52 protein-coding genes (2 of these 52 running past the window's edge) are annotated in these 57,671 nt (G+C 47.0%); 31 read left to right on the top strand and 21 right to left on the bottom strand.

Annotated elements, in window-relative coordinates:
• The 3 genes from pilB to nadC all read right to left on the bottom strand — a co-directional run.
• A protein-coding gene (pilB, locus tag FJQ87_RS03640) for a type IV-A pilus assembly ATPase PilB (RefSeq protein WP_140930627.1) crosses the window boundary here: on the bottom strand, positions 1-908 show its 5' portion. The gene continues 799 nt to the left of window position 1, outside the view; only the first 908 of its 1,707 coding nucleotides appear in the window; its start codon is at positions 906-908; the stop codon falls past the left edge of the window.
• A 15-nt stretch (positions 909-923) separates the two neighbouring features.
• Positions 924-1,346: a prepilin-type N-terminal cleavage/methylation domain-containing protein gene (locus tag FJQ87_RS18910; protein ID WP_140930629.1), complete on the bottom strand. Its 423-nt coding sequence runs from the start codon at positions 1,344-1,346 to the stop codon at positions 924-926.
• Positions 1,347-2,175: 829 nt separating this feature from the next.
• Positions 2,176-3,054, bottom strand: a complete 879-nt coding sequence (gene nadC, locus FJQ87_RS03650) for a carboxylating nicotinate-nucleotide diphosphorylase (protein ID WP_140930631.1) — start codon at positions 3,052-3,054, stop codon at positions 2,176-2,178.
• Positions 3,055-3,288: 234 nt separating this feature from the next.
• Here nadC and ampD point away from each other — a divergent pair, with 234 nt between their 5' ends.
• The 8 genes from ampD to FJQ87_RS03690 all read left to right on the top strand — a co-directional run bounded on the left by ampD (position 3,289) and on the right by FJQ87_RS03690 (position 17,040).
• Complete coding sequence (ampD, locus tag FJQ87_RS03655; RefSeq protein WP_140930633.1) at positions 3,289-3,903, top strand: 1,6-anhydro-N-acetylmuramyl-L-alanine amidase AmpD; 615 nt, start codon at positions 3,289-3,291, stop codon at positions 3,901-3,903.
• Between the two features lie 82 nt (positions 3,904-3,985).
• Positions 3,986-4,879, top strand: a complete 894-nt coding sequence (gene ampE / locus FJQ87_RS03660) for a beta-lactamase regulator AmpE (protein WP_140930635.1) — start codon at positions 3,986-3,988, stop codon at positions 4,877-4,879.
• Between the two features lie 554 nt (positions 4,880-5,433).
• Positions 5,434-6,186: a pyruvate dehydrogenase complex transcriptional repressor PdhR gene (gene pdhR, locus FJQ87_RS03665; RefSeq protein WP_140933974.1), complete on the top strand. Its 753-nt coding sequence runs from the start codon at positions 5,434-5,436 to the stop codon at positions 6,184-6,186.
• Between the two features lie 119 nt (positions 6,187-6,305).
• Positions 6,306-8,966, top strand: coding sequence for a pyruvate dehydrogenase (acetyl-transferring), homodimeric type (aceE, locus tag FJQ87_RS03670; RefSeq protein WP_140930636.1), 2,661 nt, complete (start codon positions 6,306-6,308; stop codon positions 8,964-8,966).
• A gap of 13 nt (positions 8,967-8,979) precedes the next feature.
• A complete protein-coding gene (gene aceF / locus FJQ87_RS03675; protein ID WP_140930638.1) occupies positions 8,980-10,854 on the top strand; it encodes a pyruvate dehydrogenase complex dihydrolipoyllysine-residue acetyltransferase in 1,875 nt (624 codons plus the stop codon).
• Between the two features lie 177 nt (positions 10,855-11,031).
• Positions 11,032-12,459 carry a dihydrolipoyl dehydrogenase gene (lpdA, locus tag FJQ87_RS03680; protein WP_140930640.1) on the top strand — a complete coding sequence of 476 codons (1,428 nt, stop codon included), beginning with the start codon at positions 11,032-11,034 and terminating at the stop codon, positions 12,457-12,459.
• Between the two features lie 202 nt (positions 12,460-12,661).
• Entirely contained in the window at positions 12,662-14,833 is a 2,172-nt protein-coding gene (locus tag FJQ87_RS03685) for a patatin-like phospholipase family protein (RefSeq protein WP_240778895.1), read from the top strand.
• Positions 14,834-14,979: 146 nt separating this feature from the next.
• Positions 14,980-17,040: a M13-type metalloendopeptidase gene (locus FJQ87_RS03690; protein WP_140930644.1), complete on the top strand. Its 2,061-nt coding sequence runs from the start codon at positions 14,980-14,982 to the stop codon at positions 17,038-17,040.
• Positions 17,041-17,137: 97 nt separating this feature from the next.
• Here the strand turns inward: FJQ87_RS03690 and hxpB are convergent, their stop codons facing one another.
• Complete coding sequence (hxpB, locus tag FJQ87_RS03695) at positions 17,138-17,857, bottom strand: hexitol phosphatase HxpB (protein WP_140930646.1); 720 nt, start codon at positions 17,855-17,857, stop codon at positions 17,138-17,140.
• 340 nt (positions 17,858-18,197) lie between these two features.
• Between hxpB and acnB the strand changes: the two genes are divergently transcribed.
• Positions 18,198-20,795 carry a bifunctional aconitate hydratase 2/2-methylisocitrate dehydratase gene (gene acnB, locus FJQ87_RS03700; RefSeq protein WP_140930648.1) on the top strand — a complete coding sequence of 866 codons (2,598 nt, stop codon included), beginning with the start codon at positions 18,198-18,200 and terminating at the stop codon, positions 20,793-20,795.
• A gap of 149 nt (positions 20,796-20,944) precedes the next feature.
• Here acnB and rsd read toward each other — a convergent pair whose 3' ends face one another.
• Positions 20,945-21,445: a sigma D regulator gene (gene rsd / locus FJQ87_RS03705; RefSeq protein ID WP_140930650.1), complete on the bottom strand. Its 501-nt coding sequence runs from the start codon at positions 21,443-21,445 to the stop codon at positions 20,945-20,947.
• Between the two features lie 472 nt (positions 21,446-21,917).
• Between rsd and hemE the strand changes: the two genes are divergently transcribed.
• Positions 21,918-22,982: a uroporphyrinogen decarboxylase gene (gene hemE / locus FJQ87_RS03710; RefSeq protein ID WP_140930652.1), complete on the top strand. Its 1,065-nt coding sequence runs from the start codon at positions 21,918-21,920 to the stop codon at positions 22,980-22,982.
• A gap of 109 nt (positions 22,983-23,091) precedes the next feature.
• Here the strand turns inward: hemE and FJQ87_RS03715 are convergent, their stop codons facing one another.
• From FJQ87_RS03715 to FJQ87_RS03725, 3 genes are all read right to left on the bottom strand, one after another.
• Entirely contained in the window at positions 23,092-23,832 is a 741-nt protein-coding gene (locus FJQ87_RS03715; protein WP_140930654.1) for a response regulator transcription factor, read from the bottom strand.
• A 242-nt stretch (positions 23,833-24,074) separates the two neighbouring features.
• Positions 24,075-24,791 carry a spondin domain-containing protein gene (locus FJQ87_RS03720; RefSeq protein ID WP_140930656.1) on the bottom strand — a complete coding sequence of 239 codons (717 nt, stop codon included), beginning with the start codon at positions 24,789-24,791 and terminating at the stop codon, positions 24,075-24,077.
• A gap of 11 nt (positions 24,792-24,802) precedes the next feature.
• On the bottom strand, positions 24,803-25,501 hold the full coding sequence (locus tag FJQ87_RS03725; RefSeq protein ID WP_240778896.1) for a spondin domain-containing protein: 699 nt from the start codon (positions 25,499-25,501) through the stop codon (positions 24,803-24,805).
• Between the two features lie 302 nt (positions 25,502-25,803).
• Between FJQ87_RS03725 and FJQ87_RS03730 the strand changes: the two genes are divergently transcribed.
• A complete protein-coding gene (locus FJQ87_RS03730) occupies positions 25,804-26,598 on the top strand; it encodes an SDR family oxidoreductase (protein WP_140933975.1) in 795 nt (264 codons plus the stop codon).
• Positions 26,599-26,690: 92 nt separating this feature from the next.
• Here the strand turns inward: FJQ87_RS03730 and purD are convergent, their stop codons facing one another.
• Positions 26,691-27,989 (bottom strand): phosphoribosylamine--glycine ligase, encoded by a 1,299-nt coding sequence (gene purD / locus FJQ87_RS03735; protein ID WP_140930660.1) that lies wholly within the window; start codon positions 27,987-27,989, stop codon positions 26,691-26,693.
• A gap of 72 nt (positions 27,990-28,061) precedes the next feature.
• Positions 28,062-29,651: a bifunctional phosphoribosylaminoimidazolecarboxamide formyltransferase/IMP cyclohydrolase gene (gene purH / locus FJQ87_RS03740; protein WP_140930662.1), complete on the bottom strand. Its 1,590-nt coding sequence runs from the start codon at positions 29,649-29,651 to the stop codon at positions 28,062-28,064.
• 294 nt (positions 29,652-29,945) lie between these two features.
• Here purH and zntR point away from each other — a divergent pair, with 294 nt between their 5' ends.
• From zntR to FJQ87_RS03755, 3 genes are all read left to right on the top strand, one after another.
• The gene (gene zntR, locus FJQ87_RS03745; protein ID WP_140930664.1) at positions 29,946-30,416 is read left to right on the top strand and encodes a Zn(2+)-responsive transcriptional regulator; all 471 of its coding nucleotides are present in this window, start codon (positions 29,946-29,948) and stop codon (positions 30,414-30,416) included.
• Position 30,417: 1 nt separating this feature from the next.
• Positions 30,418-31,713 (top strand): SO_0444 family Cu/Zn efflux transporter, encoded by a 1,296-nt coding sequence (locus FJQ87_RS03750; protein WP_140930666.1) that lies wholly within the window; start codon positions 30,418-30,420, stop codon positions 31,711-31,713.
• A gap of 178 nt (positions 31,714-31,891) precedes the next feature.
• Positions 31,892-32,452 (top strand): NnrU family protein, encoded by a 561-nt coding sequence (locus FJQ87_RS03755; protein ID WP_140930668.1) that lies wholly within the window; start codon positions 31,892-31,894, stop codon positions 32,450-32,452.
• On the opposite strand, the gene FJQ87_RS03760 is transcribed toward FJQ87_RS03755, so the two are convergent.
• Positions 32,422-33,321: a hypothetical protein gene (locus FJQ87_RS03760; protein ID WP_140930670.1), complete on the bottom strand. Its 900-nt coding sequence runs from the start codon at positions 33,319-33,321 to the stop codon at positions 32,422-32,424. The two genes, FJQ87_RS03755 and FJQ87_RS03760, sit on opposite strands and share 31 nt — an antisense overlap.
• A 168-nt stretch (positions 33,322-33,489) precedes the next feature.
• Between FJQ87_RS03760 and FJQ87_RS03765 the strand changes: the two genes are divergently transcribed.
• Complete coding sequence (locus FJQ87_RS03765) at positions 33,490-33,942, top strand: GNAT family N-acetyltransferase (RefSeq protein WP_140930672.1); 453 nt, start codon at positions 33,490-33,492, stop codon at positions 33,940-33,942.
• Between the two features lie 158 nt (positions 33,943-34,100).
• On the opposite strand, the gene FJQ87_RS03770 is transcribed toward FJQ87_RS03765, so the two are convergent.
• The gene (locus FJQ87_RS03770) at positions 34,101-34,934 is read right to left on the bottom strand and encodes a mechanosensitive ion channel family protein (protein WP_140930674.1); all 834 of its coding nucleotides are present in this window, start codon (positions 34,932-34,934) and stop codon (positions 34,101-34,103) included.
• A gap of 152 nt (positions 34,935-35,086) precedes the next feature.
• Here FJQ87_RS03770 and FJQ87_RS03775 point away from each other — a divergent pair, with 152 nt between their 5' ends.
• On the top strand, positions 35,087-35,551 hold the full coding sequence (locus FJQ87_RS03775; protein ID WP_140930676.1) for a hypothetical protein: 465 nt from the start codon (positions 35,087-35,089) through the stop codon (positions 35,549-35,551).
• A gap of 50 nt (positions 35,552-35,601) precedes the next feature.
• Here the strand turns inward: FJQ87_RS03775 and FJQ87_RS03780 are convergent, their stop codons facing one another.
• Positions 35,602-35,817, bottom strand: coding sequence for a DUF465 domain-containing protein (locus FJQ87_RS03780; RefSeq protein ID WP_140930678.1), 216 nt, complete (start codon positions 35,815-35,817; stop codon positions 35,602-35,604).
• A 262-nt stretch (positions 35,818-36,079) separates the two neighbouring features.
• Between FJQ87_RS03780 and udp the strand changes: the two genes are divergently transcribed.
• Positions 36,080-36,838 carry a uridine phosphorylase gene (gene udp, locus FJQ87_RS03785; protein ID WP_140930680.1) on the top strand — a complete coding sequence of 253 codons (759 nt, stop codon included), beginning with the start codon at positions 36,080-36,082 and terminating at the stop codon, positions 36,836-36,838.
• A 158-nt stretch (positions 36,839-36,996) separates the two neighbouring features.
• Here the strand turns inward: udp and FJQ87_RS03790 are convergent, their stop codons facing one another.
• Genes FJQ87_RS03790 through FJQ87_RS03810 form a run of 5 tightly spaced genes read right to left on the bottom strand, consistent with a single transcriptional unit; the run spans position 36,997 to position 40,100 of the window.
• Positions 36,997-38,199, bottom strand: coding sequence for a PilX N-terminal domain-containing pilus assembly protein (locus FJQ87_RS03790; protein WP_140930682.1), 1,203 nt, complete (start codon positions 38,197-38,199; stop codon positions 36,997-36,999).
• 47 nt (positions 38,200-38,246) lie between these two features.
• Positions 38,247-38,783: a prepilin-type N-terminal cleavage/methylation domain-containing protein gene (locus FJQ87_RS03795; RefSeq protein ID WP_140930684.1), complete on the bottom strand. Its 537-nt coding sequence runs from the start codon at positions 38,781-38,783 to the stop codon at positions 38,247-38,249.
• The gene (gene pilV / locus FJQ87_RS03800; protein WP_240778820.1) at positions 38,783-39,220 is read right to left on the bottom strand and encodes a type IV pilus modification protein PilV; all 438 of its coding nucleotides are present in this window, start codon (positions 39,218-39,220) and stop codon (positions 38,783-38,785) included. Before pilV ends, FJQ87_RS03795 begins: the two co-directional genes overlap by 1 nt.
• A complete protein-coding gene (locus FJQ87_RS03805) occupies positions 39,217-39,681 on the bottom strand; it encodes a GspH/FimT family pseudopilin (RefSeq protein WP_140930686.1) in 465 nt (154 codons plus the stop codon). Before FJQ87_RS03805 ends, pilV begins: the two co-directional genes overlap by 4 nt.
• 20 nt (positions 39,682-39,701) lie before the next feature.
• The gene (locus FJQ87_RS03810) at positions 39,702-40,100 is read right to left on the bottom strand and encodes a type IV pilin protein (RefSeq protein ID WP_140930688.1); all 399 of its coding nucleotides are present in this window, start codon (positions 40,098-40,100) and stop codon (positions 39,702-39,704) included.
• Between the two features lie 330 nt (positions 40,101-40,430).
• Here FJQ87_RS03810 and FJQ87_RS03815 point away from each other — a divergent pair, with 330 nt between their 5' ends.
• The 5 genes from FJQ87_RS03815 (at position 40,431) to ubiA (ending at position 46,094) form a co-directional block, all read left to right on the top strand.
• Positions 40,431-40,898 carry an NfeD family protein gene (locus FJQ87_RS03815; protein WP_140930690.1) on the top strand — a complete coding sequence of 156 codons (468 nt, stop codon included), beginning with the start codon at positions 40,431-40,433 and terminating at the stop codon, positions 40,896-40,898.
• Positions 40,899-40,908: 10 nt separating this feature from the next.
• Positions 40,909-41,841, top strand: a complete 933-nt coding sequence (locus FJQ87_RS03820; protein WP_140930692.1) for a slipin family protein — start codon at positions 40,909-40,911, stop codon at positions 41,839-41,841.
• Positions 41,838-42,761, top strand: a complete 924-nt coding sequence (locus FJQ87_RS03825) for a stomatin-like protein (protein ID WP_140930694.1) — start codon at positions 41,838-41,840, stop codon at positions 42,759-42,761. The genes FJQ87_RS03820 and FJQ87_RS03825 overlap by 4 nt, the downstream gene beginning before the upstream one ends.
• 224 nt (positions 42,762-42,985) lie before the next feature.
• Entirely contained in the window at positions 42,986-45,157 is a 2,172-nt protein-coding gene (gene uvrD, locus FJQ87_RS03830; RefSeq protein ID WP_140930696.1) for a DNA helicase II, read from the top strand.
• A 73-nt stretch (positions 45,158-45,230) separates the two neighbouring features.
• Positions 45,231-46,094, top strand: coding sequence for a 4-hydroxybenzoate octaprenyltransferase (ubiA, locus tag FJQ87_RS03835; protein WP_140933977.1), 864 nt, complete (start codon positions 45,231-45,233; stop codon positions 46,092-46,094).
• A 145-nt stretch (positions 46,095-46,239) separates the two neighbouring features.
• Here ubiA and FJQ87_RS03840 read toward each other — a convergent pair whose 3' ends face one another.
• From FJQ87_RS03840 to FJQ87_RS03850, 3 genes are read right to left on the bottom strand one after another with little or no spacing between them, the layout of a single operon-like run.
• Positions 46,240-46,833 carry a TlpA disulfide reductase family protein gene (locus FJQ87_RS03840; RefSeq protein ID WP_140930698.1) on the bottom strand — a complete coding sequence of 198 codons (594 nt, stop codon included), beginning with the start codon at positions 46,831-46,833 and terminating at the stop codon, positions 46,240-46,242.
• A 2-nt stretch (positions 46,834-46,835) separates the two neighbouring features.
• Complete coding sequence (locus FJQ87_RS03845; RefSeq protein ID WP_140930700.1) at positions 46,836-47,267, bottom strand: cytochrome c-type biogenesis protein CcmH; 432 nt, start codon at positions 47,265-47,267, stop codon at positions 46,836-46,838.
• Positions 47,264-49,213: a heme lyase CcmF/NrfE family subunit gene (locus FJQ87_RS03850; protein WP_140930702.1), complete on the bottom strand. Its 1,950-nt coding sequence runs from the start codon at positions 49,211-49,213 to the stop codon at positions 47,264-47,266. Before FJQ87_RS03850 ends, FJQ87_RS03845 begins: the two co-directional genes overlap by 4 nt.
• 524 nt (positions 49,214-49,737) lie before the next feature.
• Between FJQ87_RS03850 and FJQ87_RS03855 the strand changes: the two genes are divergently transcribed.
• The 9 genes from FJQ87_RS03855 to FJQ87_RS03895 all read left to right on the top strand — a co-directional run.
• The gene (locus FJQ87_RS03855; RefSeq protein WP_140933978.1) at positions 49,738-51,780 is read left to right on the top strand and encodes a cytochrome C; all 2,043 of its coding nucleotides are present in this window, start codon (positions 49,738-49,740) and stop codon (positions 51,778-51,780) included.
• A gap of 91 nt (positions 51,781-51,871) precedes the next feature.
• The gene (locus tag FJQ87_RS03860; protein WP_140930704.1) at positions 51,872-52,297 is read left to right on the top strand and encodes a rhodanese-like domain-containing protein; all 426 of its coding nucleotides are present in this window, start codon (positions 51,872-51,874) and stop codon (positions 52,295-52,297) included.
• 73 nt (positions 52,298-52,370) lie between these two features.
• Positions 52,371-53,138, top strand: coding sequence for an FKBP-type peptidyl-prolyl cis-trans isomerase (locus FJQ87_RS03865; protein WP_140930706.1), 768 nt, complete (start codon positions 52,371-52,373; stop codon positions 53,136-53,138).
• Positions 53,139-53,182: 44 nt separating this feature from the next.
• Positions 53,183-53,896: a nitrite reductase gene (locus tag FJQ87_RS03870; protein ID WP_140930708.1), complete on the top strand. Its 714-nt coding sequence runs from the start codon at positions 53,183-53,185 to the stop codon at positions 53,894-53,896.
• Between the two features lie 68 nt (positions 53,897-53,964).
• Positions 53,965-54,672 (top strand): 4Fe-4S dicluster domain-containing protein, encoded by a 708-nt coding sequence (locus FJQ87_RS03875; RefSeq protein ID WP_140930710.1) that lies wholly within the window; start codon positions 53,965-53,967, stop codon positions 54,670-54,672.
• A gap of 1 nt (position 54,673) precedes the next feature.
• Positions 54,674-55,621 carry an NrfD/PsrC family molybdoenzyme membrane anchor subunit gene (gene nrfD / locus FJQ87_RS03880; RefSeq protein WP_140930711.1) on the top strand — a complete coding sequence of 316 codons (948 nt, stop codon included), beginning with the start codon at positions 54,674-54,676 and terminating at the stop codon, positions 55,619-55,621.
• Between the two features lie 184 nt (positions 55,622-55,805).
• Complete coding sequence (locus tag FJQ87_RS03885; protein ID WP_140930713.1) at positions 55,806-56,294, top strand: nitrous oxide reductase accessory protein NosL; 489 nt, start codon at positions 55,806-55,808, stop codon at positions 56,292-56,294.
• A 3-nt stretch (positions 56,295-56,297) separates the two neighbouring features.
• A complete protein-coding gene (gene nosD / locus FJQ87_RS03890) occupies positions 56,298-57,605 on the top strand; it encodes a nitrous oxide reductase family maturation protein NosD (protein WP_240778821.1) in 1,308 nt (435 codons plus the stop codon).
• Positions 57,602-57,671: the beginning of an ABC transporter ATP-binding protein gene (locus FJQ87_RS03895; RefSeq protein ID WP_140930715.1), read on the top strand. The gene runs 776 nt beyond the window's last position; 70 of the gene's 846 nt are visible here — the first part of the coding sequence; its start codon is at positions 57,602-57,604; the stop codon falls past the right edge of the window. Before nosD ends, FJQ87_RS03895 begins: the two co-directional genes overlap by 4 nt.

The raw sequence follows: 57,671 nt of genomic DNA on the forward strand, positions 1-57,671 counted from the left end.
CCGAGTTTTTCAATACCAAGCTGCGCAGAAGATGAGTCTAAAATACGCATTACGATTTTTTCCCCCCACAGGGTTGGGAGGCTAGATACTCGAAAATCTATGCTTTTGGTGCGCGATAATTTCATTTTAATGCGGCCATCTTGTGGCACTCGGCGCTCAGCAATATCAAGTTTGGCCATGACCTTTAAGCGCGCCGATATTCGATTGCTTAAGTTAATCGGCGGTTCTGATACTTGATGCAAGATACCATCAATACGAAAGCGCACGCGGTAGCGTTTTTCATAAGGCTCAAAATGTAAATCGGACGCCCCTTTTCGAATGGCATCGGTCAGAATCTTATTGATATACATGACGATAGGCGCTTCATCGGCCTCATCTTTAATATCATCAAGGTTGTTACTGGTATCTTGCACTTCCATATCGGCCAAGGCCGACTCATCCATATTGCCAAAATCTAGGCTAGATAAATCATCTTCAAGCACCTTTTCAAGGGCTTTAGCGAGCTTATCTTCTTCTACTAATATGGGTTCTGCGTGCAGGCCGGCACTAAATTGAAAGTCTTCGAGGGCATTAAAATTAGTGGGATCAGAGGTGGCGATATACAGGCGTTTACCGCGCTCAAACAGCGGCAGGCAGCGGTGCTTTTCAATCAGTTTTTTATTAAGAAATTTTTCTGGAATTAAGCTTAAATCAAACTCGGCTAAATCAAGCAGCGGCGTGCCGTATTCTTGATAGCAAAGCTCAGAAATGGTTTTAGCGGAGATAATATTATCCGCCACCAGAGTCGCAACTAAGCTCTGGCGGCGGCTTTTTGACTGACCAATAGCTGCATTTAGCTGCTCAGTGGTGAGCAGCCCTTGTTTAATGAAGAGGGTCGATAACCCTAAATGTAGGCTAGTGGTAGACATAGATTATGCTTCTGGTTAGCCTGCTGCTGCTGCTGCTGATAAGCCTGCGCCTTTTTTACATAATTCGAGATCAGCGGCTGCACCCGTCATGGTAAAGGTTACCCCACCTGCACCATCAAACTCAGCTTTTAAGACGCATTTCGATTCAGTCCACACCAATTCCATCGAAGTATCTTTTTTAAGTTCAGCCGTTAGAGCTTTAAATTTTTTATTTTTTTCAACTTCAGCTTTAATGCCTTCGCAGCCAATAGCTGTTTGGTGACAAGCTTGGATTTTTTGGGCGTAAGCGGTAATGCCTTTCATTGCTGCACTACCTTCCGCACTTGTGACATAGTCTTTATACGCGGGCAGCGCGATGGCGGCCAGAATACCGATAATGGCTACTACTATCATCAGTTCAATCAGGGTAAAACCCTTGGTTTTGTTAATCGCTTTCATGTGTGACTCCATTAATAAAAGTGCAGGGTGTTGCCCTGATGTCCTTGTGGGTTGCGCCTTTGCTGGCTTCCCTCAAAAATGGTCATGAATCATAGATAAGTGACCATTGAGTTATCCTATTTTTATTAGATTAATTTACTGTAAAACTTAAAGAGTGCGCGAGCGCGCAAGGCTGAAGATAGGGGACTAGCACTCGGGGCAATGTAGCTGTTGGCATAATTGCGTAGAGTGAGGGGCTTGTATTACATTCAGCGCACATTGCTGATTTAGCTAGTTAGCTAAATTCGCGGTTATGCGTGTCCAAACCTTGTTGTTTTAGTCAGTTCCATCTGCATTCTTGCTGAACTCAAACAGAATAAGCTTAGCTGCAATCACTAGGCTTGCTCTATCTGTTATTAACTTTGGTGATTGTTAATAGCATTAAGGCTTACATGTAATACGTTAGTATAATTGTGGCGCAAATGGAATCGTTTGTTTTGTTAATTTTGCGCTAAATTGATGTATCTCTTTAAAAATTTACTTAAGCGGTCAAATTTACGCCAACCCTTTGGCGGCAAGACAAGTAACGACAATAAGATTGACGCAGTCAAACTATTGACTGACGCGAAAATGTGAGTTTTTTTTGAGTTTGGGCGGAAGTTCCCGTAAAGCGAGTGGATTGAATTTTTGGCAGGGCAAAGATGGGTGAAGGTGAGTTACTTTATAAATGATCTCGCCAGTTAACAGGTAACTGACGAGTTAATTTAGCTAATTTTCTTGCTCTGGCGTTTATTTGGCTTGGCTTTTAAATAGAGCTTAGTTTTAGATTGAACTCAGTTTCAGCTAGAGCTTAGCTTTTTAGGCGCAGTGATAAGTCAAGGGCGCGCACATGCTTAGTGAGCGCACCGACCGAGATAAAATCCACCCCAGTATTGGCATAAGCTGTGATGGTATCTAAGGTGACATTGCCTGACACTTCAAGCTTAGTGTGTTGCCCTTGGGCGATAAAGCCTTGATTGATAGCCACAGCATCAAGCATTTGGCTCACTTCAAAATTATCGAGCATGATAATATCGGCGCCGCCATTTAGGGCTTGCGTGAGCTCATCTAAGTTTTCCACTTCCACTTCCACAGGCTTAGTGGCATCGACTGCGCGCGCCGCTTTAATCGCCGCGGCAATACCACCGCATGCCATGATGTGGTTCTCTTTAATAAGGAAAGCATCAAATAAACCGATTCTATGGTTTTTACCGCCGCCGCAGGTCACTGCATATTTTTGCGCGGTTCTAAGCCCAGGTATGGTTTTACGGGTATCAAGTAAGCGAGTGTGGGTGCCGCTTAGCTTATCGACATACCGCTTAGTTAAGCTAGCAACGCCGCTTAAGGTTTGAATAAAGTTCATGGCGGTGCGCTCGCCGGTTAAAATCGCGCGGGCTGGACCACTGAATTCGCATAGCACTTGGTTGGCGATAACTAAATCACCATCATCCACATGCCAGTGCAAGGCAACATCGCCGCCCAGTTGATTAAACACTTGCTCGGCCCACGCTTTGCCGCAAAACACGCCATCTTCACGGGTAATTAAAGTGGCTTCGGCGTACTTGTCAGCAGGGATTAATTGGGCGGTAATATCGTGATCCAGTGGGTTATCGCTGCCAAGATGAGCGGCTAAGCCTAAATCTTCATCGAGCGCCTGTTTAACGCTAAGGCGAATATCATTTTCCAACATGTTCAGGATCCTAGTAACAACTCGAAATTGGCTAGAGAGTAGCATAAATGCCAAAGTGTGAGCTAGATTGCGGGTGGCCAAACTTAAGCATTTAATGCGTTCGCCATGGTTGATTTACTGCTGCATCTTCTTAAACATATCTAGTCATATTTGTTTTACTATAGACGCAGTGTGTGGCACTTAATGCGCAGAACAGGCTAGTCATAGCCGCTAAGGTCATTGGAGTCAGCCTTAATGATTAATCACAAAAAAAATGCAGCAACTCTTGGGTTACTTTGGCAAGACGGTTGGTATTTAGCGGCCAGTAAACGGGCGTCGCCGTTTTTTAATGCGCGCCCGCAAGGTGACGTGAGCTTAGGGCAGGTGAATTTAAGTGAAGTGAGCTTATTAGTCATTCATCACATTAGCCTGCCCGCAGGGGAATTTAGTGGTCACTTTGTCGATGACTTATTTATGGGAGCCTTAGATTGCAAGGCCCACCCAAGCTTTGCTGAGCTAAACGGCCTTGAAGTGTCAGCCCATTTTTTTATTCGCCGTGATGGTGAGCTTATTCAATACGTGAGCTGCGATGACAGAGCTTGGCATGCGGGTGTGTCTTGTTTCGATGGCCGTGACAATTGTAACGATTTTGCCATAGGTATTGAGCTTGAAGGCACAGGGGAAACTGCTTATACCGCGGCGCAATATCGACAACTAATTAAATTAACTAATGACATAACAGTGGCTTATCCAAAAATAACTGTGGATAGAATTTGTGGGCATAGCGATATTGCGCCAGGGCGTAAACATGATCCAGGTGCCAGTTTTGATTGGATTGGCTACCGACAAGGCTTGCAAGCGTCAAGATAGTGATACTATGGGCTAATGGATGCTTTGCGAGCTTGAGCCTAGTGTTGCTTAAGCTCATGACACAATAATTCAAGGATATATCATGGCTCTGTTTTCTTTTTTGGTTGCTATCTTGGTCGAGCGTTTCAAGGTGCTGCCTTTATCGCTGCAATTAGACAGGTTACTTAATCGGTATCATTTGTCCTTGTTTGGCGATAAACAAGTCCGCAATCTAGGGCTGTTGGCATTAGCCTTAGTGCTGCCAAGTGTGACTGTGGCTTTGCTGCTCTATGCCGTGCAAGGCATGTTTTGGGGCGCGCTCTCATTAACCTTGTGGGTGCTGGTGGCGATTTTATGTTTTAGCCATTTAGATCAACGCCAAATATTTAAGCGTTATATTCAAGCGGCTTGCCGCGGCGATATACAAGCTTGTTATCACTATGCGGGCCAGTTAGATTGCAGCGAATGCTTAGATGCCATTAATAGTCGCGATCTCGGCTTAAAGGTGGGGCAGAGCGTTGCTTGGATCAATTACCGTTTTTATGGCGCCATTGCTTTATTCTTTATTTTCTTAGGGCCTGTGGGCGCAGTGTTTTATTGCACTGTACGTTTTTATGACGAGCAGCGCCGCCGACGCCAGCTTAATTTACCTTTAGTGGCGCAATTGTTATTTGTGCTGGATTGGTTGCCTAGCCGCCTGTTTTCTTTTGGCTTCTCTTTGTGCGGTGAATTTAATCGCGGCTTTAGTGTATGGCGCCAGTTAGCGATCAACCCTAAAGTCAGTGCGCGGCAGTTAGTGGCTGAAACTGCCATGGCAGCGCAAGTGTTAGCGTTTAATGAGGTGGAAGATGATGAACAAACAACGGAAAGTCATCATCAAGATGCCAGTTGTTTAGAGCTCGAACCTACCTTAGCTATGCTCGCGTTGAGTAAACGCAACTTTATCTTGTTAGTAGTGGTGTTATCTTTGCTAACGATTTTTGGGGTGGTTAACTAGATATCTGGCTTAATAACAATCACTTAATGAATAAACCGTAGCGTAAATGCTGCGGTTTTTTTTTGCCAGATTGCTGATATTCTAAAAACTGTGCGTTAGATCGATTAAGGCAATCGGATTTTTGCAGCAGAATAAATCCCAGCCAAAAAATGGGGCGTAATTAGCATTTTTGGTGGGTTATTGAACGATTTGGGATGGCACTAGGTGCTAGTGAGTCACTTAGTGCGCATGCCAATTTGGATAATAGGCTAACAAAACTGTGCGAACTTAGGCATAAATGCTAGATTTTAAGGCTGATTATTAAAGGGAATTTATTTGGTTGGATAAATGCTATGCACCAAGCGCCTGTTTTTAGTCTATTTTTGTGCAAGCATTGATTTGAATCAAGTCAGCATTGATTTCGTTATTTTGTTTATGTCTTTTTGGGGCGCGCTCACAAAAATAAACTGCAATTGATCTGAATCACTTTGTGGACAGGATATGTGTGATTTGATAAAGTGCGCTCACTCATTTAAATTGGTAAGACCAATTGACAACAGAGCTGAGGGCCAATGATGGCTTATAGTAAAATAAACCAGCCGAAAATTTCCGATGTGATTATGCAACATCTTGAACGCATGATCTTGGAAGGCAGTTTGCAACCGGGTCAAAAACTACCGGCAGAGCGCGAACTGGCAATTCAATTTGAAGTTTCTCGTCCTTCATTAAGAGAAGCGATTCAAAAGCTGGAAGCCAAAGGATTGCTGCTGCGCCGTCAAGGTGGTGGCACTTACGTTAAAGAACAGCTCTGGCAAAGCCTTGCCGATCCTATCGTTGAACTGATGCAAAATGATAGAGAAAGTCAGTATGACTTACTCGAATTTCGTCATGCTACTGAAGGCATGATGGCCTATTTTGCCGCACTGCGCGGCACTGATGCTGACATGCAGCACATTAAAAAGATGATCCTTGAAGTTGAAACAGCTAAAGGCATCGAGGCGCAATCCCATGCAATAGTGCGTTTTTATCGCGCCATTGCCGAGGCCTCTCACAATGTGGCTATGTTACATCTAGTATTAAGTTTAACCCCTGTGCTGCATAACAATGTGGCAGAGAATTTGGAGCTTCTGAGCCGTCGAGAAGATGCTTCCACTATGGCTAATGATCACAGGCGCGCGCTTTTGGCCGCGATTGTTCGCCGCGACCCTGAGGGCGCGCGCGAAGCTTCGAATGAACATTTAAGTTATATCGAAGAAGTCATGTTAGCCGTCAGGGATGAAGACAGCCGGTTGCAGCGTAGTCTGCGCCGATTAAAACGTGGCGAATAATCGTAATCCAGCGCTGAATAACGCAGCCGGAACGATGCCCTTTAAAGGTGTTTGGCAGTAATGACTTGCCAAGCGCATCCGAATATTCAATTTTATTTTGTATAGGGAAGGACAGCGACATGTCTGCACATATGCTACAAGACTTAGATCCACAGGAAACCACTGAGTGGTTGTCGGCTCTCGAATCAGTTGTACGCGAAGAAGGTGTTGAGCGTGCTCAATTCTTACTTGAGCAAGTACTTGATAAGGCTCGTTTAGATGGCGTTGATATGGCGACTGGTATTAATACCAACTATATCAATACTATTCCTACGAACCAGGAGCCAGCATATCCTGGCGACACTACCCTTGAGCGCCGCATACGTTCAATCATTCGCTGGAATGCCATCATGATCGTGCTACGTGCGTCTAAGAAAGACTTAGACCTCGGTGGCCACATGGCGTCTTACCAGTCATCAGCTGCTTTCTACGAAGTGTGCTTTAACCATTTCTTCCGTGCTCCTAACGAAGTTGATGGTGGCGATTTAGTTTATTATCAAGGCCATATCGCACCTGGTATCTACTCGCGCGCTTTCCTTGAAGGTCGTTTAACTGCTGCTCAGTTAGATAACTTCCGTCAAGAAGTTGATGGTAAAGGCTTGCCTTCTTACCCGCATCCTAAGCTGTTACCAGAATTCTGGCAGTTCCCGACTGTATCTATGGGTCTTGGCCCAATGTCAGCCATTTATCAGGCACGTTTCCTGAAATACTTAAATGGTCGCGGTCTGAAAGACACGTCTGCTCAACGCGTATACGCCTTCTTAGGCGACGGTGAGATGGATGAGCCAGAATCACGCGGTGCTATCTCTTTCGCAGCTCGCGAAAAGCTTGATAACCTGTGTTTCTTAGTTAACTGTAACCTGCAGCGTCTTGATGGCCCAGTTATGGGTAACGGCAGCATCATCCAAGAATTGGAAGGTCTGTTCCGCGGCGCGGGTTGGAACGTAGTTAAGGTTATCTGGGGTAACAACTGGGATTCTTTATTAGCTAAAGACACTACTGGTAAGTTACTGCAGTTAATGAATGAAACTGTTGACGGTGATTACCAGACCTTTAAGTCAAAAGATGGCGCTTATGTTCGTGAGCACTTCTTTGGTAAGTACCCAGAAACGGCTGCATTAGTTGCTGATATGACTGATGACCAAATTTTCGCGCTTAAGCGTGGTGGTCATGAATCATCTAAGTTATACGCTGCTTTCGTTAATGCTAAAGAAACCAAAGGTAAGCCAACTGTTATTCTGGCTAAAACCGTTAAAGGTTATGGCATGGGCGACGCGGCTGAAGGCAAGAACATTGCTCACGGCGTGAAGAAGATGGACATGACTCATGTTCTGCATCTGCGTGACCGTTTAGGTCTTGAAGATCTGCTGAGTGATGAAAAAGTCGCTGAACTGCCGTATTTACAGTTAGAAGAAGGTTCTGCTGAATATAACTATCTGCACAGCCGTCGTCAGGCGCTGCATGGTTATACGCCACAGCGTTTACCTAACTTCACTGAAGAATTAATTGTGCCAGAAGTTGAAGAATTCAAGCCGTTGCTCGAAGAGCAAAAGCGTGACATCTCTACCACTATGGCGTTTGTACGTGCATTAAACGTACTGCTGAAGAACAAAAACATTGGTAAGAACATAGTCCCAATTATTGCCGACGAAGCCCGTACCTTTGGTATGGAAGGTCTGTTCCGCCAAATCGGGATTTATAACCCACATGGCCAGGAATACACCCCAGAAGATCGCAGCATAGTGTCTTACTATAAAGAAGCGACTTCAGGCCAAGTATTGCAAGAAGGTATTAACGAACTGGGTGCAATGTCATCTTGGGTAGCTGCTGCAACATCTTACAGCACCAACGACTTGCCAATGATCCCGTTCTACATCTACTACTCTATGTTCGGTTTCCAACGTATTGGCGACATGGCGTGGATGGCTGGTGATCAGCAAGCTCGTGGCTTCTTATTAGGCGCTACTGCTGGCCGTACTACCTTAAACGGTGAAGGTTTACAGCACGAAGATGGTCACAGCCATATTCAGGCGAACACTATTCCTAACTGTATTTCTTATGACCCAACGTTTGCTTACGAGTTAGCGGTAATCATGCAAGACGGTATCCGTCGCATGTATGGCGATCAAGAAAACGTGTTCTACTACCTGACGCTGATGAACGAAAACTACGCCATGCCAGCCATGCCAGAAGGCGCTGAAGATGGCATTCGTAAGGGTATCTACAAGTTAGAATCTTATGCCGGTGAGCATAAGGTGCAACTGTTAAGCTCAGGCACCATCATGAACGAAGTGCGTAAAGCCGCGGCCATTTTGAGTGAAGAGTATGGCGTAGCCTCTGACGTATTCTCTGTGACTTCATTCAACGAGTTGACTCGTGATGGACAAGACGCTGAGCGTTACAACATGCTGCACCCAGAAGCTGAAGAGAAGCAAGCTTACATCAGCCAAGTGATTGGTAAAGAGCCAGCGATTGCGGCCACCGATTACATGAAGAACTACGCTGAGCAAGTGCGCGCCTTTATGCCTTCTGTATCTTACAAGGTATTAGGTACTGACGGTTTCGGTCGTTCAGATAGCCGTGAAAACCTGCGTCGTCACTTCGAAGTGAATGCAAGCTATGTCGTAGTTGCTGCCTTGTCTGAATTGGCAAAGCGTGGCGATATTAAGAAGTCGGTTGTGACTGAAGCTATTGCTAAGTTCAACATCGACGCTGATAAGATCAATCCGCTGTACGCGTAAGAGGCAAGATAAAATGACAATCCAAATTCATGTCCCAGACATTGGTGCTGACGAAGTTGAAGTGACCGAGATTTTGGTCAGCGTTGGCGACAAAGTGGAAGCTGAGCAGTCTCTTATCTCTGTCGAAGGCGATAAAGCATCGATGGAAGTTCCGGCCTCTACTGGCGGTATCGTTAAATCTATTAAGATTGCGATTGGCGACAAAGTGACTACCGGTTCATTAATCATGGAATTTGACACAGAAGCGGGCGCCCAGCCTGTTGCTGCGCCAGCTCCAGCCGCTGTTGCCGCTCCTGCGGCAGCAGTGAGCACTGCACTGCAAGCGGTTAACGTGCCAGATATTGGCGGCGATGAAGTTGAAGTGACTGAAGTCTTGGTTAAAGTAGGCGACACAGTTGCTGCAGACCAAGCCATCATCAGTGTTGAAGGCGATAAAGCCTCAATGGAAGTACCAGCGCCATTTGGCGGTGTACTGAAAGAACTGAAAGTTGTTGTTGGTGACAAGGTCTCAACTGGCAGCTTAATCATGATGTTTGAAGTTGCAGGTAGCGCTCCAGTGGCAGCTCCTGCAGCCGTAGCGGCTCCTGTCGCTGCTGCAGCGCCATCGGTTCAAGATGTGATGGTGCCAGACATAGGTGGTGATGAAGTTGAAGTGACTGAAATCATGGTTAAAGTAGGCGACACTGTTGCTGCTGACCAGTCACTGATTAGCGTTGAAGGTGACAAGGCTTCTATGGAAGTTCCTGCTCCTTTCGCTGGTACTGTGACCGCGATTAAGATTGCCCTGGGCGATAAAGTCTCTACTGGTTCACTGATCATGAGCTTTAGCGTAGCTGGCGCCGCGCCTGCAGCTCCTGCTCAAGTGGCAGCTCCTGTTGCAGCACCAGCCGTGCCTGTGCAAGCTGTTGCACCTGTAGCGCAAGCTGCTGTTGCTAGCGGTGAGTTCGTTAATAACGCCGCTTATGCACATGCATCACCAGTCATCCGCCGTATGGCCCGTGAGTTAGGTGTTAACTTAGCTAACGTTAAAGGTTCTGGTCGCAAGAATCGCATTGTTCGTGAAGACGTACAGGCTTATATCAAGGCTGCTATCAAGCTGGTTGAATCTGGCCAAGTGAGCGCTAAAGCGGCCACAGGTGGTGAACTGGATCTGCTGCCTTGGCCAAAGGTTGATTTCAGCAAGTTTGGTGAAACTGAAATTAAAGCACTGTCACGCATCCAGAAGATTTCTGGCGCTAACCTGCACCGTAACTGGGTTAAAATCCCTCATGTTACTCAGTGGGATAACGCTGATATTACTGAACTGGAAGACTTCCGTAAGGCGCAAAATGCCGCTGAAGCGAAGAAGAATTCTGGCATGAAGATCACCCCACTGGTGTTCATCATGAAAGCGGTTGCTAAGGCGCTGGAAGCTCACCCAACCTTTAACTCGTCACTGTCTGATGATGGCGCGAGCTTAATTCTGAAAAAATATGTCAACATTGGTATTGCCGTTGATACGCCAAATGGCTTAGTGGTACCTGTGTTCAAAGACGTGAACAAGAAAGGCATTCACCAGTTATCTGAAGAGCTGATGGTTGTGTCTAAGAAAGCCCGTGACGGTAAGCTGACTGCTGCCGACATGCAAGGCGGTTGTTTCACTATTTCAAGCTTAGGCGGCATTGGCGGTACGGCATTTACGCCGATTGTTAACGCTCCTGAAGTGGGTATTTTGGGCGTATCTAAGTCTGAAATTAAGCCAGTTTGGAATGGTAAAGAATTTGCTCCACGCTTAATGCTGCCACTGTCACTGTCTTACGATCACCGCGTGATCGATGGCGCTGAAGGTGCACGCTTTATTACCTTCTTGAATAACTGTTTATCAGATATTCGTACCCTGGTTTTATAAAAGTTAAGGCTGCTGCTTAGCAGCAGCCTTTTTATATAGCTTTTAAGTCAGTGATTGTTATCTGAGCTAAACACAGGTTAGAATCGGCCAAACTACAAGGACTTCGGTGTTCAATAGCCGGCTCTTAATCTGGAAGCGATAGTATCGCTAGCACTGATAAGAAATATAGAGGAAGACATGAGTAACGAAATTAAAACTCAGGTAGTGGTATTAGGCTCCGGCCCTGCCGGCTATTCAGCAGCATTTCGCGCCGCCGATCTTGGTTTAGAGACAGTGATCGTTGAACGCTTTAATACTTTAGGTGGCGTGTGCTTGAACGTGGGTTGTATCCCATCTAAAGCCTTATTGCACGTAGCTAAAGTGATTGAAGAAGCGAAAGTAATGGCTTCTCACGGTGTCACTTTCGGTGAGCCACAAATCGATATCGAAAAACTGCGCGCTTATAAAGCTGGCGTAGTTGGCCAATTGACTGGCGGATTGGGCGGCATGTCCAAGATGCGTAAAGTGAATGTGGTTAATGGTGTTGGTCAATTTGTTGGCCCTAACACGATTGAAGTGACTGGCGCTGCAGGCGTAACTCGCATCAATTTCGATAACGCTATTATCGCTGCGGGTTCGCGTCCAATCGAATTACCTTTCATTCCTCATGAAGACCCACGTATTTGGGATTCAACCGACGCCTTAGAACTGAAAGAAGTTCCTAAGAAAATGTTGGTAATGGGCGGCGGTATTATTGGTCTAGAAATGGGCACAGTATACGCAAGCTTAGGCAGTGAAATCGACGTGGTTGAAATGTTCGACCAAGTGATCCCTGCTGCTGATAAAGATATCATCCGTATCTTTACCAAGAAGATTAAGCAGAAGTTTAATCTGATGCTGGAAACTAAAGTGACTGCGGTTGAAGCTCGCACTGATGGCATTTATGTCAGCATGGAAAGCAAAACCGGTCCATTAGAGCCAGTACGTTATGATGCCGTATTAGTGGCTATTGGTCGTACGCCAAATGGTAAGCTGATTGCCGCTGAAAAAGCTGGCGTGAATGTTGATGAGCGTGGTTTCATCAATGTTGATAAGCAAATGCGCACTAACGTGCCGCACATTTTTGCTATCGGTGACATCGTTGGTCAACCTATGTTGGCTCACAAAGGTGTGCATGAAGGCCATGTGGCTGCTGAAGTAATTTCTGGTCTGAAGCATTTCTTCGACCCTAAAGTAATCCCATCGATTGCTTATACTGACCCAGAAGTCGCTTGGGTAGGTGTAACTGAGAAAGAAGCTAAAGCACAAGGCTTGTCATACGAAGTATCGACTTTCCCATGGGCTGCCAGTGGCCGCGCTATCGCATCTGATGCGAGCGACGGTATGACTAAGCTGATTTTTGATAAAGATACCCATCGCATTATTGGTGGCGCCATTGTTGGTGTTAACGGCGGTGAGTTGTTAGGTGAAATTGGCTTAGCCATTGAAATGGGTTGTGATGCTGAAGATTTAGCATTAACCATCCATGCTCACCCAACCTTACATGAATCTGTTGGTCTGTGCGCCGAAGTGTACGAAGGTTCTATCACTGATTTGCCAAACCCAAAGGCAAAAAAGAGAAAATAAGCCTTAAGGCTTAAAACTAAAAGCGCCCTAGTGGCGCTTTTTTGTTGTTAAAATTTCAAGCAAATTTACAACAATAAACACTAATTCAATGTGTTGCCTTGCGCTTCTTGCTAGAATCATTGCCAATATGACATCTGTGTCGCTATGGAGCTTGGTGATGGTGCGAACCCTTTTACTTTGGTGCAGTCTGACGTTGCCCTTTATGGCGCTGGCTGATGATGGCAAGCGGCCGACTGTGGGGTTAGTGCTCAGTGGTGGCGGCGCCAAAGGGGCGGCGCACATTGGCGTGCTTAAAGTACTCGAAGCCAATAAAATCCCGGTAGATTATGTGGCCGGCACCAGTATCGGCGCCTTTGTTGGTGGCATGTATGCCTTAGGCTATAGCGTGATGGAAATCGAAGCCATTATGCTTAATACCGACTGGGCGGCAGGCTATTCAGACACTATCGCTCGCCAAGATTTAAGTTATCGCGATAAGCAGCAGCGCGATGAATATAATATCCCACTCGACTTAGGCTACAGTGATGGCCGCATGAAATCTCCCCGCGGTTTACTCAATGGCCAAACCATGGCGTTACTGCTGCAAGATGCCGCAGGCCTAGTGCAGAATTTTGATAGTTTTGATGATTTATCCATTCCTTATCGAGCGGTCACAACCAATCTCATCACCAGTGAAGCTTATGTGCTGGGCTCAGGCAATATAGTGACAGCCATGCAAGCGTCGGCCACTGTGCCTGGCGCTTTGTTGCCGGTTGAACTTGATGGCATGCTGCTGGTGGATGGCGGTATTGCCAACAACATGCCGGTGGATGTGGTCAAAGCCATGGGCGCCGATATAGTGATAGCCGTTGATATCGGTTCATCCTTGATGACTAAAGAGCAGCTCACAGGCACTATTTCAGTGTTAAATCAGTTATCGACCATCTTGACTAACGCCAGCACTGAAAAGCAAAAGTTACTACTGACAGATAAAGATATTCTTATTCGCCCCGATGTTGGCGATATGAGTACCACAGATTTTACTATCATGCCCCAAGTCTTGCCTTTAGGCATAAATGCTGCCATGGCGCAGATAGATAAGCTGCAAACACTGAGCCTTGATGATGCCAGTTGGCAAGCTTATACCAATCATAAAGCAGTGGTGCGAGAACAGTGGGTTGATGAACTGAAAGCGCCGCTGATAGCCGTAAAGCTTAATAATCAATCCAATGTGAGCGATGCCATTATTTATGATTCCTTAGGCATAGGCGCGGGCGCTCTGGTTAATAAAGATGAGTTAGATGCCGGTATTAATCGAATTTACTCCCTCGATTTATTTGAGCGGGTTGATGCTGAGTTTTTAGATACCCCGCAAGGTCGGGTGTTAGTAGTAACTACTAAGTCTAAGTCCTGGGGGCCAGATTATTTTCAGTTAGGGCTTAACTGGGAAGATGACTTTACATTGGAATCGGCCTTTAGTTTTGATTTTGCCTATCAAATGACAGGCCTTAATGAGCTTGGCGGCAGTTGGCGCAACGAGCTGCAATTTGGTTCTGAAAAGCTATTTGCTACTGAGTTTTATCAGCCCCTTGATAATGATCGTTTGTTTTACGCAAGAGCCCGCGCTCAGTATCAAATTGAAAATTTAGATTTGTTTGATGCTAATCGCTTGCTGCTGGCACTGACTAAAAACACCTATCGAATCGACTTAGGCCTTGGGTATAACTTCAGTACTCCCGGGAGGATTGAGTTTGGATTTACCGGTGATGCGGGTGATTTATCGCAAGAGATGTATTTTGAAAATCAATTAGATTTCAATAGTTATGGCGCTTATGTGCTGCTCGGCTATGACACCTTAGATAGCATAAGTTTTCCGACTTCAGGCAATCGCGTTAATCTTAATGTGTATTGGCGTAAAGAGAAGCTTGATCTCATAGGGAATCAATCCCATGGAAATTCGCTGCAAGTTGAGTTTGATTGGAAAGGCGCCTTAAGTGTCGGTAATCATGCTTTTGTGGGTAAGTTTGCGGCAGCAACTGTGGATAGTGAAGGCGTTTACACGCTGCAATTGTCTGAGCTTGGAGGATTTTTAAATCTCTCTGGTTATCATAGAGATGCGTTAATCGGGCCGCATAAGTTATTTGGCGCCATGATTTATCAGTATGATTTAGGTCGCGATATGCTGGGGATGGATGCTTTCCCCTTGTATTTGGGCTTAAGCGCTGAGGCCGGTAATGTATGGGTACAACGAGATGCCGTCAGTTTTAATGATTTAATCTATGGCAGCAGCCTTTATTTAGGCACAGATACCGCGCTCGGCCCAGCAGCACTTGGGTTTGGCGTGACAGATACTGGGCAGCGCTCCTTATATATTTTCGTGGGTAAAAACTTCTAAGTTTATCAATGGCGAGCTTAATAACGACCTTAAACACAGCCATGATTGAGGTCGCAATAGTCGTTTACAAATTCAGCACTCGCTAGTCACACGCAGCGTAATAAGCTAAATTGTTGACACATTGAAGTTTAAGCCAAGGAATAATAATGAATAAAGTAAGCTCCTTAGCCTTAGGGATAGCATTAACCTTAGGGCTCGCCGCATGCAGCCATAGTGACAAGTCTGCGACTAGCCAAGCGCCAACTATCCCAGCGGTTTCTGGCATAGAAACCAAGAATTTTGACCCTGCCGTGCGCCATCAAGATGACTTCTATTATTCAGTCAATGGCTTGTGGTTAGCTAACACCCCAATTCCTGCCGATCAATCTAACTATGGCGCTTTCTCTGTGCTGTATGATGAAAGCCAGCAAGCTCTCAGGCTGATTATCGAGCAAGCGGCCGCCAATAAAGGGGCAAAGGCTGGCACTAATCAGCAAAAGATTGGCGATTTTTATAACAGCTACATGAATACTCAGCTACTTGATGAGTTAGGTGCTAGCCCTATTCAGCCGCTGTTAAGTGATATTGCTAAGGCTAAAACCCATGATGAACTCGCCGCCGTTATGGGCAAGTTGCTGATCAATGGCGCCAGCATTCCTATGGGCTTTTATGTCAATAATGATGCTAAAAATTCCAGCGAATATGCCGTCTATTTAGGTCAGTCTGGGCTTACTTTGCCTGATAGAGATTACTATTTAAAAAATGAACCTAAGTTTGTAGCGAGCCGCGAAGCCTTAGCTAAATACGTGACTGAAGTGATGACTGAGGCGGGTTATAGCGCGCCTGAGCGCGCCGCGCAAAGTGTGGCCGTGATTGAAAACTTTATTGCTGAGCATCAATGGAGCCGCACTGAATCACGCGATGCCAACAAGCGTTACAACAAGATGAGTATGGAAAAGCTGCAAACCTTACTTGGTAGTTTTGATGTCAGCGCTTTTAATCAGGCCGTTGGGCTAGAAGGTAAAACCGCGGATATTATCGTGTCGCAGCCGTCTTATTTTGAGGCCTTAGGTAAGAAGTTTAAAACTCTGCCGCTACGCATGTGGCAAGACTATTTAGCTTTCCATTTAGTGGATAATTACGCTGAGCTGCTGAGTGGCCAGTTTGTGGATTTGCACTTTGGCTTTCACGGTCAAACCTTGCAAGGCATAGAAGCGCAAAAGCCGCGCTGGAAGAAGGCGGTGGATGCGGCCGATGGCGTGATTGGTGAAATGATCGGGGAAGAGTACGTTAAAGCTAACTTCAAGCCAGAAGCTAAAGCACGCATGGAGGTGATGATCCAAAACCTGATTAAGGCCTTTGAAGTCAGCATTAATGAGCTTGAATGGATGAGCGCTGCCACTAAGTTGGAAGCGCAGGACAAGTTATCTAAATTTACTTACAAAATTGGTTATCCAGATAAGTGGCGCGATTACAGTGAATTAAGCTTGGCGGCCGACGATCTGGTTGGTAACTATGAGCGTTATAGCCAGTTTGAATACGCGCAGATGATAGCTAAGTTAGGTAAGCCCATCGATCGCACTGAGTGGCATATGACGCCGCAAACGGTGAACGCCTATTTTAACCCTGTGATGAATGAAATCGTGTTTCCTGCCGCGATTTTGCAACCGCCGTTCTTTAACATGGCAGCCGATGATGCGGTTAACTATGGCGGCATCGGCGCTGTGATTGGCCATGAAATCAGCCATGGTTTTGATGACCAAGGCTCTAAGTACGATGGCAATGGCAACCTACGCAACTGGTGGACAGAGCAAGATAAGCAAGAGTTTACCGCGCGCGCTAAGCAACTGGCAGAGCAGTACAGTCAGTATGAAGCGCTGCCAGGCAAATTCGTTAATGGCGAAATGACCTTAGGCGAGAATATTGGCGATCTAGGTGGCTTAACTGTGGCCATGCGCGCTTATCAAATGAGTCTTAATGGTAAGCCATCGCCTGTGCTTGATGGTTTAAGCGGTGAGCAGCGCTTATTTGTGGGTTGGTCACAAGTGTGGCGCCGCAATTATCGCGATGAAGAAATGGGACGACGCTTATTAACCGATGTTCATTCCCCTAGTCATTATCGCGCCATGGGCACGCCAAAAAACATTGCTGAATTTTATCAGGCGTTTGATGTTAAAGAGGGCGATAAGATGTATTTAGCGCCTGAGCAAAGAGTCAAAATTTGGTAAGCGCGTTCAAGTGAACTAAATAAGTAAAAATGATTAAGCCAGGCACTGCCTGGCTTAATTTTTGGCTGCAATTAAATGGTGATGATTATCGGGGGCGTTAATGGCTGTGTTGCCGGGCGTCTTGCTTAAGGCTCGTCTCGCACCAGCTTTGCTCACATAAACTATCGAGTAACTTAGGCAGTTCCAGCAAACTTTGGCGCTGATAATGACTGGCGCCAAAACCTTTATCTTGCGCTTGCTCTAACGCTGGGATCACTAAGGTTTGCATGCCAGCAGCGCGCGCCGCTATCATGCCATTGACTGAATCTTCCACGGCTAAACATAAATTGGGCGCGACGCTTAAGGCGTATGCGCAATTAAGATACACCTCAGGGTGCGGCTTACCGTACGCTAAGCCTTCGGCGCTACAAGTGGCAGCAAAATAGTGGCCTAAATTAAGGCGCGTCATCACGGCATCTAAAATAGAGCGCGGTGACGATGTTGCTAACCCAATTTTTAGCGCTAATTGCTGACAATGTTTAAGCGCGGCTTCAACGCCGGTTAAGGCTTCGCCCGATTCCAGAATAAAATCCACTAAGCGCTGACTAATGTAATCGGTGACTTGCTGCTTGTTAGCATTAGGCCAAGGCTTACGTTGATACCAGTATTCCACCACTTGATCGACCCTAAGGCCTGTGGTGGTGATGACATCACTTAGGCTGAGATTAAGACCCACGGCCGCAAAGGCGGCTATTTCTGCTTGTTGCCACTGAGGCTCTGAATCTATCAGTACGCCATCCATATCAAAAATTATTGCTTTAATTGCCGCCATCCTCAGGCTTCTCCTATGATTTACGCGCTCTACACTATCGTCTAATTCCCTAACTCATTAGTAAAATTTACACTGATTAGTGTTAAATGATGCAGATTAGTTGTTGCTAGTTGTGAGCTAATGCATAGTTTTGTAAAGCTGTAGTATACTGGCAAGCGGAAATGCGTGGTAAAGGTATCATGCCGCTTGAGCGAGTGAGTCGTAACAGCCTAGTAGCAGAATACCACCAAGGAACCCGTCGGACTGCGACTTCGACCCTGAAGCCCAGCAGTATCGAGTGATACCCACATAAAGTGCTAGAGTGCATGGTGTGGTATTAGAACGCCTAACAAAGAGGAATGTTGCCGTGCTAGAAGCATATCGTAAACACGTCACAGAGCGTGCCGCAGAAGGTGTAGTCCCTAAACCACTGGATGCACAACAAGTTGCTCTATTAGTCAAACTCGTTGAAACCCCACCTGCAGGTGAAGAAGCCTTTATTCTTGATCTGCTTGAAAATCGAATTCCCCCAGGTGTTGATGAAGCGGCTTACGTAAAAGCAGCTTTCCTCGATGCAGTCGCTAAAGGCAAAGTGACATCGCCTATCTTATCGGCGGCGCGTGCTACTGAGTTACTTGGTACCATGCAAGGCGGTTACAACATTGAGCCGTTAATCGCGCAATTAGATAACCCAGCCTTAGCGCCGATAGCGGTTAAAGCTTTGTCACATACCTTGCTGATGTTTGACTCTTTCCATGATGTGATTGATAAGATGGATACGGGTAATGGCTATGCTAAACAAGTCGTTGAAGCGTGGGCTAATGCCGATTGGTATTTAAGTCGCCCTAAATTGGCTGACAAGATTAGCCTTACTGTATTTAAAGTGTCGGGTGAAACTAACACTGATGATTTATCGCCAGCCCCTGATGCTTGGTCACGTCCAGATATTCCACTGCATGCCTTAGCTATGCTCAAAAACGCCCGCGATGGCATTGAGCCTGATGTGGCTGGCAGCGTTGGCCCGATTAAAAAAATTGATCAGCTAAAGAGCCAAGGTTTCCCGCTCGTGTACGTGGGTGACGTGGTGGGTACTGGTTCATCACGTAAATCTGCCACTAACTCAGTGCTGTGGTTTATGGGCGATGATATTCCTTTCGTGCCGAACAAGCGTGCTGGTGGTTTCTGTTTGGGCGGTAAAATCGCGCCGATTTTCTTCAATACCATGGAAGATGCGGGCGCGCTGCCCATTGAGCTTGATGTTAGCTTGATGGAAATGGGCGATGTGATCGACATTTATCCGTACGCCGGTCAAGTTAAGCGTCACGGCACCAATGACGTGATTTCAAGCTTTAGCCTAAAAACTGACGTGTTACTGGATGAAGTGCGTGCTGGTGGCCGTATTCCGCTGATTATCGGCCGCGGTTTAACTGATAAAGCGCGTCAAGTATTAGGCCTTAAAGCCTCAGACGTGTTTGTGCGTCCACAAGATGTGGCCGATTCTGGCAAAGGTTATACCTTAGCGCAGAAGATGGTAGGTAAGGCCTGCGGCGTTGCTGGTGTGCGCCCTGGTCAATATTGTGAGCCTAAGATGGCATCTGTGGGCTCGCAAGATACCACAGGTCCTATGACTCGTGATGAGCTTAAAGACTTAGCCTGTTTAGGTTTTAGCGCCGATTTAACCATGCAGTCATTCTGCCATACTGCGGCCTATCCTAAGCCGATTGATGTTAATACTCACCATACTCTGCCAGATTTCATTATGAATCGTGGCGGCGTGTCACTGCGCCCAGGCGATGGTGTTATTCACTCTTGGCTGAACCGTATGTTATTGCCTGATACGGTAGGCACTGGCGGCGACTCACATACCCGCTTTCCGATTGGTATTTCATTCCCAGCGGGTTCTGGTTTAGTGGCGTTTGCGGCGGCAACTGGCGTTATGCCACTTGATATGCCTGAGTCAGTCTTAGTGCGTTTTACTGGCAAGATGCAGCCAGGTATTACGCTGCGCGATTTAGTCCATGCCATTCCATTAAAAGCCATTGAACTTGGCATGCTGACGGTTGAGAAGAAAGGAAAAGTCAACATCTTCTCTGGCCGCGTATTGGAAATTGAAGGTCTTGAAACCCTGAAAGTTGAGCAAGCCTTTGAATTATCTGATGCCTCGGCTGAGCGCTCGGCGGCAGGTTGCACCATTAAGCTGGATAAAGAGCCTATCATCGAATATCTCAACTCTAACATAGTCATGTTGAAGTGGATGATTGCTGAAGGCTATGGCGATCGCCGCACGATTGAACGCCGCATTAAGGCGATGGAAGAGTGGTTGGCTAAGCCTGAACTGATGGTGGCTGATAGCGATGCTGAGTATGCCGCTGTGATTGAGATTGATCTTGATACCATCAAAGAGCCAATCTTATGTGCGCCGAACGATCCTGATGATGCCGTGCTGCTCTCAAGTGTGGCGCAAACTAAGATTGATGAAGTGTTTGTCGGCTCATGCATGACTAACATAGGTCACTTCCGCGCTACCGGTAAGATGCTGGATAAGTTTGCTAAAACGCTGCCAACCCGTTTATGGATAGCGCCGCCCACTAAGATGGATAGAGATCAACTGACGGAAGAAGGCTATTACGCCATCTTTGGTCGCGTGGGTGCTCGCATTGAAATCCCTGGTTGCTCATTATGTATGGGTAACCAAGCGCGAGTGGCCGAAGGCGCGACTGTAGTATCAACCTCTACACGTAACTTCCCTAACCGTTTAGGTACTGGCGCTAATGTGTATTTAGCATCGGCAGAGCTCGCTGCTGTGGCAGCCTTGCTGGGGCGTTTACCGTCAGTGGAAGAGTATCAAGTGTACGCTAAAGAGTTAGACGCCACAGCGGCTGACACTTATCGTTATTTGAACTTTGATCAGCTCGATAGCTATACCAAAAAAGCCGAGACAGTTATTTTTCAGTCTGCGGTATAAGTCTGCAATATAGATTTACGGCTTGGCCCTGAGTTATCGCTCAGGGCATTAATTCTTAACTCTAGCGGTTAATTAAGCTTGATATTTATTGACCACAGATCTAAAAAGCCAGCATTCGCTGGCTTTTTTATAAGCAACACTTAGCGGCATTATTGCGCCAGTGAATCGCTTTCAGTTTCTTTAGTGGCTGAGACATACAGATACAAGATCTCCAATAATTGATCTTCAAATCCAAAGCGTGTTTCTAAGGCATGAATTAAATTGGCGAGATCTTTATCGAGTGAGAATAATACTGTGTCATCTTCTGCCTCAGCGTATTTATCGCTGAAATCGAGAATATCATCTGTGGTTTTGTGAATTTGCGGCAGTAATTTACTGACTAAATCGCGGCTTTGTTGACCGTGTTGTTCGCAAGCCGATACCATATGGCTATAAACATCAAAATGGCCTTCAGAAACATAATCGACAATCAGGGCGCAGAATTGATTTACTTGTGGAAGATTGGGTAAACAGGATTTTGATTGATAAGGCGCACAGCCGGCGAGCTTGCAATAACTGACCAATAGATTGCGTCTATGCCCAAGCCATTGATCAATAAGCTTATCTGCTCCGCCCCATTCCTTTTCAGCTATTTCTAACTTGGTTAGCATGACCTTGCCTCATCTATTTTTACCTTAGTTCTTAATGTATGTAAGCAATTAGGAATGATCAACTGTTTTTATTAAGCGCGGGCAGTTTTAATACTTTCTTCATCAAATATTCAAACACCCAAATAAACGCCAGCCAATAAAAAACCCTGCAACGACGGAATCATTGCAGGGCAAATAATTTGTGAACTTAGGGGCTCGATACAGCGAGCTTCTTGATTGTTCTTGCTAGCGCACATTTTTTATAACAGAGGGACGCTAAATCCGCAACTTTTTTATGGTAAATAAGGCGCTATCGACTTAAAAATGTGAATCTAGCAACATTAACCAGCATGCCTGAGTATGTTCGGCGCACAGGAAAATATCTGGGCTTGCTAAGGTGAAGCTCACAGAAATGATCCTTCTGAGGTTACTTTATTCATGTAAATGCTAAACTAGCGCCTCAGTAATTTAACAAGTGTAGGAAGCAAGCCAGATGGCAGAGTTAAAGAATGATCGTTATTTGCGCGCGTTATTGAAGCAGCCTGTTGATATGACGCCAGTATGGATGATGCGTCAAGCCGGACGTTACTTACCAGAATATAAAGCTACACGCGCGCAAGCCGGTGACTTTATGTCGTTATGTCGTAATGCTGATTTGGCTTGTGAAGTAACTTTGCAACCTTTGCGTCGTTATAAGTTAGATGCCGCCATTTTGTTTTCTGATATCTTGACCGTACCTGATGCCATGGGCTTAGGCTTGTATTTTGAGACTGGTGAAGGCCCACGTTTTTCGCGCCCAACCGACACCTTAGAAGCCATTAAGAAGCTCGGAATTCCTGATCCAGAAGATGAATTAGGCTATGTGATGAATGCGGTGAAAACCATTCGTCGCGAATTAAAAGGTGAAGTACCGTTAATCGGCTTCTCAGGTTCACCTTGGACATTGGCCACTTACATGGTTGAAGGCGGTTCAAGCAAAGTATTTGAAAAGATTAAGCGCATGATGTACGCCGAGCCAATGGCGTTACATATGTTATTAGATAAGTTAGCAGATTCAGTGATCTTGTATCTGAATGCTCAAGTTGCTAACGGCGCCCAATCTTTAATGATTTTCGATTCTTGGGGCGGCGCGTTATCGCACGCAGCGTATCGCGAATTTTCTCTGCGTTATATGCAAAAGATTGTCGATGGTTTGACCCGTCATGCCGATGGCCGTCAAGTGCCTGTCACCTTATTCACTAAGGGCGGCGGCTTATGGTTAGAGTCTATGGCTGAAACCGGTTGTGATGCCTTAGGCTTAGATTGGACAGTAGATATTGGTGATGCGCGTCGCCGCGTTGGTCACAAAGTGGCACTGCAAGGCAATATGGACCCATCTATGCTGTACGCACCTACTGGTCGTATTCGTGAAGAAGTATCTAGCATCTTAGCTAGCTACGGTGAAGGTACTGGCCATGTGTTTAACTTAGGCCACGGTATCCATCAGCATGTTGATCCTGAGCATGCTGGCGCCTTTATTGAAGCCGTTCATGAATTATCAACTCCTTACCACAAGTAAGTGATTCAGTAAGTTAGTCGTTGATAAGTCATTAAAAAGGTCCGCAAGGGCCTTTTTTTGTGCTTGTTTGGGGTGATTTTTCATAGGTTTTACTTTCAATCTCACTCTGTTATTGCATTAGGGCGCAGCCAAGAGCCAAGGTTTTAGGCGGCGCAAATTTATATCCCACCCCCCACACGGTTTTGACTAACTCTTCCATGCCATCAACTTGCGCTAGCTTTGAGCGCAATCGATTAACGTGGGAATTGACAGTATGTTCATAGCCGCAGTGACTGTAGCCCCACACACTTTGCAGTAGCTGCATTCGACTAAACACTTGGTTGGGGTGCTGGGCTAAATGGGTGAGTAAATCAAACTCGCGCGCGGTTAAATTAAGTAGCTGCGAATCGAGTAGCACTTCGCGGGTATCAGTATTAATGGTCACGCCGCCAAATTGCAGCTGCGAGCCACTAGGCGCTTTGGGCTCGCTACTATGCTGGCGCAGTCTTGCGCGAATGCGCGCGGAAAATTCTAACGCCGAAAGGGCCATTTCTAAGCAATCATCGGCGCCAGATTCTAGTGCCAATACAGTTTCAGCTTCGTTGCGTACTTCGGTCATAAAGATGAGCGGCAGAGTTAAGCCTAATTGGCGGCATTGACGAATGAGCATTAAGCCATCGTGTTGCTGCCAATATTTAGTGAGTATCAATAAGGAAACTTGCCCTTGCTGGCACAGGCTAATGACCTTGTTCCAAGAGTTGGCTTGCTGCAGGGTAAATCCCGCTAACTCAAGGGATTGACTGAGCTGCTGACACTTATCGGTATTATTATGCAGTAACAAAATACTCATGCTTTTCTCAAACTCACTCATGCGGGCTTCCTTTTTTAATGATGATAAAAGGTGTGGCCAGTAGACCTGTGAGCTGCAGATTTTATTGCGTGGGATTAATTATGGGGGACTTATTGCGGGTGATTTAAGAGATGGCAGATTTAAAAAACTCACCGTACTTTTAGCGTGAGTGCTTGGCTCATTGAGCAAAAGTACGGTGCAAGGTTGGTGGCTGCTTGGTTTGCAACTTTATTTACTAACTGAGTGATTCACTTAGTGCGCGACTAGTTAACGCGGCTAATGCTGATGCGTGCCACTGGGTTATCAAAGCGATGGGAGGCATTTAACACAGAGTCGGTTAAACCATCATCTTGAGATATCACCCCTTGGTGCACGCGCACCGCGTTATTATCTTCCCTCGCGGCATTAAAGCCTTCGCCATTATCGGCAGGGCCTGGGATTGTGCCTTTTGCCTCGGAATTAGCTTCAGTGCCAGCATCATAAGCTAGGCTGCGAATAGTGACGCTCGCGCCCACAGCTAAATCGCTTAAATCAATATTGGCAACGCCGGTAAAGGCATCATTGGTATTAACTAGCATAGTGAGCACAGATAATTGCAAATCAGTGGTTGATGCGCCAACACTTGGCGTGATGGCAATGGTTTGGGTGCTGGTGGCGCCTGGTACTAAGGGGCCGCTGGCCACTATCACTCGACTCACCCCAGCTACTTGACTAAAGCTATTAGCATCGCCGGCTTCTGCCAAGGTTTCTAAGGGAAGGCTGGCAGCTTCGGCCACTATCCAAGGGCTTACACTTGCTTGGTGCAGCAGCGTAGATATGGGCGAGAACACTTGATTGGCGGTGAGGTTAGTTACTGTCACTGTATAGTTTTGTGGCGCTGGTGGAGTCGGCGGCGGTGGCGTAATAGAGGTGTCATCACTGTCATGACAAGCGCTTAATATCAAGATTGAGCTTATGGCCAAAATAGTAAGTTTATTCATACTGACCTCGGTTACTTCACTGTGACTGTCATGCGCGCCACAGGGTTTAGCCATCTATGGATACGGCTATCAAGGTCGCTCACGCCGCCTGCGGCATCAAAATCCCCTAACACACCTGGGTGAATATGCACCTTGTCATTGCCAGATAAGTCATTAAGACCAGTACCATTAACGCCGCCATTGGCGCCAGGAGCCGCTGGAATACCTGCTACCCCAGAGGCGCCGCCGCCATTAATGATTTCATCATTAGCTTCTGTGCCAGCATCATAGGCATTGATATACACCTGATAAGTGCCAGCTTCGGTTGGGATTTTCCAGCTATCTAGACCGATAAAGGCATCATTGGTGGGCAGCACCATGGCGACTACCGATAAATACATAGCCTCGTTAGTTTCTAAATTGGCTTTATTGCTCATGCTACTGGGGGCAAGCAAACCGCCAGCAGGATTAGCTAATTTTGGATATCCTGCGCCATCAACTGCGGCCACTAAATCACTAATATCACCGCCTTCGGCCATTTTTTGGAGTGCTGAAGAGGCATCCTCTCCTGAGCGAAACAAGGCAATATCATCGTCATGGGCGGCAATTAAAATCGGGGTGAAGTGATTGCCATTGGTGAGGTTAGTAATAGTAATTTCTAATTGCGCGGCTTGTGCGTTCATGGCCATGGCGCTAATAGCAAGTGCGCTAGCGGTTAAGCTGCCAATCATAAGCGTGCTTAAGGCTTTTGGCTGAGGGAGTGATTTTGCTGACATATAAGCTCCAAAATTAGGGGAATGATTAACCTTATTGAGCTTGAACCTTATTTCTCACCTGAAAGTCGCCTATTTATCACGATTTCATCACGTTTAATGGGGCAAGTTACACAGCATCTAAAGGGGAATCATTAACGATAAAATTCGCAGGTAAGCTGTGGCTAGCTTGTAGTCGCCAATGCTTTGTGTCAGCTTGGTGGATAAATAAACAGCGGTTGGGTAAGCCGTGCCTAGTTAAGCAGTGGATAGATGAACACATGGATGAATTTAATCAAAAAGTCGTGCTAGTTACTGGCGCCTCAGAAGGCATTGGCCGCGCGCTCTGTCAGCAATTGGCGGCTAAAGGCGCGCGTTTAGTGTTAGTTGCCCGTAATCGGCAGCGCTTAGAGGAGTTAGCGGCTGAGCTTAAAGGCGAGCATTTAGTGCTGAGCGCCGATTTAAGTGATGCTTTACAGTGTCAGCAGGTGATACTTGATGCCCTTAATCATTATCAGCGCTTAGATATCTTGATTAATAACGCTGGCATTACCATGTGGTCGCGCTTTGATGAGCTTCAAGATCTCGCCATTCTTGAGCGCTTAATGACTGTAAATTTTATGGCGCCCGCCAATTTAACCCATGCAGCGCTTCCTGCGCTTAAACAATGTCGCGGGCAAATCGTAGTAGTGTCGTCGCTCGCTGGAATAACAGGCGTGCCGACTCGCAGTGGTTACTGCGCCTCCAAACATGCCGTGATGGGCTTTTTTGATGCGCTGCGAATTGAGCTGATGGATCATGGCGTCGCAGTTACCATATTGTGCCCAGATTTTGTGGTCTCACAAATCCATAAGCGCGCTATTGGTCATGATGGTAAGGCGCTCGGGGCAAGCCCAATGCAGGAAGATAAAATCATGACTAGCGCTGAGTGCGCCGCTCTTATGCTGCCTGCCATAGCAGCGCGAAAGCGCTTACTGATTATGTCGCGGCGCGGCAGACTTGGGCGCTGGCTTAAACTTATTAAGCCGCAGTGGATTGATAAGCTGGCTAAAAAGGCGATTGTATCTGGGCATTAGCGGTTTTTAAGTAGCTCTTTTGGATACAAAAAAACCAGCTGCCGCTGGTTTTTACTTAATCACTTTACATGCAAGCTAAGCCTATAAAGGAGTTAGCCTTGTCGTTCGCGCTTAATGGCTCGGTGAGCGATGTCGGTGCGAAAGTACACGTCATCCCAATGAATGGCATCAACTAGCTCGTACGCGGCGCGCTGCGCTGAGGTGACTGAGTTGCCAAGCGCAGTGGCGCATAATACGCGCCCGCCATTGGTGACCACGTGGCCATTATTAAGCTCAGTACCAGCATGGAATACCTTGCCGTCATTATTGCCTAAGGTGAGGCCAGCAATTACATCGCCTTTGCGATAATCATCAGGATAACCGCCAGCGGCTAATACCACGCCAACGGCGGGGCGTGGGTCAAATTCAGCGCTGACTTTATCAAGCTCACCACGGGTGGCGGCTAAACATAATTGCACCAGATCCGATTGTAAGCGCATCATAATCGGCTGCGTCTCTGGGTCACCAAAGCGGCAGTTATATTCTAATACTTTGGCGCTGCCATCGGGCGCTATCATCAGGCCTGCGTATAAAAAGCCAGTATACACATTGCCTTCAGTAGCCATGCCATCCACAGTTGGGCGAATTACATTTGCTATGGTCCAGTCGTGCACCGCTTGAGTCACTACCGGCGCTGGTGAATAGGCACCCATGCCGCCAGTGTTCGGGCCAAAGTCGCCGTTATCGCGGGCTTTATGATCTTGACTAGTGGCCATTGCCAGAATGTTGTTACCGTCAACCATGACGATAAAGCTTGCTTCTTCGCCGTGCAGAAATTCTTCAATAACCACCCGCGAGCCCGCTTCACCAAACTTATTACCCGCCAGCATGTCATCAATGGCAGCATCAGCTTCAGCTTCTGTTTGCGCGATGATTACGCCTTTGCCGGCAGCTAAACCATCGGCCTTGATCACGACCGGATAACCAGTCGTTGACGTTAATTCCCGCACATAGGCTTTAGCATCGCTAATCACAGTACAGTTTTTATAGCCAGCGGTTGGGATCTGGTGGCGCGCTAAAAAATCTTTAGTGAAGGCTTTAGAACCTTCAAGCTGCGCAGCCGCTTTGGTTGGGCCAAATACGGCTAAACCTGCAGCATTAAAAGCATCAACCACACCAAGCACTAATGGCGCTTCTGGGCCAACAATGGTGAGCTCAATGGCGTGAGTCTTAGCAAATTCCAGCAGGGCAGGGATGTCGGTGGCACTAATGGCCACGTTTTCAACATTCGGCTCTAAGGCTGTGCCAGCATTACCTGGGGCCACAAATACGGTTTCTACTTGGGCTGACTGCGCAGCTTTCCACGCTAAGGCATGTTCGCGGCCACCGCCACCTATGATCAATACTTTCATGGTTACACTCCCACAAATCAAAATAGGTAAGGCCCTAATCACTAGGGCCGAAGATGTAGATTAAGCGCTGTGTTAGTGACGGAAATGACGCATTCCGGTAAACACCATAGCCATACCATGCTCATCGGCGGCGGCAATAATCTCGTTATCGCGCATTGAGCCACCTGGCTGGATAATGCAGCTAATGCCAGCGGCGGCGGCTGCATCTATACCATCACGAAATGGGAAGAAGGCATCGGATGCCATCACAGAGTTCACCACTTCCAGTCCTTCATCGGCCGCTTTAATGCCAGCGATTTTAGCGCTGTATACGCGGCTCATTTGGCCTGCGCCCACGCCTATGGTCATGCCATCTTTGGCATAAACTATGGCGTTAGATTTAACGAACTTGGCCACTTTCCAGCAAAAGTGTAAGTCTTTTAATTCGCTGGCAGTAGGTTGGCGCTTTGACACTATCTTAATGTCATCTAAGCCGATATAGCCTTGATCTCTGTCTTGCACCAATAAGCCACCATTGACGCGCTTGTAATCTAAGCCTTGAGTGACTGACTGCCATTGACCGCATTCTAATAAGCGCACATTGGCTTTAGCGGCCACTACATCACGGGCGGCTTGGCTAACGCTTGGGGCAATAATCACTTCAACAAACTGACGCTCAACAATCGCGCTGGCAGTGGCTGCATCTAACTCACGGTTAAAGGCGATAATGCCGCCAAAGGCTGAGGTTGGGTCGGTTTTATAAGCGCGGTTATAGGCTTCAAGTAAGTCTTCACTTAATGCTACGCCGCACGGGTTGGCGTGTTTAACGATAACGCAGGCTGGCTCAGAGAATTCTTTAACGCACTCAAGGGCAGCATCGGTATCGGCGATATTGTTATACGACAATGCCTTGCCTTGCAGTTGCACGGCGGTTGCAACCGATGCTTCGTCAATCTTAGTATCCACATAGAAAGCGGCGGTTTGATGGCTGTTTTCGCCATAACGCAAATCTTGTTTTTTGATTAACTGGGTATTGAAAGTGCGTGGGAACTTAGAATCCGCTAAGCACTCATCTTGGCTATGGGCTGGCACCATAGTGCCAAAATAGTTGGCTATCATGCCATCGTAAGCGGCCGTGTGTTCAAAGGCGGCAATGGCTAAATCAAAGCGGGTTGCTAAGGTGGTGCTACCTTGGTTGGCCTGCATTTCTGCAATCACGCGATCATAGTCATGAGCGTTTACCACTATGGTAGTGTCTTTATGGTTTTTCGCGGTAGAGCGCACCATAGTTGGGCCGCCAATGTCGATGTTCTCTATGGCATCGGCCAAGGTGCAACCGGCTTTCGCCACAGTTTCAGCAAAGGGATATAAGTTAACGGCGACTAAGTCGATGGCTTGAATGTGGTTTTGCGCCATCACTTGCTCATCAATACCGCGGCGCGCCAGAATGCCGCCATGCACTTTCGGGTGCAGGGTTTTAACGCGACCATCCATGATTTCAGGGTGACCTGTGTAATCAGACACTTCAATCACAGGAATGCCATGGTCGGCCAGTAAGCGGGCAGTACCGCCAGTAGAAAGTAATTCAACACCTTGCGCGTGCAGCGCTTTTGCGAATTCAAGAATACCAGTTTTGTCAGAAACGCTAAGTAGCGCGCGGCGAATAGGTCTATGAGTCGTCATTTGGGTACAGGGTCCAGTGTTATTAGCTTTATGGAGGAGTTATTCACTGTGTTGCAGTGAGCTTCAAGGTTCTTTTGCAACACCACTGACCTTGATGGTGTTGCAAAAGCGCCCTGAGTTTGTGCCCTAGTCTCTGTGGCGCGTATTTTATATCAAGAGCCTAAGGCTTAGGGTTTTTATGTGTAATTTCACAATATTGCTAAGCGAACAGATAAAAAATCAGAAGATGCTTGACCTTGTATCTAACTCCAAGGTTTATACTCGCCTTAAGTTGCTACAGGTGTGGATTGAGACATGTATAAGATTGGCGAGTTGGCGAGTGAATGCCAAATCAAAACCGACACACTGAGATTTTATGAAAAACATGGGTTGTTAACCCCAAGCGTGCGCTCTGATTCTGGCTATCGTTTTTATACCGACAAGGATGCTGAGCGCTTAAAGTTTATTTTGCGTGCCAAAGCTGTGGGATTCACCTTATCTGAAATCAACGAGTTGCTGTCAATTGAGCTAGATAAAGCCAATTGGCAATGCGTTGACGTTAAGGCGCTGGTGGACAGTAAATTCACCCAAGTGGTTGCCAAAATTGCCGAGCTGCAAAAGTTTCGTGATTCGTTAAAACGCTTATCAGATTCTTGTTGCGGTGGCCCTGAAAGCGCTGAATGTTGCTCGATTCTGGAAGCGCTAGAATCTGCTACTGGCGAAATTAAACCTGAAATTCATGGCCATTGTTGCCAGACTCCCCCCATAGCTGGCAAGGACAGTTAATATGCTATTAGAAAACTTCTTACACCTCTTTTTAGAGTCAGCCCCTTGGCTATTACTCGGCTTGTTTTTGGCCGGTTTATTAAGCGTCTTTGTACCTATGAGCTGGATGCACAAGCAGCTTGGTGGTCACGGTTTAAAAGCCACAGTTAAAGCCGCGTTATTAGGTGCGCCGCTGCCGTTATGCTCGTGCGGAGTGATTCCTGCAGCCGTAGGTTTACGCCGCGCTGGCGCATCCAAAGCGGCCACTACGTCATTTTTAGTGTCTACCCCAGAAACTGGGGTGGATTCTGTGAGCGTGTCTTATGTGCTGCTCGGCCCATTTATGGCGATAGTGCGACCGATAGTCGCCGTGATCAGCGCCATTGTGGCGGGTTTATTGGTTGGCCGCGATGAAGATGATAGCGAACCTGCCGTTAAGCCGGCGGCATCAGATAAACCAGCAGTAAAAGCGGCGGCTATGTCATTTACTCCTGCCCCAGCCAGCGCCAGTTTATTGGTTGAGCCAGTCAAAGCCGTATCCAGTTGTTGTCAAACAGCGGCACCTAAGGTTGAAAGCGTATCGTCTTGCTGCCAGAGCGCGGCGCCTAAAGCGCAAACTGTTAGCGATAGCTGCTGCGCTACTAAGCCTGCGTCGCACGCACATGCTCATCAACAAGATAAGCAAACTACTGCGGCATCAAGTTGCTGTAGCACGACGGCGGCTGATAGCTTGCCAGCTAATTTATCTGTGTTTGATAAAGCCATTAAAGGTTTAGTCTTTGCGGCAACCGACTTAGTGCGCGATACCACAGTATGGTTATTAGTGGGGCTATTCTTTGCGGCCTTAGTACAAACCTATGTTCCGGCTGACTTCTTACTGAAATGGGGCGATGGCGTACTTGCCATGCTAGTCATGATGTTAGTGTCTGTGCCTATGTATATTTGCGCCACCGCATCAACTCCTATCGCCGCAGGTTTGTTACTCGCAGGTTTATCCCCTGGCGCGGTATTAGTGTTTATGTTGGCAGGCCCAGCCACAAATATCGCAACCTTAGGGGTAGTGATTAAAGAGCTCGGAAAGCGCGCGTTATATGCGTACCTCACTGGCGTGCTTGGCGTGGCTTTTGTCGCAGGCTTAGTCGTTAACTATGTGGTTGAGCGCTTTAACATCCAAGTCATGCCACAAATTGGTGAGCATCACGAGCTGTTGCCTGAGTGGATAGTTGCTAGCAGCGGCTTATTATTGGGCTTTTTAATGCTGCGGGTTTTGTGGCAAAAGCTGCCATTTGCCAATAAGCATAAAGATTGCTGCTCGTAAGCCTCAGATGTAAAGCGTTAGCCCGCGGCTTGATGTAAAACCGCGGTTTAATGTTTGCTAGCGACAAGACTAAAAGCGCCTTTTGAGAGGCGCTTTTTTGTTGGCTAAAAATTAAGCTTGAGTTGCTCGCTTGGCTGTGGTCAGTTAGGGATAACTTAAGGCTAACTCAGGACAAATTATGGAATTACTAATAGTGAGCGTGCTGATATGGGCTGGCGTGCATTTATCCCTCGCCGCCGCGCCTAATATCACTCAAGGCCTAAAGCAGTCGCTCGGGGCTAAGCGCTTTAAAGCTATGTTTGCGAGTTTAATCATCCTAGGTTTAGCCTGTATTATCATAGGCTGGCGCTCAAGTACGCCAAGTGTTTACTGGTATTTTTCATGGGCGCCGCACTTAACCGCACTCTTAATGTTGCTGGCATTTATTGTGTTTGGCACGTCCATGTATCCCTCACGCCTGCGATGCGTTATTCGCCACCCTATGTTAAGTGCCGTCATTATTTGGGCTGGCGCGCATTTATTAGCCAATGGCGATAGCCGCGCGTTGGTGTTATTTGCAGGGCTTGGCCTGTGGGCTCTCATTGAAATCCTATTAATTAATCGCCGCGATGGTGACTACGCCCCCAAAGCGCCAGGCTCGTGGCTTAGAGAAATCCGCGGGCTTACGATTTCCATTGTGCTTTTTGCCGTCACTGTATTCTTACACCCTTATTTTGCAGGGGTTAGCGTCGCTAATTGAGTGGGCTCACTGTCACACAAGTTGTCCGCATGTTCATACAGCCACTGGTTTTTGGTGCTGTTGGCAGCATAGCGCCAGTCTTGCATGGCCGAGATTTTATCTAGCACAAGATAGGCAGTTTGCAGTGACTGGGTATCTAGCGCATTATTTTTGTTGTTGATAGCAAAGGAAATTTCAGCCACTAGCGGGGATGATTGCGCTTGTTCTCGCCACAAGGTGAGGCTAAATTTAAGCTTATGCTCGCCAAGTTTAAGGCTAACGCCGCTAAATACTGTTTGCTGTAAGTCAAAGTGACTTAAGGGGTATAGCGCTTGCTCACCTAAGGTTTGCGACGCTAAGGTTTGAAACGGGGCCATGCGCGCTAATGCTGGAAACTGCTGTTGCAACTGATTGAGGTTGGCAGGAATAGTGCTATTGGGCTGCGATTGAGCGACGCTATATATGGTATGTATGCTTGGGGTCGCGAGCACATCGGCTTGTAATTCGCCGCTTGCCATTAAGCTTGAATGGCTAACAGATTGCGGACTGAGCCCTCTTAGTTTTAAGGTGACCTGCTCTTGCTGTTTATGTTGGCGATGGCGCAGCAACAAGCCTTGAGATTTTAACTGGCAGCCCTTGGTATCGTAAAAATTAATCGGGCCAGAATCAGTGAGGGTGAGCTTACCTTGCAACTCACCAAATTGGGCTAATTGACTGGTTAAGGCGTGTTGATAGTTGGCGATGGCCGCATCTGTGGTAAACGCTGCAACTGCTAATAACTGTTTAAACTCGTAGGAACTTGGCTTCGTATCATGAGTGGCAAAACTTGGGGCGCAAAGGGTAACGCTTAGTGCTAACAGTCCAAGAGGTAATCGAATCAATCCACTCATAGTGCGTCATCCTCTGAAGTCCTGAGCCAATCAATTGGCTTTGGCGATTTAAAAAGGGGTAAGCTTAGTCATTATTGAATCTCGACACGATTAAGCTTTCTTTAATTCTATGGCAGATGCCATGATTTAGTGGGCTTGATTGGATAGTTAATCTTGGGGACGCAAACTATGGCGTGGCACATTGCAAAATTTGAGCACTTATCAGTACAAACCTTATATCAAATCTTAAAGCTTAGGGTCGATGTGTTCGTCGTCGAACAAGCCTGCGCTTACCCTGAGCTTGATGGTAAAGATTGCTTGGATGATAGCCGCCATGTTTGGTTTCAAAGTGAGGTTGGCGATATCTTAGCTTATGCCCGCATTTTACCTGCGGGCGCCAGTTATCTGCATCCTGCCATTGGCCGCGTTATCGTGGCCTCGGCCTCGCGCGGTAAAGGTTTAGCCCAAGAGTTAATGCAGCTTGCGGTGGCTTATTGCCAACAAACTTGGCCGGGCAAACCGGTAGATATTGGCGCGCAGCATCACTTACTGGCTTTTTATCAGGGGGTAGGTTTTGAAGCGATTTCAGAAGTGTATTTAGAAGATGGTATTCCCCATATCGACATGCGCTTGCAGCCTTAGGCGGGTAAGCGCTGCCTCAATCAATGAGGTAAATTGGCAAATCGATAAAGCGATAAACGCTAGATGCTCAACCATGAGCATCTAGCACTGCGCAGCACCATCTAGCCTTTCATCATCAGCTCTTGCGTCATCAAAGCCTTACTTGCCATCATCCTAAGTTAGGACAGTAAATGGATTTCGCGAATCGGGCAGGCCAGTGAAATATTGGCCTGTTTGAGGCTATGCAATAAGGCTAAATTCACCTGATATTTGCTGTGATAGTAATGGCTGGTTTTCACAAAATAACGCACGCCAAGTTCTATGCCGACATTGGTGAGATTATTTATCCCCACTTGAAAATCAGGCTGTTTACTCACTAATTCCGACTGCTGCAAACTGGCGTTTAGTAGCGCAATCACAGCTTCGACATCATGCTCGACGCTCACAGTAAATTGGCTTTCTACCAAGCGATAATCAAATGAGTTATGCAGCACATCGCCAATAATCATCTTGTTGGGAATACTGATTTGCTCGCCATCTTCATTAATCAGAATAGTGGCGCCGAGGCGAATATCCTTCACTATGCCGTTAATGCCTTTAATTTCTATGGTGTTACCTATTACAAAGGGGCGCGTGACTATTAAGGTGACACCGGCCGCGTAATTTGACAGCATGCCTTGAATGGCAAGGCCAGCACCAAGGGATGCCGCACCAATCGCCGCCACCATAGGGGTAATGCTAATACCAAGCTTACCCATAACTATTATGACCACCATCACAATCACAATAATGCGCACTAAGTTGCTGACAAAATTGCCTAAGGTGACATCTATCTTATGTTTTTCAAATTGACGGGTAATCAATTTGGCGAGCTTGTTAGCCAGCCACAGCCCCAATAAGAAAATGATGCCAGCGCCTATCAGTTGAAAACTGTAGCGCACTAAAAACTCACTGATGTACTGGTACACACCTTGCAGTTGCGCCAATTCCTGCTCTAGCTGATCCTTTGCCATGCTTGCTCCTATGTGATTGGCTGTGTTTACATTTTACTGTGATGTTAACACAAATGTTAAGTGATCTTAGTCGCGTTTTTAGGCCAGCTTTAATGGTGAACTCATGGGAGTAAGGTATGTTTAGCTGTCGATGTTCTCAAAGGAATTTAGCTATGTTAAAGCGGATTTGTGCCTTAAGTTTATTGTGCGTGAGTCAGTGGGCTATGGCCGCTGAATTAAGCCAAGGAAGTACAGTGGTTGCCACCAGTTTGTTAGATCAGCATGAACAAGTGCAGCAGATCTCAAGCGAGAGTCGCTATGTGTTATTTAGTCGCGGCATGAAAGGCGGCGAGTTGATCCAAGCGGCATTTGAGCAATCCCCTGAAATAGCCAAATCGAATCAAGTGCTATATGTGGCGGATATTAGCGGCATGCCAGGTTTAATTGCTAAGTTTGTGGCCATACCGCGGATGCAGGAATTAGCCTATACAGTCGCGCTTGATAGAGAAGGCCAGCAAACTACCGATTTTCCAGCCGAAAAAGATAAAGCCACCATTATCACCCTAAACAACTTAGTAGTGACTGACATTCAGTTTGTCGATAGCAGTGATGCTATCGTGCAAATCGTTAAACTCTAATGACAAGGCACCATTAACCATGGCGTTAATGGTGCCTAATTAAGGGCTTTTTAAGCGGTTTCATGCTGCTTAAGTATCACCAGTAATTCTTCTTTTAACGCTAATTTACGCAGTTTCTTCGCACTTAATTCTTCAGCAAATTCAGCCGGATGCTTTTCAATATTATTGATCTCATGATCGAGTTGATTATGCTCATCAAAAATTCGCTGAAAATGATGATTGCTCACTTTAAGTTCAGAAATTAACTCTCGATATTGTGGAAACATAGTCACTTCCTATCTATTTACTGGGTTGTTAAGCATTACACTACTCCCGCTAAACATAGGTTTCAGTGATCTAGATCATAGTTTTATTTCGCGTTGTTATCATTTTGCTACGTAGCGGTTAATGGTTTGGCTTGGGTTTTTGTGGGCAATATCACCAATCGCTGAATTCAGTTTTGTGACCGAGCTAACTTTTAAGATGTGTTATCTTAGCTAATGTGTAAGATATTGGAATTTTCCTTCATAACGGTAAGAGGCTTTCAACATGGCTGATGTATTTCATCTAGGTTTGACTAAGCAAATGTTAGATGGTGCGAGTTTAGCTATCGTGCCTGGCGATCCAGAAAGAGTAAAACGCATTGCAGAAACTATGGAAAACCCAGTGTTTCTTGCAAGTCACAGAGAGTACACCAGTTATCTTGGCTATTTGAACGGCAAAGCCGTCGTCGTGTGCTCAACGGGTATCGGTGGCCCATCAACGTCAATTGCCGTTGAAGAATTAGCCCAATTGGGCGTGACTACCTTCCTGCGCGTTGGTACCACAGGCGCCATTCAGCCGCATGTGAATGTGGGCGATGTGATTGTGACGCAAGCGTCAGTGCGTTTAGATGGTGCTAGCTTGCATTTTGCGCCGATGGAATTCCCAGCGGTGGCAGATTTTACTTGTACTACCGCTATGGTGGCTGCGTGTCGTGATGCCGGTGTTGAGCCGCATGTGGGCATTACTGCTTCATCTGATACCTTCTACCCAGGTCAAGAGCGCTACGATACCGTAAGCGGCCGCGTAACTCGCCGTTTTAAAGGCTCAATGCAAGAATGGCAAGAAATGGGCGTACTGAACTATGAGATGGAATCAGCGACCTTATTTACCATGTGTGCCTCACAAGGCTGGCGCGCTGCCTGCGTTGCGGGCGTAATCGTTAACCGCACTCAGCAAGAAATTCCTGATGAAGCCAGCATGAAGAAAACTGAATCTCATGCGGTTGGTATAGTGGTTGATGCCGCGCGTAAGCTGCTGGCATAACTGACTTAGCAAGAGAGCCGCGCAGACTCATGTAGTCAGTCGCAGCCAGCAGCAAAAAACCGCCATTACAGGCGGTTTTTTTATGCGAACTTATTTTATTCATCTTAACAGTGATTGTGCTCGCAGCTAATCAGTTTGAAATTTAGTGCATGGATTGATTAGGTTTTGCTATGGGTATCCCAGTTCATTACCTTGCCCTTGCTGGCGGTGCCGTCTGAGCCAGAATCATCAATTTGCCACATGTCCTTGGCAATGTTGTTGTCGCTCAGTAAATCTCTGGCCTTCTTAAGTGCATCGGCATCATAGGTGAAAGATGTATTACCACCGCCATTGATATCAAGCTCGAAACTCGCATCAGCCTCACCGAAAGACCACTCGCCGCTGCTAGACTGAACCGGATTGGCGAACACTATTGCGCCATTAACTTCATGATTCCCCCCGCCGTTCAGCTGGAAGGATTCCCCTGTAACTATAATCATGCCGTCGTAAGCGAGATTATTTCCCGAGATAGTTAAATTACCCGCCACGACTAAGATGCCAGCGCCGGTATTTCTACCTTTTAGGCTCAGGTCGCCTTGGTGGTAGGTTATTTTTGGGTTCTGTTCTGTTCCCATGTTACTGGGAGCGATACCCTTCTTAGGATCTGACGTTGCCATGGCGGTCCACTCTGCCTTAATAGCAGCTATGTATTGCGCCATTTTTTCTGGGTCACCAAAGGGATCGTCGAACTTGACCTCCTCAATGCCACCCACATAGTTGTCCATGTGTCCTTTATCTTTGATGTCGTCGACTATCATGTTCACGTTGTCAGCCGAGTTGGTTGCGATAGCAGGTCCGCCGTTAGCACCGACTACTTGAAAATTGTTGCTGTTAGCGGTATCGAATTTTGTGATGTTACCTATGATGTTCATCGCGGCTAAGTTACCGCCACCAGACCCTTTGGCATAAGTAATGGTTAAGCAGCGATTAACGCCTGAGTCGGCGATGTTGCCGCAGCTAACGATAGTGGCATTGTTATCCGTGAATTGCAGGCTAGTAATTTGCCAACTGGCGGCGATTTTACTGGTGCTGTCAGTTGGCGACAGTCTGGCCATGCTATCGGTATTTTTACTCGCATTTATAGCCGTTAGGCAATCGTCCGATTTGCCCCAACTGGCGGCGTTGAGTGGATTATCAAGCCAGGTCACGGCATTGACTAGGCCTGTCTCTGCGGCCATAAAGGCCTCAGTTACTTGTTTATCATTACTGGCCAGACGCTCACCGAGAAGAGATTGGCTGGAGCCTGCAACCCCGACTAAGGTTAGCACCAGTAAAAAAACTAGCCCTATGGCTAGTACTGCGCCTTGTTGTTTGTATTGCATACAATTCCCTTTATTGTGCAATCCATGAAAGTGATTGATTCATGGAATTAACTGGAAAATTTAACCGCCAAGACGTTGTTACGTACAGCGACGTTAAATTCGAGCAAGTGAATACGATTATCACTGCCGTTCGTTGAATTTATGCCTAGCGCGAGTCGCACCATCAAAGGACTGGCGCAAGAATGCCCCATATCTTTGGCTATGCATTGGCCTTTGAAACTGGCCACTTGCTCGGAAATAGCTTCGGCAACGCCGCCTACAGTGCGGGTTAATACGCCGGAAGCTAAGGTGTAGACGACATTCTGCGCTCCAACAGTGAGCGTAAGTATGCTGTTGCCGTTAGCGTCATCGACCTGGCTTACCGATGTTGCCGCCTGTACATCTGCGGCCAGCAAATCGCTGGTGAGAGAGATATCCCCTTGCAGCTGAGCAAAACGCTGAGTTTCGCTATAGGCCAAGTTGGCACTGACAAAAATTTGCGCGGCGCCCAACATCACAACCAACCCCAGTGAGAGGCTGATCATTAATTCAATCAGTGATAGTCCGGCTTGTCTTGTTTGGACGAATGTCACGGGAGTATGCATTACGGGCCTCCGATACTTGGGTATAGATCGACGGAATAGCTAAACTGTGATGCCACATCGTTGGCGCCGAAACGGGCCTCGCCCCAACTGACGGTAATGACATAGGTATTAGTGCCAGCTGTGTTGATAAGACTCAGGTTTAACCCCGGCAAGGTTTGGTTTGTGGCTGTTTGTTGCCAGTGGGCCAGCCATTCCTGTTGCAATTTATCTGACGTGAGCGGGGTATCCATGGCCATATTACCCCACAGACGTTCAACGGCATCCGTGGCGATCACGCTGGCAATGCTGCGCTGGTAGGCAGAATGGCTGATCTGTAGTGTTTTGAGTTGCAGCGCGGCCATGCCTAGCACCCCGAAGGCGACGATAAAGGCGGTAATTAACACCTCAATCAGTGAAAAACCTTGTTGGCGTTTTTGCTTGTGCATGAACATCTTCATACGGACCCACCCTGACAACTGCCGCTAACTAGCTTGAGTGTGCCGCCGATCCCTGCCTGCAGTTGGCGCTGATAACCACCGTAGGTGATATCGATACAATTGGGTGAGCCGGCGCTGCGTCGTCCGCGTAAATCGAAACCGAGTTTGGCGGCACTGACAGAGGTGCCTGTGGTGGAGTTATCTATCTCTTTCAGCACTGTGGTACCGGTTTTCACTTCGGCTTTCCAGCCCTTAACACCGCTGATGGTGACCTCGACGGTTGCCTGACGCTTGATAGCTTCAGAGCGGGCATAATGCATAGTGGCCAGCAGTTGGTTGGCCTGACTGCGCGCAGTGTTATCTCGGATCATATCCGCAAAAGAGGGCGCGCCGATGGCGGCTACAATTCCTATGATGGCGACCGTCACCATGAGTTCTACCAAGGTAAATCCCCGCTGACAGGCCGAGTATGCCTGATTCATTACTCGCTCCTTTATCATGGTTACCAACAAGTCGTAGGGGTTTGCGCTCCTGTGTGCGTCATTGTCATAGTGCTGCAAGCTGTGTCTTTATCTTGTGGTGATTTGGCGATGGCGCTTAAGGTATAGGTTCCAGCAGTTAGCACTGTGGCCTTGACGCCGTAAAATCCGCCTGGAGAAGCAAACTCAACATCTTTGGCTATGGCGCTGCCAATATAAGTGTTGGTTGAGGTGTACTGACGTTCGAGACGTTGAGCCGCATTGATGAGTGCATCATGAGCATCTGTCCTGCGGGTCTTGAGCACATGTTCCTGATAAGAGGGCAGCGCAATACTTGCCAATACCGCTATGATGGCAACTGTGATCATCAGCTCTATCAAGGTAAAGCCACGGCTGCTCGTTTTGTTTGAATTTTTATGCATAACAACTTCGCAATTCATTACAAAACAATGACATACCCTTTTTTCGAGATGTTCTCAACCGTGATAGTGGGATCTCCCTCTAAGAAGTTCACTATGCAGGCAGCAGAATCAAAGTTAGTAACCCATTGGTGCGTTTCTCATTGCGCTAGTTGTTTGCAAGCCATTCAGCTAAGTAGTAATAGCTAAGCTTGTGCCATATAGTGCTAAGGGTATGATTGTTTTGTAGTCAGGCATTTTCGGCCTGCTTGTTGATGCCGTGTTTGTTGCTGTTGATAAGTGCGCAGTGCTTTTGAAGGCAGCTGTGCAAGCAGGTTCTAAGGGCTAGGAGGTATGAGTATGGTGCAAGCGGAATTTCTGTGGCTCGGGGTGGGCATAGGTCTCATCTTGGCTGAGGTGATTGTTCCTGGGGGCATAGTGATTTTACTCGGGCTGGCTTGTCTTATCGTGGCGGCGGCCTTGGCACTTGGCTTAGTGGTTGGTGTGGCGCCGAGTTTTACCTTGTGGTTTATGGTCTCGATTGTATTGCTGCTGGGCTTTAGGCAAGTAACGCAAAAGCTGATTGGCGGCGATAAACATATTGATAATACCGATGAAGACTTAGATATTTACAATCAAACCGCTGTGGTGATTGCCGCCATTGGCCCGGGGGAATCCCAAGGGCGCATTGAGTTTCAAGGCAGTCAGTGGCCAGCATTAGGCGATGGCACTGTGATAGCTGTTGGCGCCAACGTACGGATAATTTGCCGTGAAAACATAGCCCTAGTGGTTGAACCGCTAGCGCCCGAACAAGCTGATTAAGGAGTGACAGATGCTAATTTTTACTGTGCTGTTTTTAGTGCTCATTTTTATTGTCTACAAATGGATTTTGATTGTGCCGATGCGCGACGTGCATGTGATTGAGCGCTTAGGCAAGTTTAAAAGCGTGCTGTCCCCAGGCTTTCACTTCTTAATACCTTTTATTGACCGAGTGGCCTATCGCCACGATACCCGCGAGCAAGTGCTAGATGTGCCGCCGCAATCTTGTATTTCTAAAGACAATACTCAGCTTGAGGTTGATGGATTAGTGTATCTCAAAGTCATGGATGGCAAAGAAGCTAGCTATGGCATTGAAAACTATCGTATGGCGGCAGTGAATTTAGCGCAAACCACTATGCGCTCTGAGATAGGTAAATTGACCTTAAGTGAAACCTTTTCTGAGCGCGATAAACTTAATGACTCCATAGTGCGCGAAATTGATAAGGCCTCGGCGCCTTGGGGCATTAAAGTGTTGCGCTATGAGCTTAAAAACATTACGCCTTCGCGTCACGTCATTCATACCCTTGAAAAACAAATGGAAGCCGAGCGGCGTAAACGCGCCGAAATCACCTTAGCCAATGCCGAAAAGGCGGCCATGATTAATCTGTCTGAAGGCGAACGCCAAGAGGCGATTAATATCTCTGAAGGCCAAAAGCAAAAACGTATTAATGAAGCTAAAGGCACGGCGCAAGAAATTAGTATTGTGGCTAATGCGCAGGCGCAAGGGCTTGCCATGGTAGGGGAAGCCCTGACTCATAGCGGCGCGCAAGCCGCCATGGATATGCAGCTTAAACAGCAGTTTATTAATGAGTTTGGCAAGGTGATTGCCATTGCCGATGTGGCCATAGTGCCAAGTGAGTTGGCTAAGATAGATGGCTTTTTTACTGGCATGGAGCAAGTGTCATCCACCATAGCGGCGCAGCAAGTTAACGGGGGCAAAGCATGAATCACTTAGATACCGACGCGTTAGTCATGGCGATTTGGGCGCTGCTATTTTTGATTGTAGTGGTTAAATTGTTCCAATCCATACGGTTAGTGCCAACCAAATCAGCCCATGTGGTTGAGCGCTTAGGTAAATATCACAGTACCTTAGATGCGGGCTTTCATGCCTTAGTGCCGTTTGTGGATAAGGTTGCCTATATTCACGACCTTAAAGAAGAAACTATCGATGTGCCGCCGCAAGAATGCTTTTCTAGCGATGAAGTCAATGTGGTGGTTGATGGCGTGATTTACATTTCGGTGGTGGACGCCGTTAAGGCCAGCTATGGGGTGATAGATTATCGCTACGCCGCCATTCAGTTAGCGCAAACGACTACGCGCTCTGTGATTGGCACCTTAGATTTAGACCGCACCTTTGAAGAGCGCGATGTGATATCGGCCAAAGTGGTGGAAGTGCTCGACCAAGCGGGCGCCAGTTGGGGCATTCGGGTGCATAGGTATGAGATTAAAAATATCTCGCCGCCAGAAACTGTGCGTAACGCCATGGAAATGCAAGTGAATGCCGAGCGTGAGCGCCGCGCCTTACTCGCCAAGAGTGAAGGCGACAAGCAAAGTAAGATTAATCGCTCTGAGGGCATTAAGGCCGAAATGGTGAATATCTCTGAGGGTGAAATGCAGCGGCGCATTAATGAAGCCGAAGGTCAGGCGGAGGAAATTTTGCAACTGGCGCGCGCGACGGCGGATTCTATTAAAACCTTGGCCTTAGCCATTGAGGCGCCGGGCGGCCAACAAGCGCTGCGCTTACAGTTAGCCGAGCAATATTTGCAGCAATTACAAGGCTTAGCTAAAGCGGGTACGCGGGTGGTATTACCTAAAGATCTGACCAATTTTGATCAATGGCTGCAAGGGCCTGATTTACGTAATTAATGCGATACATTTTTCTCGCAAATGACTTAAGGCGCGACATCAGTTTGTCGCGCTTTTTTTGCCGTGTATCAGTCATGGTTTAGCGCTAAAAAGTAAGCAAATGGGTTAAGGCGTCAGCTCATCATCTCGCAGCAGCGCGACTCATTGGCGCCAATGGCCATGCTTTCATTCTTATCCTGCTGCTCCCCTGCTATAATGGCTGTTCATTTTTTTGGGAGGCTAGAATGGACGTATCTTCATTACTGGACGGATTAAACGATAGTCAACGCCAAGCGGTGGCAGCACCTCAGTCAAGCATGCTGGTATTAGCCGGCGCGGGCAGTGGTAAAACTCGGGTATTAACCCACAGAATCGCATGGTTGATGCAAGTTGAAAATCAAAGTCCATATTCCATTCTGGCGGTAACCTTTACCAATAAAGCCGCCGCCGAAATGCGCGAGCGGGTTGAAAAAGTGGCTGGTGGTAATATCGGCCGCATGTGGATAGGCACCTTTCACGGCTTAGCCCATCGTTTGCTGCGTACTCATTGGCAAGATGCGGGACTGCCGCAGAACTTCCAAATTATCGATTCTGACGATCAACTGCGTTTAATCAAACGTATCTTAAAAAGCCTCCATTTAGATGAGAAGCAATACCCACCGCGTATGGTGAGTGGCTATATCAATGGTAAGAAAGACCAAGGGTTACGCCCAAGCCATATAGATGCTGGCGGCTTCCCGATGGAGCAAGTCTTGCTGCAGTTATACACTGTCTATCAGGAATCGTGCGATCGCGCGGGTCTCGTTGATTTTGCTGAAATCTTATTGCGCGCCCATGAACTCTGGCTCAATAAGCCGCATTTATTGGCTCATTATCAAGACAGATTCCGCCACATTTTAGTGGACGAGTTTCAAGACACTAACGCCATTCAATATGCGTGGATCCGTGTATTGGCCGGCAGTAGCGCCAATGTGATGATAGTCGGGGATGATGACCAGTCGATTTATGGCTGGCGCGGCGCGCAGGTAGAAAACTTGCACCGTTTCTTAGGGGATTTTCCTGCCGCAAAAACCATTCGCTTAGAGCAAAATTATCGCTCGACCGCCAATATTCTTAATGCCTCGAATGAGCTGATTGCTAATAACCCAGATCGCATGGGTAAGAAACTGTGGACCGAAGGTAAAGATGGCGAACTGATTTCTTTGTACTGCGCCTTTAACGAAATGGATGAAGCGCGCTATATCGTTGGCCGTATTAACGATTGGCACGATCAAGGTGGCAGCTTAAGTGGTTGCGCTATCTTGTATCGCTCTAACGCCCAGTCGCGGGTATTGGAAGAAGCCTTATTGCACAAAGGCTTGGCGTATCGCATTTATGGCGGTTTGCGCTTCTTCGAGCGCCAAGAAATTAAAGATGCCATGGCGTATTTACGCCTGATTTCAAACCATGATGATGACGCGGCGTTTGAGCGGGTAGTCAATACGCCCGCGCGCGGCATTGGCGATCGCACCTTAGATATACTGCGCACCACAGCGCGTCAGCACAGTATTACCTTGTGGCAAGCGTGTCAGCGGTTATTGGAAGAGAAAATACTGACAGGACGCGCCGCTAATTCAGTGCGCGGCTTTATGGATTTAGTGATCCAGCTGCAACAAGACACCCAAGAGCAACCTTTATATCGCATGACAGATACAGTTATTCAGCAATCTGGCCTGCAAACCATGTATGCTGCTGAAAAGGGTGAGAAAGCCCATGCGCGAGTTGAAAACTTACAAGAATTAGTTACAGCGGCGCGCAGCTTTGAAATGCCTGATGATTTAGAAGACATGGGTGAACTTAATGCCTTCTTATCTCACGCCGCCTTAGAAGCGGGTGAAGGCCAAGCTGATGCCTTTACCGATGCGGTGCAGTTAATGACATTGCATTCGGCCAAGGGGCTCGAATTCCCTGTGGTATTTATGGCAGGGGTGGAAGAAGGCTTGTTCCCAAGCCAAATGGCCATAGAAGAGGGCGATCGTCTCGATGAAGAGCGACGCTTATGCTATGTGGGTATGACCCGCGCCATGGAAAAATTGTATATCAGTTACGCCGAATCTCGGCGTATTTATGGCCGAGAAACTTTCGGCCGCCCATCGCGCTTTATTAAAGAAATTCCTAGTCAATATTTGCAGGAAATTCGCTTAAAGGCTCAAGTGGCTACCCCTATGAACCATCAACGTACTAGTCAAATGACACGCTCAAGCATGGTTAATGATACAGGCTTTACCATGGGCCAACGCGTTAAGCACCATAAGTTTGGCGAAGGCAAGATCACTAACGTAGAAGGCAGCGGTCCGCAAGGGCGGGTGCAGGTCAACTTTGATGATGTTGGCAGCAAATGGTTAATGTTGGCTTATGCCAAATTAGAGGCGGTGTAAGCCAAGTCACTGTCATCAGCCAGGTCGTTTGACCCAAATTATCGGCGGTAGTAGGAGCGCCACTATAATGGATATGAGTATTGGGGATAAATTTTCGGCTTACCGCCGCCTAGCCAGATTAGATAAGCCAATTGGCACCTTTTTATTGATGTGGCCTTGCCTCATTGGCTTGTGGTTGGCAGCCGCGGGCTTACCGAATCTTGAGGTGTTGCTGGTGTTTGTGGTGGGCGTGTTTGTAATGCGCGCCTGCGGCTGCGTGATTAATGACTTTGCTGACCGCAAACTCGATAGCCATGTGGAACGCACTAAACATAGGCCTTTAGCGAGCGGTGAAGTGAGCTCGAAAGAAGCCATTGCCTTATTTATCGTGATGGGGCTGGTAGCGTTTGGACTGGTATTGCTGCTTAATCCCTTAGTGGTGCAGTTGTCTGTGGTGGGCATAATACTTACCGTCATTTACCCTTTTACTAAGCGCATTACTAACATGCCGCAAATGTTTTTAGGGGTGGTATGGAGCTGGTCTATCCCTATGGCGTATGCCGCGCAATTAGGTGCTGTGCCTGCTGAGGCTTGGTGGTTATTTGCCGCTAACTGGTGCTGGACTGTGGCTTACGACACTATGTATGCCATGGTAGATAGGGATGATGATATTAAGGTTGGGATTAAATCCACCGCGATTTTATTTGGCCGATATGACCGGCAGTGGATTGGTCTGTTCCAGCTACTAGCCTTAATTGCCTTTGCTATGGCTGGCATGGCCGCTGGCGCTAATTGGCTCTATGGTTTGGGCTTAGTGAGCTTTATTGGTTTAGGCCTATATCAACAGCATTTATTGGCGCAGCGCGATCGCAGTCTTTATTTCAAAGCGTTTTTAAACAATAACCTTGCCGGTATGCTGCTGTTTATTGCCACTGTGTTGAGTTTTTACTCTTTATAGCCTGCGACGTTAACGCTTGTACCTTAAAAGCATTAGCTTGATAAAACATTAGCTTGATGCAATAAAAAAGCCCCGAACTTGCATGCCAAGCTCGGGGCTTTTTTGTTGCTAGCGTGTTTTTGCTAGCCTTGTTAATCCGCATTCATTAGCTAGCGCTGTTCTTATCCGCGTACTTAGTGATCAACTGCTCCACAAAGGGTTGTACTGACTTATCATCCCAGTGCATAAAGCCGCGCACAAAACCCACTAGATTACCTGCACCATCAAACATATAAGTAGCTGGCACTACGTTGGCAGGCATGATGTTTTCAATTTGCGAGCTTGGGTCGAGCAAGGTCTCAAAGTTAGCAAAGTTATGTTTAGCTAAGAAGCTTGGAACTAGGCTGGTATCTTCATCTATGGATAACGAAATGATTTCTATCTTGCTGTTGTCTTGATTGTCTTGCTTGAGCTTCACTATGGATGGAATTTCTTTTAAGCAAGGCGGGCACCAAGTGGCCCATAAGTTGACTAATACCAGCTTACCTTGGTATTCACTCAGTTTTACCACTTGGCCATCTAAGGTTTGCATTTCAATGTCTGGCACGCCGCGCGCCCACGACATCTCAGTAAAGCCCGTCATTTGCATCGGCTTAGCTAACGGCTCACCAGTCTGATAGACCTTGTTTTGCAGAGAATGGGCCTGCGCAGATACACTGCAAGCAAGTAAGGCTAAGGCCATAGTGGCTTGTTTGAACATGATTAACGATCCTCTGATTGATGTTGCTGAGCTCGTCCTTGTTGACGAATAAAAAACAGTACTAAACCAATAGCCATGACTAACAGCATGAGCGGCCCAAACCACAGCATCATAGTGCTGGCGCTTAATCCCGGCCGATAATGCATTTGCTCGCCATAGCGCTCGACCATAAATTGGGTAATCTCTTGTTTGCTTTGTCCTTGTTGCAGCATTTGATATATATGGCCTTTAAGCTCATGGGCAATTTGCGACTCTGACTCATACAGGCTCTGATTGATTGTCTTGGGGCAGCGCAATTCTTTGGCAATCTCATTGGACTGACGGAACAATTGCGCGCTCGAGAGCCCTGATGGTACTGTGCTAGTGTCTGTGGCAGCAGCAGAGCCATTACAGGCCAGCAGCAAAGTTAATAGCATGGCGTATATAGGTTTCATTGAGTGACCACCTCTGGGTAACTTGGCCGCTTATTAGTGGCATGGCTTTTAGCAAGGCTTGGGGCTCTACCACGCCCAGCCACAACAATTAACCCACCCAACATCATGAGCAAGGCGCCAGCCCAAATCCACATGGCCAAAGGTTTAATGGTGATTCTAATCAGGTATTCAGTGTCAGAGAGTTGTACGCCTTTAGACACATACAAGTCTTTAAACAAGCCGTGATTAATGCCCGCTTGTGACACTTCCATACCATTGGTTTTAAAGGTTTGGCGCTCGGGATAAATAAAGCCTAAAGATTGCTCTTGCTGGTCTAGCACTTCAATTTGCGCCTGAATACCTTCGTAGCTCGCGGTCTCTACCGGCACATTGGCGCGATACACGAAAATATAATCGCCAAGCGGTTTGCCTTGGCCTGGCGCCATGCGCAGCAGCGCTTCTTGCTCATAATTAGAAATACCGGTAGCGCCTATGATGCTAATCGCCACGCCAAAGTGGGCAATCAACATACCTATCTTGGCGGCGCTAACACGCTGATGTTTGACTAGGCAACAAAGATAAATGCTTAAGCTCAGCACTAACCACAAAGCGCTGGCGGCGCCAAACCAAAGCATTAGGTTGGCGCCCTGATTGCTGACGAGCATGATGGCTAATGCCACAAACCAGCAAGCCAGCAGTGCTAAGGTCAGCATTTTCTTGGAAAGGCTTGCCATCAAAGGTACCCACCCCATGACGATGACGCATAAGAAGGTGAGCGGCACAAAGATGCTATTAAAGTAAGGTGCACCTACCGATAAAGTGCCAAGTTCAAGCAATTCATAGAGTAGGGGATAAAAGGTACCAAGCAGTACCGACAGCGCGGCCACCACCAAAATAGCGATAGCAATCATAATGCCAGTCATTTTGGAATATAAGGTGATGACGGATAGTTGCGATAACTGCTGCGCGCGCAGCGCAAACATCAGTAAGGCCGAGCCCACAAATACCAACAGCAATACTAGAATCGACATGCCGCGGGTGGGGTCGGAGGCAAAAGCATGCACAGATTGTACTATGCCAGAGCGCACTAAAAAGGTACCAAGTAAGCTTAATGAAAAGGCAGTTAAGCATAAGAATATGCTAGTTAATTTAAGCTCAGCGTGTTTACTGGTGAGCCAAATAGAGTGCACTAAAGCGGTGGCGACTAACCAAGGAATAAAAGAAGCGTTTTCCACCGGATCCCAAAACCACCATCCGCCCCAACCAAGCTCGTTATACGCCCACCAAGAGCCAAAGGCATTGCCTCCGGTTAAAAATACCCAAGCCAGCAATACCCAAGGGCGTAAATAGCTCGCCTGCAGTTTTTCAAGTTTACCGCCCCATAGCGCTGCGAGGGCGCCAGCAAAACAGATGGCGAGGCCAACATAGCCTAAGAACAATAACGGCGGATGCAGAATTAAGCCTATGTCTTGCAAGATAGGGTTAAGGTTGCGACCTTCTATAGGGATGTGCGGTAAGTTGCGGGCAAATGGGTTAGAGGTAAATAGCAGGAATAAGTTAAAACCTAAGATCATGGCGGCTAAAATGGCTTGCATCCGTACCATGAAATACTGGTCTTGATAGTTAGGGTTTAACATAATAATCGCGGCCCACACACTAATGAGCGTGACCCATAGCAGCATTGAACCTTCATGGCTGCCCCATACCGCAGCCATTCGAAAATACCAAGCAAGCTCGGTATTTGAATGATTGGCGACATAACTAATCGAGAAGTCGTTTAATAAAAAACCTGCAGTTAAACAACCAATAGCGGCTAATAAACCTAGGGCTTGTAATAAGCTCAGTGGTTTAACAAAGCTTAATATATAGCTGTTGTTTTTATGTAATCCAATCACTGCAACCCAGCAAAGATTTAATGCCAGAGCACTACTAATAATGAGCAGTATATGTCCAATTTCTGCAAGCATACTTTGCCTTGTATATTTTTGAAGAGTTAATGCTGTAGCTCACAATTAATCATTAAATCGTGACGCTAATAATGTGGTGGTTATATATTCAGCATGAAATAAGTCAAATGAATGGCAGCGCTAATATTAATAAAGCCACTGCATAATTTGCTTAATAGTTATCGTTATCTGAGATTATCTTAATTCAGGTAACGATAATGTGACCCTAGTCATTTAATAATCAGGCGGGCCTTAATGGCGTAATTATTTATAAAAACAGATAAGTTTTTTAGATGTTTTTAGATATGAAAACAACGGTTTTAGATGTGAAATACACAGAAAGTGTCTTTTGTAAGTGGTTGTTTTTATTTGTTAATATTGGTTTTTACAACTCTGCTAATATTGGTCGGTTCTTTTTGTGCTCCAGCTCCGATTTTTTTAATGGTTATCACTAGAGAATCCAACTTGCTCAAGTGTGTATGTGGTTCGGCGAACTGTCGGGTTCAGCCAATATAAAACTAAAAAAAGTAAGTTAGGAGTGAATGATGAATCAATGGAAACGCAAGACCGCGCTAGGGGCGCTGTTTTGTTTTGGCGCGGCAGCGAGCACTGCATCTTTTGCAGCACCTAAAGCTGGCGAACCAGGCTACGGCACTCATGATATGGGTAAAACTGCGCAATCAATTATTGCCAATCCCGATCTGACTGAAGAGTCTCGTGGCGTCAAAACATTACAAGACTATATTGTTCAGGAAAAAGAGTTATTTGATTTCTTATTCCAGAATCACCCAGTATTTAAATATGAAGAACAAGGTCGTCTACTAGGTGTTTACAAAGTCTCTGACCGAGGTGGTGAATATCTAGAAGAAGGTAATAGTCAAAAGTATTCTGAGCACCATGGTCGCCCAATGGCGATTCAATATCGTTTAGGTGAAAAATCTATTTTAGATTTCCCTAACAAGTTCGTGGGTCCAGAAAAGTGTGGTGAGTGTCACGGCGCTCAATATGAAAAGTGGAGACGCTCGCGTCACGCTAAAACGGTTCGTTTCCCAGGAGAACATCCTGAAGTTGGTAACGATATCGAAAAAACCATGTACAACACTAAAGATACTTCCATACTGCCTGATGGTATTACCCCTGACGCGATTTACGCCACTATTGGTACCCCTCGTACCAAGTATGGTGTAATTGATAGCTGGCTGGTACGTGGTACCTACCATGTGCGTGATGGTCTGCTTAAAGATGGCACTGGTACTTTAGTGGCGGGTGCTAACCAGTTCTCTCGCGGCTGGGCTGAATGGCTGACCCCTGAAAAAGCTAAAGAAATTCAGAAAATTATTCCAACGTTCCCAACCACCTTGGAAGAAATTGGCCTGTCAGGTTCACATCAGTGGGGCATGAGCTCTTACGGCGCTAAGTACGAGACTGATTTCTTGTTCCAACCAGCTTCTTCATACTGTGAAGTTTGTCATAGCTTCAAGTTCGACTTTAAGAACAAGGAAGAGTATTTTGCCGCGCTAGGTAACCCAGAAGAATTGCGTAAGCACACAATTTCTAAAGGTATTACCTGTGAAGAGTGTCACGGCGCTGGCGGTCACTTAGACGGCGGTATTGGTGGCGGTATGCCTTCAAACTGTGAGCGTTGTCACCAGCGTTTCAACTTTATTGAAGAGTTGGCCGACACTGAGCAAGGCAAAGAAAAGCTGGAATACGCTTTTGGCGTGAAGATGAAGTCATCTTGCCCATCATGTGGTACTGAAGGTTCGCAAATGTTCTCTTCTGCCCACTACGACAAGGGTATGCGTTGCGCTACCTGTCATGACCCACACGAAGTGACCGGTAACGATTGGCAGTCTAACTTCACTAAGCCTGCAATGAAGAAAGACTGTACCGATTGTCACGCCGCACAGAAGACTGTTGCTGCTAACAGCAAGACACACACTAACCAAACCTGTCAGTCATGTCACATGCCTAACACGGGTTCTTGTGAAAACTTCACGGGTATGCAGTTCCCTGATATGGCCGGTTTCGATTCAGTTCGTCGTAGCCACGTTTGGAACATCAAGGTTGATCCAACCCTGAAGATGCTTAACCCACCTGAAGGTCAGCCACGTGATGCAGCCGTTAAAGGTTGGACTGTGGCTAAAGATGAAAACGGTCATCACTACTTAGATTTGATGTGGTCTTGTGCTCGTACCTCACCATCAGATATCGATGTTGTTGAAAACAAAGGTTGTCATAGCCCATTCCAGTCTGAATTGGAAAAAGGTATGCACTTTGAAGATCAGATTGAAATCTATGGTGAAGTTCAGAAGTGGCAGAAGCCTATCAAGGAAACTTACGCTCAAGTGGTCGCAGCTATCGAGCGCATCGACCAAATGATGGAAGTGACCAAGCTGACCAATACTCAGAAGTCTGAAGTTTATATGCTGAGTGAAAAGGCTCAAGCAGCAGTTGACCTGATTAAGGCCGACGGTTCTTGGGGTGTTCATGGTCCACGCTACACCCAGAAACGTCTGGATGCGGCTATGGCTTATGTAACTCAAGCGCAAGCTATCATCGACGGTACTTTTGCAGTCAAGATGTAATTGTGGCTCAGTCCTTGGGGTCGCCCCAAGGTCTTGAGTGAATGCAGCCCCGGCAGGGTCAATGCTCTGCCGGGACTTATGGGAAAGCACTATGAATAAGTTAGTACAACAGTGGTTAATTGGTTTGGTGTTATTGATGAGCGGCCAATGTTTTGCTGGAGGCGGTGAAGATATGACAGCCGTCATTCATTACGATTTGAATCCTAAGTACGTGGGATTACTGGAAGCTGAGTTACTGCATAAAAAAGGTGATGTTTATTTTTTCGACGTAAATACGCTTGAGATCTGGGCTGAGGGCTTTATTCCAGGAGCGGTTTTTTTCAATGTTAGAAATTGGAGAGAGTTACTTCCAAAGAATAAAGACGCTGAAATGGTGTTTTATTGTGCCAATCGCTTGTGTACTGCCAGTGTCATGGCCGCCCGCGAAGTGATGAAGCTGGGCTACACCCAAGTAATGCAAATGCCTGAAGGCATATATGGCTGGCGCATGTCAGGCCGAACGCACGAAACCCCTTAAACGACAATTTATCCCGCCAGCGCTTAATTTTCCTGCTGGCTCATTAATATAAGAACTGAGTTGAGAGCGAATCATGACAATTTTTAAAAAAACCATATTGGCCGCAAGCGCCGCAATGATGTTGGCTGGCAGTGCATTGGCAGCCGAGCTTAGCACAGCAACAGAGAAGCAGTCTTACGCCCTTGGCGCGTCTGTGGGTCACTACATTTCTAACCAAGTGTATAACCAGACTGAGCTCGGTGTTGACGTTAACATGGACTTACTGGTGGAAGGCTTTGTGGCAGCGCTGAAGAACACTTCAGTGCTGAGTGAAGAGCAAGTTGTTGATTTATTGAATGAAAGATTGGTAGTTCTCAACGAGAAGCGTGACGCTGTCGTTGCTAAAACCATTCAGGCCAATAAGGAAGCGGGTGAAGCTTACCTGATTGATAACAAGCTCAAAGATGGCGTGGTCGTGACTGAATCAGGCTTGCAGTATCAAGTGATGACCATGGGCAATGGTGTTAAGCCAAAGGCTGAAGATGTCGTTACTGTGAACTTTGTTGGCAAATTGCTTGATGGCACTGAGTTTGAATCTACCTACACCCAAAATGCGCCAGCGCGTATGGCAGTAATGACGTTAATCCCAGGTTGGGCTGAAGGTCTGCAATTAATGCCAGAAGGCTCAACCTTCCGCTTTACCTTACCTGCGGCATTAGCCTATGGCGCTGAAGGCGCAGGTGCTATTCCACCTGAGTCGGTACTGATTTTTGATATTGAATTAGCCAAGGTTGAAGCACAGAAAGATAAAGTGCCAACGATGGGCAGCATGGGTGGTATGGGCGGAATGTCTGGCCACTAAGCCCAAATAACTGAACAACAGGTTAGAGATAGACGGAGTAAGTCATGGATAGTTTGACATTGGTGATAGCAATGGTACTGAGTGGGTTTGTCGCCATGTTTTGGTGGCAACATGCCCGCTATGTACGCCAATGTCCGAGTGAAACGCAGATCGCCGACACGACCAGCGCGCCACTTGCTGCCATGACTCATAAAGTACCGTCTATCGCTATTCCTGCGCTGATGACCCTAACTCTGCTTATCAGCAGTGTAGGGGTCTATAGCATCACTGGTCGCTACAGCGACTGGAACAGCGGCAAACTCGACGAGAATATCGACTACTTAGTGGCAGCCGATATTACTAAGGGACGTTTAGCCGTAGGTAAGAGCCCTGAAAATGAAATTGCATTATTAAACTTGGCCCAATCTTATGCCGCTGGTGGTATGTACCAAGATGCCGTCACTACCTTAGATCAGTTGCTAGCCCTAAGAGGGGAAGATGCTGAGCTCTTAGGCATGAAGGCCACGGCTATGTATTACCGTGACCAAAGGGACATTTCGCTGGCTACCAACTTGGTGATAGCGCGGGCATTAGCTTTACACCGTGAGGAGCTACAAACACGGTTATTGCTAGCCACCGATGCTTATCTTAATGGTCGCTATCAAGATGCCATCGATCATTGGCATATCTTGCTAGACAACCAGAGCCAAGGATTTAATCGGGCCTCGATTAATAATGCGATTTTAAAAGCGCAGAGCAAACTGAACTCGCAGAACTGACACCGACACTGAGCTGAACGACTTAATGAATTATGAGGTCGGCACTAAGCCGACAGATGGAGGATGTTGTGAGTGAAAATCTAGATAGACGGAGGTTCCTGAAAGGTGTCGGAGCTTGCTCTGTACTGATGGCACCATTAGGTTGCTCTTCAGTCAAAGAGGAAAGCGCTGGTACCTACACACCTCGCTACGTCATGGTGTTCGATCAGAACAAGTGTGTCGGTTGTGGGGACTGTAAAACTGCGTGTAACCAAGCCAATGAACTGCCTGAAGGCGTTTCTAAGGTGATGATTGAGCAGCAAAGCGGTCGAGTTGACGGTCAAGCCTGTCCACATTGCGGCAAGATGGAATGTGGCTGCGAGCGTAAGTTCGTGCGCGTTTCTTGTCAGCAGTGTAAGAACGCGCCTTGCGTTACTGTGTGCCCAACAGGCGCGGCGCACCGCGATCCTAAAACTGGCATAGTAACCATGGACGATAGCAAGTGTGCAGGTTGTAAATACTGCATTGGCGCTTGTCCTTATAACGCTCGTCTTATTAATAAAAACACTGATGTTGCGGATAACTGCGACTTCTGTTTAGACAATAAGCTGGCTAAAGGTGAATTGCCTGCGTGCGTACAAAGCTGTCGTTATGATGCGCTGATTTTTGGTGATGCCAATGACCCGACATCGTATGTCAGTCGCTTGCTAGCCGTGAAGGACTCAGTGCGTATTAAGGCGCATATGGGGACTGAACCTAGCTTACGTTATATTCCAATTGTGAAAGTGGGAGTCTAACATGGACGGTACTATTGAGTTTACCATGGGGCTGTCGGAAGGGGTTGCTTGGCCGTGGCCGATTGCTGTGTACCTGTTTTTTGCAGGTATCTCAGGCGGCGCGTTAACCATAGCGTTAGCCATGCGCTTTTTCCTCGGACAAACTGAAAATACGCCATTTTTAAAAGCAGCGGCGCTGGTGTCATTCGTGACCATCAGCTTAGGTATGGTTTGTCTGGTATTAGACTTAACTAACCCGCTATTTTTCTGGCGAATTCTGGTGTTCTATAACCTGAATTCAGTGATGTCTATCGGGGTTATTGCTCTGACGTTCTATATTCCTTTAGTGGCCATCATTACCTTGTTGGCACTGGAAGAAGAAGTTCGTGAGATCAAGGCATTAAACTTCTTACTGCCTGTGATTGCTGCAGTTAAAGGTTTCCGCCGCCCAATGGAAATTGCGGTACTGGTATTAGCTTTGTCTGTGTGTGCTTATACCGGCTTCTTAATTTCTGCCCTGATCCGCTTCCCGCTGATTAATACTTCTGTGCTGCCAGCCTTGTTTGTGGCATCAGGATTATCAGCAGGCGCGGCTTCAGCCAAGATGTTAGCCGTGTATATGTTCAAAGAGCCGTTACACAGCAAAGACATGCATGTGCTGCACAGCGCTGAATGGCCAATCATGTTTGCCGAAGCCCTGTTTATTTTCATGATTGCTATGGCACTGTTCAGCGGTAACGCTGGCGCTCAGTCTGCCTTTGCAGCATTCCATGAAGGGACTTGGTCAAGCGTGTTCTGGATTGGTGTCGTGGGTGTTGGCTTTATGGGCCCGTTACTGCTCAACTTTGCCACTGGCAAGAAGTTCAGTCACTCTGCCTCTGCATTTTATTTGTCTGGAGTGTGCGCCGTGACAGGTATGATGTGTCTGCGTTTGTTTATCCTATACGCAGGTCAATTACACGCCATTTAAGCGTGAGTTTACACAGTGATTAAGCTAGGTCTCATCACTAGATGGGTCATAGGTTGGTCACTGTGTCTATCGTCTTACCCGTAAGCTGCATTATGGTTGCGTTTCTTGGTGTATCCCTTGATAGGTTTAGGCACTTAACATCACGCCGCTTGCGTAACTAGCCTCAGCAATGAGATTTTACCTAATGAAAAAACGACTTTGCTTACTGATGATCCCCTTGTTATTTGCGTGCTCTGATAAGCCAGTTGCCGTGAATACTAACGCCGTCAGCCCGCTAACCGAGCATGACCGCTGTCATTTATGCGGCATGATGATCACTAAATACCCAGGCCCTAAAGGGCAAGTGGTGATGGATAGTGGTGAATACAATCCTAAATTCTGCTCTAGCCGCGATATGTTTAATTTTGCGCTCCAACCTGAAAATAAGCGCCAAGTGACCGCCTTGTTTGTGCATGACGCTGGTGTGACAGAGTGGGAGCAACCGCAAGACAGTGCCTTTATTGATGCTAAGCGTGCTTACTATGTGTATGGCACCAGTCGCAAAGCCGTGATGGGCCCCGCGGTTGCGCCATTTTCAAGCTTAGAAGCGGCTGAAGCCTTTGCTAATCAATATGGCGGCCAAGTGCTATCGTTTGACGATATTAGCTTAGATTTATTAGCGGTTAAGCCCTAAGTTATGGGTTATTGGGTTGGAGTGATGCGTTATCTGGCGGTGATGATAGCTTATCTGCTCAGTGGCTCGCTGGTTGCCGCCACTTGGACGGTAACAGATAGCGCAAGCTTGAGCGCCGCCTTAATGGATGCCGCCAGTGGTGATAGTGTGCACTTAGCTGCAGGCGAGTATCCTGGCCATTTTGTGGTGACTAAAACGCTGACGATGACAAGTAACGCTAAGGCGCAGCTTGATGCCTTAGGCTCCGGCAGCGCCCTTACTGTGCGCGCGCCAAATGTGACAGTTAAAGGCCTTAGTATTCGCGGTTTTGGCGCCTCGCTTTATGACAGGGACGCCGCCATTTTAGTGGAAGCCGGCAGTGATAATGTCAGGGTGCTTGATAATATCATCCAAGGCCCAGGCTTTGGCATTCGCGCCGATGAAGTGCAAAATATTCGCATTGCTGGCAATCATATTACTGGCAATGCCAAGGCCCATAAGCTTGATAGGGGCGATGGTATCTATCTGAGTTATGTGACCCACCCACAGCTCTATCAAAACACCATACAAAACGTGCGCGATGGCATTTATCTTGAGAATGTGAGCCACAGTCGCAGCTTTGATAATCACTTTAGTGAGCAGCAATACGGCATCCATTATATGTATACCCAAGATGATGAGGCATGGCATAACCAAGCCTTCAATGTCGATGGCGGTTATGCCTTAATGAGCGCCAAGCGCATTCATCTCCACCACAATCAGGTAGCTAATGCCGTTGATTTTGGCATCTTGCTTAACCTCACCCATGAATCCAAACTGCACGACAATCAAGTGCTTGCTACTCATAATCCTAAGGGCGATGTCGCGCTGATGAGTGAAGGCAAGGGCATATTTATTTATGGTGCGCGCGATAATCAGATTTATCAAAATCTGTTTGAAGCCAATGATACTGGCATCAATATGGCCATGGGCGGCGAAGGTAACCGTTTGTGGCTGAATCAATTTATTAATAATCGCGCCGCGGTAAAGTATGTCGGTGACAGCTTGCTGGAATGGAGTTATCAAGGCCAAGGCAATTATTGGAGCGATTATCAAGGCTGGGACTTAAGCCAAGATGGCATAGGTGATTTACCCTATCAACCCAATGACAGCCTAGATAGATTATTTTGGTTGTACCCTGAGCTCAGCCTGTTACTGGACAGCCCAGTAGTGGCCTTGCTGCGCTGGCTCGAGCAGCAATTCGTGCCGGTATCAGGTAAAGGCGTGCGCGATAGCGCGCCCTTGATGCAACCTTTTGCCTTAGAATTGCGTATCGCTAAGGAATATCAATGACGTTATGTGCGATTAAAGCTGATAACTTGCAATTTAGTTATAAGAATTTCAACGCGTTAAACAATA

The organism is Shewanella sp. SNU WT4 (genome assembly GCF_006494715.1).
Classification (GTDB): domain Bacteria; phylum Pseudomonadota; class Gammaproteobacteria; order Enterobacterales; family Shewanellaceae; genus Shewanella.

Excerpts from the sequence above, each read along its gene's own strand:
- FJQ87_RS03730 (WP_140933975.1), top strand. The coding sequence starts at position 25,804 with ATGGATGAATTTAATCAAAAAGTCGTGCTAGTTACTGGCGCCTCAGAA.
- aceE (WP_140930636.1), top strand. The coding sequence starts at position 6,306 with ATGTCTGCACATATGCTACAAGACTTAGATCCACAGGAAACCACTGAG.
- zntR (WP_140930664.1), top strand. The coding sequence starts at position 29,946 with ATGTATAAGATTGGCGAGTTGGCGAGTGAATGCCAAATCAAAACCGAC.
- nosD (WP_240778821.1), top strand. The coding sequence starts at position 56,298 with ATGGGTTATTGGGTTGGAGTGATGCGTTATCTGGCGGTGATGATAGCT.
- purD (WP_140930660.1), bottom strand. The coding sequence starts at position 27,989 with ATGAAAGTATTGATCATAGGTGGCGGTGGCCGCGAACATGCCTTAGCG.
- FJQ87_RS03790 (WP_140930682.1), bottom strand. The coding sequence starts at position 38,199 with ATGCAATACAAACAACAAGGCGCAGTACTAGCCATAGGGCTAGTTTTT.
- FJQ87_RS03750 (WP_140930666.1), top strand. The coding sequence starts at position 30,418 with ATGCTATTAGAAAACTTCTTACACCTCTTTTTAGAGTCAGCCCCTTGG.
- FJQ87_RS03685 (WP_240778895.1), top strand. The coding sequence starts at position 12,662 with ATGGCGCTGGCTGATGATGGCAAGCGGCCGACTGTGGGGTTAGTGCTC.
- pilV (WP_240778820.1), bottom strand. The coding sequence starts at position 39,220 with ATGAAGATGTTCATGCACAAGCAAAAACGCCAACAAGGTTTTTCACTG.
- FJQ87_RS03885 (WP_140930713.1), top strand. The coding sequence starts at position 55,806 with ATGAAAAAACGACTTTGCTTACTGATGATCCCCTTGTTATTTGCGTGC.
- ubiA (WP_140933977.1), top strand. The coding sequence starts at position 45,231 with ATGAGTATTGGGGATAAATTTTCGGCTTACCGCCGCCTAGCCAGATTA.
- FJQ87_RS03845 (WP_140930700.1), bottom strand. The coding sequence starts at position 47,267 with ATGAAACCTATATACGCCATGCTATTAACTTTGCTGCTGGCCTGTAAT.
- FJQ87_RS03860 (WP_140930704.1), top strand. The coding sequence starts at position 51,872 with ATGAATAAGTTAGTACAACAGTGGTTAATTGGTTTGGTGTTATTGATG.
- purH (WP_140930662.1), bottom strand. The coding sequence starts at position 29,651 with ATGACGACTCATAGACCTATTCGCCGCGCGCTACTTAGCGTTTCTGAC.
- FJQ87_RS03765 (WP_140930672.1), top strand. The coding sequence starts at position 33,490 with ATGGCGTGGCACATTGCAAAATTTGAGCACTTATCAGTACAAACCTTA.
- uvrD (WP_140930696.1), top strand. The coding sequence starts at position 42,986 with ATGGACGTATCTTCATTACTGGACGGATTAAACGATAGTCAACGCCAA.
- pdhR (WP_140933974.1), top strand. The coding sequence starts at position 5,434 with ATGGCTTATAGTAAAATAAACCAGCCGAAAATTTCCGATGTGATTATG.
- udp (WP_140930680.1), top strand. The coding sequence starts at position 36,080 with ATGGCTGATGTATTTCATCTAGGTTTGACTAAGCAAATGTTAGATGGT.
- FJQ87_RS03755 (WP_140930668.1), top strand. The coding sequence starts at position 31,892 with ATGGAATTACTAATAGTGAGCGTGCTGATATGGGCTGGCGTGCATTTA.
- FJQ87_RS03840 (WP_140930698.1), bottom strand. The coding sequence starts at position 46,833 with ATGTTCAAACAAGCCACTATGGCCTTAGCCTTACTTGCTTGCAGTGTA.
- aceF (WP_140930638.1), top strand. The coding sequence starts at position 8,980 with ATGACAATCCAAATTCATGTCCCAGACATTGGTGCTGACGAAGTTGAA.
- nrfD (WP_140930711.1), top strand. The coding sequence starts at position 54,674 with ATGGACGGTACTATTGAGTTTACCATGGGGCTGTCGGAAGGGGTTGCT.
- FJQ87_RS03820 (WP_140930692.1), top strand. The coding sequence starts at position 40,909 with ATGCTAATTTTTACTGTGCTGTTTTTAGTGCTCATTTTTATTGTCTAC.
- FJQ87_RS03725 (WP_240778896.1), bottom strand. The coding sequence starts at position 25,501 with ATGATTGGCAGCTTAACCGCTAGCGCACTTGCTATTAGCGCCATGGCC.
- FJQ87_RS03780 (WP_140930678.1), bottom strand. The coding sequence starts at position 35,817 with ATGTTTCCACAATATCGAGAGTTAATTTCTGAACTTAAAGTGAGCAAT.
- FJQ87_RS03810 (WP_140930688.1), bottom strand. The coding sequence starts at position 40,100 with ATGCATAAAAATTCAAACAAAACGAGCAGCCGTGGCTTTACCTTGATA.
- FJQ87_RS03690 (WP_140930644.1), top strand. The coding sequence starts at position 14,980 with ATGAATAAAGTAAGCTCCTTAGCCTTAGGGATAGCATTAACCTTAGGG.
- FJQ87_RS18910 (WP_140930629.1), bottom strand. The coding sequence starts at position 1,346 with ATGAAAGCGATTAACAAAACCAAGGGTTTTACCCTGATTGAACTGATG.
- FJQ87_RS03775 (WP_140930676.1), top strand. The coding sequence starts at position 35,087 with ATGTTAAAGCGGATTTGTGCCTTAAGTTTATTGTGCGTGAGTCAGTGG.
- FJQ87_RS03825 (WP_140930694.1), top strand. The coding sequence starts at position 41,838 with ATGAATCACTTAGATACCGACGCGTTAGTCATGGCGATTTGGGCGCTG.
- FJQ87_RS03720 (WP_140930656.1), bottom strand. The coding sequence starts at position 24,791 with ATGAATAAACTTACTATTTTGGCCATAAGCTCAATCTTGATATTAAGC.
- ampD (WP_140930633.1), top strand. The coding sequence starts at position 3,289 with ATGATTAATCACAAAAAAAATGCAGCAACTCTTGGGTTACTTTGGCAA.
- rsd (WP_140930650.1), bottom strand. The coding sequence starts at position 21,445 with ATGCTAACCAAGTTAGAAATAGCTGAAAAGGAATGGGGCGGAGCAGAT.
- FJQ87_RS03850 (WP_140930702.1), bottom strand. The coding sequence starts at position 49,213 with ATGCTTGCAGAAATTGGACATATACTGCTCATTATTAGTAGTGCTCTG.
- nadC (WP_140930631.1), bottom strand. The coding sequence starts at position 3,054 with ATGTTGGAAAATGATATTCGCCTTAGCGTTAAACAGGCGCTCGATGAA.
- FJQ87_RS03770 (WP_140930674.1), bottom strand. The coding sequence starts at position 34,934 with ATGGCAAAGGATCAGCTAGAGCAGGAATTGGCGCAACTGCAAGGTGTG.
- FJQ87_RS03715 (WP_140930654.1), bottom strand. The coding sequence starts at position 23,832 with ATGAGTGAGTTTGAGAAAAGCATGAGTATTTTGTTACTGCATAATAAT.
- lpdA (WP_140930640.1), top strand. The coding sequence starts at position 11,032 with ATGAGTAACGAAATTAAAACTCAGGTAGTGGTATTAGGCTCCGGCCCT.
- FJQ87_RS03760 (WP_140930670.1), bottom strand. The coding sequence starts at position 33,321 with ATGAGTGGATTGATTCGATTACCTCTTGGACTGTTAGCACTAAGCGTT.
- FJQ87_RS03815 (WP_140930690.1), top strand. The coding sequence starts at position 40,431 with ATGAGTATGGTGCAAGCGGAATTTCTGTGGCTCGGGGTGGGCATAGGT.
- hemE (WP_140930652.1), top strand. The coding sequence starts at position 21,918 with ATGGCAGAGTTAAAGAATGATCGTTATTTGCGCGCGTTATTGAAGCAG.
- FJQ87_RS03865 (WP_140930706.1), top strand. The coding sequence starts at position 52,371 with ATGACAATTTTTAAAAAAACCATATTGGCCGCAAGCGCCGCAATGATG.
- FJQ87_RS03855 (WP_140933978.1), top strand. The coding sequence starts at position 49,738 with ATGAATCAATGGAAACGCAAGACCGCGCTAGGGGCGCTGTTTTGTTTT.
- FJQ87_RS03795 (WP_140930684.1), bottom strand. The coding sequence starts at position 38,783 with ATGCATACTCCCGTGACATTCGTCCAAACAAGACAAGCCGGACTATCA.
- FJQ87_RS03805 (WP_140930686.1), bottom strand. The coding sequence starts at position 39,681 with ATGAATCAGGCATACTCGGCCTGTCAGCGGGGATTTACCTTGGTAGAA.
- FJQ87_RS03870 (WP_140930708.1), top strand. The coding sequence starts at position 53,183 with ATGGATAGTTTGACATTGGTGATAGCAATGGTACTGAGTGGGTTTGTC.
- ampE (WP_140930635.1), top strand. The coding sequence starts at position 3,986 with ATGGCTCTGTTTTCTTTTTTGGTTGCTATCTTGGTCGAGCGTTTCAAG.